Source organism: Streptomyces sp. NBC_00510, from assembly GCA_036013505.1.
In the GTDB taxonomy this organism is placed as follows: Bacteria; Actinomycetota; Actinomycetes; order Streptomycetales; family Streptomycetaceae; genus Actinacidiphila.
The window spans coordinates 2,353,688-2,411,199 of record CP107851.1 but is presented as its reverse complement, the minus strand read 5'-3'; the positions used below and the strand labels follow the sequence as shown (position 1 = coordinate 2,411,199).

At 68.2% G+C, this 57,512-nt stretch carries 53 protein-coding genes and 8 pseudogenes (1 of these 61 cut by a window edge); 32 read left to right on the top strand and 29 right to left on the bottom strand.

What is annotated here, in order from left to right:
- Positions 1 to 73 precede the first annotated feature (73 nt).
- Entirely contained in the window at positions 74 to 385 is a 312-nt protein-coding gene (locus OG937_10680; GenBank protein ID WUD72120.1) for a hypothetical protein, read from the top strand.
- Between the two features lie 12 nt (positions 386 to 397).
- Here the strand turns inward: OG937_10680 and OG937_10675 are convergent, their stop codons facing one another.
- Positions 398 to 1,189: a Ku protein gene (locus OG937_10675; protein WUD72119.1), complete on the bottom strand. Its 792-nt coding sequence runs from the start codon at positions 1,187 to 1,189 to the stop codon at positions 398 to 400.
- A gap of 148 nt (positions 1,190 to 1,337) precedes the next feature.
- Here OG937_10675 and OG937_10670 point away from each other — a divergent pair, with 148 nt between their 5' ends.
- From OG937_10670 to OG937_10655, 4 genes are all read left to right on the top strand, one after another.
- On the top strand, positions 1,338 to 2,297 hold the full coding sequence (locus OG937_10670) for a hypothetical protein (GenBank protein WUD72118.1): 960 nt from the start codon (positions 1,338 to 1,340) through the stop codon (positions 2,295 to 2,297).
- Complete coding sequence (locus OG937_10665; protein ID WUD72117.1) at positions 2,287 to 2,592, top strand: hypothetical protein; 306 nt, start codon at positions 2,287 to 2,289, stop codon at positions 2,590 to 2,592. Before OG937_10670 ends, OG937_10665 begins: the two co-directional genes overlap by 11 nt.
- Positions 2,589 to 2,726 carry a hypothetical protein gene (locus tag OG937_10660; GenBank protein ID WUD72116.1) on the top strand — a complete coding sequence of 46 codons (138 nt, stop codon included), beginning with the start codon at positions 2,589 to 2,591 and terminating at the stop codon, positions 2,724 to 2,726. The genes OG937_10665 and OG937_10660 overlap by 4 nt, the downstream gene beginning before the upstream one ends.
- A gap of 220 nt (positions 2,727 to 2,946) precedes the next feature.
- Positions 2,947 to 3,048: a DUF6221 family protein gene (locus OG937_10655; protein ID WUD72115.1), complete on the top strand. Its 102-nt coding sequence runs from the start codon at positions 2,947 to 2,949 to the stop codon at positions 3,046 to 3,048.
- 704 nt (positions 3,049 to 3,752) lie between these two features.
- On the opposite strand, the gene OG937_10650 is transcribed toward OG937_10655, so the two are convergent.
- Both OG937_10650 and OG937_10645 read right to left on the bottom strand, forming a co-directional pair.
- Positions 3,753 to 4,175, bottom strand: coding sequence for a hypothetical protein (locus tag OG937_10650; protein ID WUD72114.1), 423 nt, complete (start codon positions 4,173 to 4,175; stop codon positions 3,753 to 3,755).
- A 10-nt stretch (positions 4,176 to 4,185) separates the two neighbouring features.
- Positions 4,186 to 4,800 (bottom strand): hypothetical protein, encoded by a 615-nt coding sequence (locus OG937_10645; GenBank protein ID WUD72113.1) that lies wholly within the window; start codon positions 4,798 to 4,800, stop codon positions 4,186 to 4,188.
- A gap of 241 nt (positions 4,801 to 5,041) precedes the next feature.
- Between OG937_10645 and OG937_10640 the strand changes: the two genes are divergently transcribed.
- The 3 genes from OG937_10640 to OG937_10630 all read left to right on the top strand — a co-directional run bounded on the left by OG937_10640 (position 5,042) and on the right by OG937_10630 (position 7,086).
- Positions 5,042 to 5,404: a hypothetical protein gene (locus OG937_10640; protein WUD72112.1), complete on the top strand. Its 363-nt coding sequence runs from the start codon at positions 5,042 to 5,044 to the stop codon at positions 5,402 to 5,404.
- A gap of 318 nt (positions 5,405 to 5,722) precedes the next feature.
- Complete coding sequence (locus OG937_10635; protein WUD72111.1) at positions 5,723 to 6,556, top strand: site-specific integrase; 834 nt, start codon at positions 5,723 to 5,725, stop codon at positions 6,554 to 6,556.
- The gene (locus OG937_10630; GenBank protein WUD72110.1) at positions 6,553 to 7,086 is read left to right on the top strand and encodes a hypothetical protein; all 534 of its coding nucleotides are present in this window, start codon (positions 6,553 to 6,555) and stop codon (positions 7,084 to 7,086) included. Before OG937_10635 ends, OG937_10630 begins: the two co-directional genes overlap by 4 nt.
- 16 nt (positions 7,087 to 7,102) lie before the next feature.
- Here OG937_10630 and OG937_10625 read toward each other — a convergent pair whose 3' ends face one another.
- Positions 7,103 to 8,455 (bottom strand): IS4 family transposase, encoded by a 1,353-nt coding sequence (locus tag OG937_10625; GenBank protein ID WUD72109.1) that lies wholly within the window; start codon positions 8,453 to 8,455, stop codon positions 7,103 to 7,105.
- A 613-nt stretch (positions 8,456 to 9,068) separates the two neighbouring features.
- On the opposite strand from OG937_10625, the gene OG937_10620 reads away from it, so the two are divergent.
- The gene (locus OG937_10620; protein ID WUD72108.1) at positions 9,069 to 9,950 is read left to right on the top strand and encodes a LacI family DNA-binding transcriptional regulator; all 882 of its coding nucleotides are present in this window, start codon (positions 9,069 to 9,071) and stop codon (positions 9,948 to 9,950) included.
- A complete protein-coding gene (locus OG937_10615) occupies positions 9,872 to 10,819 on the top strand; it encodes a PIN domain-containing protein (GenBank protein ID WUD72107.1) in 948 nt (315 codons plus the stop codon). Before OG937_10620 ends, OG937_10615 begins: the two co-directional genes overlap by 79 nt.
- Before the next feature lie 25 nt (positions 10,820 to 10,844).
- Here the strand turns inward: OG937_10615 and OG937_10610 are convergent, their stop codons facing one another.
- From OG937_10610 to OG937_10600, 3 genes are all read right to left on the bottom strand, one after another.
- Entirely contained in the window at positions 10,845 to 11,030 is a 186-nt protein-coding gene (locus OG937_10610; protein WUD72106.1) for a DUF6011 domain-containing protein, read from the bottom strand.
- 143 nt (positions 11,031 to 11,173) lie between these two features.
- Entirely contained in the window at positions 11,174 to 11,362 is a 189-nt protein-coding gene (locus OG937_10605; protein ID WUD72105.1) for a hypothetical protein, read from the bottom strand.
- A 170-nt stretch (positions 11,363 to 11,532) separates the two neighbouring features.
- Positions 11,533 to 11,808: a WYL domain-containing protein gene (locus OG937_10600; GenBank protein WUD72104.1), complete on the bottom strand. Its 276-nt coding sequence runs from the start codon at positions 11,806 to 11,808 to the stop codon at positions 11,533 to 11,535.
- 234 nt (positions 11,809 to 12,042) lie between these two features.
- Between OG937_10600 and OG937_10595 the strand changes: the two genes are divergently transcribed.
- Positions 12,043 to 12,504 carry a hypothetical protein gene (locus tag OG937_10595; GenBank protein ID WUD72103.1) on the top strand — a complete coding sequence of 154 codons (462 nt, stop codon included), beginning with the start codon at positions 12,043 to 12,045 and terminating at the stop codon, positions 12,502 to 12,504.
- Positions 12,505 to 12,648: 144 nt separating this feature from the next.
- Complete coding sequence (locus OG937_10590) at positions 12,649 to 13,743, top strand: ATP-binding protein (protein ID WUD72102.1); 1,095 nt, start codon at positions 12,649 to 12,651, stop codon at positions 13,741 to 13,743.
- Between the two features lie 456 nt (positions 13,744 to 14,199).
- Here OG937_10590 and OG937_10585 read toward each other — a convergent pair whose 3' ends face one another.
- The 5 genes from OG937_10585 to OG937_10565 all read right to left on the bottom strand — a co-directional run bounded on the left by OG937_10585 (position 14,200) and on the right by OG937_10565 (position 17,724).
- Positions 14,200 to 15,327 carry a protein-L-isoaspartate(D-aspartate) O-methyltransferase gene (locus tag OG937_10585; protein ID WUD72101.1) on the bottom strand — a complete coding sequence of 376 codons (1,128 nt, stop codon included), beginning with the start codon at positions 15,325 to 15,327 and terminating at the stop codon, positions 14,200 to 14,202.
- 1,164 nt (positions 15,328 to 16,491) lie between these two features.
- Complete coding sequence (locus tag OG937_10580; GenBank protein WUD72100.1) at positions 16,492 to 16,626, bottom strand: hypothetical protein; 135 nt, start codon at positions 16,624 to 16,626, stop codon at positions 16,492 to 16,494.
- 80 nt (positions 16,627 to 16,706) lie between these two features.
- A complete protein-coding gene (locus OG937_10575) occupies positions 16,707 to 17,165 on the bottom strand; it encodes a recombinase family protein (GenBank protein ID WUD72099.1) in 459 nt (152 codons plus the stop codon).
- On the bottom strand, positions 17,162 to 17,491 hold the full coding sequence (locus OG937_10570; GenBank protein WUD72098.1) for a hypothetical protein: 330 nt from the start codon (positions 17,489 to 17,491) through the stop codon (positions 17,162 to 17,164). The genes OG937_10575 and OG937_10570 overlap by 4 nt, the downstream gene beginning before the upstream one ends.
- Entirely contained in the window at positions 17,488 to 17,724 is a 237-nt protein-coding gene (locus OG937_10565) for a hypothetical protein (GenBank protein WUD72097.1), read from the bottom strand. Before OG937_10565 ends, OG937_10570 begins: the two co-directional genes overlap by 4 nt.
- Positions 17,725 to 17,855: 131 nt before the next feature.
- Between OG937_10565 and OG937_10560 the strand changes: the two genes are divergently transcribed.
- The 6 genes from OG937_10560 to OG937_10535 all read left to right on the top strand — a co-directional run bounded on the left by OG937_10560 (position 17,856) and on the right by OG937_10535 (position 25,666).
- The gene (locus OG937_10560) at positions 17,856 to 18,617 is read left to right on the top strand and encodes a GntR family transcriptional regulator (protein ID WUD72096.1); all 762 of its coding nucleotides are present in this window, start codon (positions 17,856 to 17,858) and stop codon (positions 18,615 to 18,617) included.
- Between the two features lie 474 nt (positions 18,618 to 19,091).
- Entirely contained in the window at positions 19,092 to 19,967 is an 876-nt protein-coding gene (locus tag OG937_10555) for a DUF6083 domain-containing protein (protein ID WUD72095.1), read from the top strand.
- A gap of 136 nt (positions 19,968 to 20,103) precedes the next feature.
- On the top strand, positions 20,104 to 20,574 hold the full coding sequence (locus OG937_10550; GenBank protein WUD72094.1) for a hypothetical protein: 471 nt from the start codon (positions 20,104 to 20,106) through the stop codon (positions 20,572 to 20,574).
- A gap of 53 nt (positions 20,575 to 20,627) precedes the next feature.
- Positions 20,628 to 22,088, top strand: coding sequence for a UvrD-helicase domain-containing protein (locus OG937_10545; GenBank protein ID WUD78700.1), 1,461 nt, complete (start codon positions 20,628 to 20,630; stop codon positions 22,086 to 22,088).
- Positions 22,089 to 22,382: 294 nt separating this feature from the next.
- A complete protein-coding gene (locus OG937_10540; GenBank protein ID WUD72093.1) occupies positions 22,383 to 22,850 on the top strand; it encodes a hypothetical protein in 468 nt (155 codons plus the stop codon).
- Positions 22,851 to 22,900: 50 nt separating this feature from the next.
- Positions 22,901 to 25,666, top strand: a complete 2,766-nt coding sequence (locus tag OG937_10535) for a tetratricopeptide repeat protein (GenBank protein WUD72092.1) — start codon at positions 22,901 to 22,903, stop codon at positions 25,664 to 25,666.
- A gap of 316 nt (positions 25,667 to 25,982) precedes the next feature.
- Here the strand turns inward: OG937_10535 and OG937_10530 are convergent, their stop codons facing one another.
- Positions 25,983 to 26,516: a hypothetical protein gene (locus OG937_10530; protein WUD72091.1), complete on the bottom strand. Its 534-nt coding sequence runs from the start codon at positions 26,514 to 26,516 to the stop codon at positions 25,983 to 25,985.
- Positions 26,517 to 26,633: 117 nt separating this feature from the next.
- Between OG937_10530 and OG937_10525 the strand changes: the two genes are divergently transcribed.
- The 3 genes and pseudogenes from OG937_10525 (at position 26,634) to OG937_10515 (ending at position 29,235) form a co-directional block, all read left to right on the top strand.
- Positions 26,634 to 26,918 (top strand): hypothetical protein, encoded by a 285-nt coding sequence (locus tag OG937_10525; protein ID WUD72090.1) that lies wholly within the window; start codon positions 26,634 to 26,636, stop codon positions 26,916 to 26,918.
- 289 nt (positions 26,919 to 27,207) lie between these two features.
- Positions 27,208 to 28,619 (top strand): annotated as a pseudogene (locus OG937_10520) (transposase).
- Between the two features lie 124 nt (positions 28,620 to 28,743).
- The gene (locus OG937_10515) at positions 28,744 to 29,235 is read left to right on the top strand and encodes a hypothetical protein (GenBank protein ID WUD72089.1); all 492 of its coding nucleotides are present in this window, start codon (positions 28,744 to 28,746) and stop codon (positions 29,233 to 29,235) included.
- On the opposite strand, the gene OG937_10510 is transcribed toward OG937_10515, so the two are convergent.
- On the bottom strand, positions 29,201 to 29,983 hold the full coding sequence (locus tag OG937_10510) for an IS5 family transposase (protein WUD72088.1): 783 nt from the start codon (positions 29,981 to 29,983) through the stop codon (positions 29,201 to 29,203). The genes OG937_10515 and OG937_10510 overlap by 35 nt on opposite strands.
- A gap of 285 nt (positions 29,984 to 30,268) precedes the next feature.
- Between OG937_10510 and OG937_10505 the strand changes: the two genes are divergently transcribed.
- Positions 30,269 to 30,904, top strand: a complete 636-nt coding sequence (locus OG937_10505) for a hypothetical protein (GenBank protein ID WUD72087.1) — start codon at positions 30,269 to 30,271, stop codon at positions 30,902 to 30,904.
- On the opposite strand, the pseudogene OG937_10500 reads toward OG937_10505, so the two are convergent.
- The 9 genes and pseudogenes from OG937_10500 to OG937_10460 form a co-directional block, all read right to left on the bottom strand.
- Positions 30,897 to 31,232, bottom strand: a pseudogene (locus OG937_10500) (ATP-binding protein). The gene OG937_10505 and the pseudogene OG937_10500 overlap by 8 nt on opposite strands.
- A 185-nt stretch (positions 31,233 to 31,417) precedes the next feature.
- Entirely contained in the window at positions 31,418 to 32,461 is a 1,044-nt protein-coding gene (locus OG937_10495; GenBank protein ID WUD78699.1) for an alpha/beta hydrolase, read from the bottom strand.
- 13 nt (positions 32,462 to 32,474) lie between these two features.
- Positions 32,475 to 32,951 (bottom strand): recombinase family protein, encoded by a 477-nt coding sequence (locus OG937_10490; protein WUD78698.1) that lies wholly within the window; start codon positions 32,949 to 32,951, stop codon positions 32,475 to 32,477.
- A 492-nt stretch (positions 32,952 to 33,443) separates the two neighbouring features.
- Positions 33,444 to 33,587 (bottom strand): hypothetical protein, encoded by a 144-nt coding sequence (locus OG937_10485; GenBank protein WUD79093.1) that lies wholly within the window; start codon positions 33,585 to 33,587, stop codon positions 33,444 to 33,446.
- 120 nt (positions 33,588 to 33,707) lie between these two features.
- A complete protein-coding gene (locus OG937_10480; protein WUD72086.1) occupies positions 33,708 to 34,037 on the bottom strand; it encodes a hypothetical protein in 330 nt (109 codons plus the stop codon).
- A gap of 12 nt (positions 34,038 to 34,049) precedes the next feature.
- Positions 34,050 to 35,302, bottom strand: a pseudogene (locus OG937_10475) (IS256 family transposase).
- Positions 35,303 to 35,680: 378 nt separating this feature from the next.
- Positions 35,681 to 36,853 carry a hypothetical protein gene (locus tag OG937_10470; protein ID WUD72085.1) on the bottom strand — a complete coding sequence of 391 codons (1,173 nt, stop codon included), beginning with the start codon at positions 36,851 to 36,853 and terminating at the stop codon, positions 35,681 to 35,683.
- Positions 36,850 to 37,353 carry a DUF4365 domain-containing protein gene (locus tag OG937_10465; GenBank protein ID WUD72084.1) on the bottom strand — a complete coding sequence of 168 codons (504 nt, stop codon included), beginning with the start codon at positions 37,351 to 37,353 and terminating at the stop codon, positions 36,850 to 36,852. The genes OG937_10470 and OG937_10465 overlap by 4 nt, the downstream gene beginning before the upstream one ends.
- A 153-nt stretch (positions 37,354 to 37,506) precedes the next feature.
- Positions 37,507 to 39,057 (bottom strand): sigma-70 family RNA polymerase sigma factor, encoded by a 1,551-nt coding sequence (locus OG937_10460; GenBank protein ID WUD72083.1) that lies wholly within the window; start codon positions 39,055 to 39,057, stop codon positions 37,507 to 37,509.
- Positions 39,058 to 39,265: 208 nt separating this feature from the next.
- On the opposite strand from OG937_10460, the gene OG937_10455 reads away from it, so the two are divergent.
- The 3 genes from OG937_10455 to OG937_10445 are packed head-to-tail and all read left to right on the top strand — an operon-like array spanning position 39,266 to position 45,443.
- Positions 39,266 to 42,424, top strand: coding sequence for a helicase-related protein (locus tag OG937_10455; protein ID WUD72082.1), 3,159 nt, complete (start codon positions 39,266 to 39,268; stop codon positions 42,422 to 42,424).
- Positions 42,352 to 44,346, top strand: a complete 1,995-nt coding sequence (locus tag OG937_10450) for a DUF1998 domain-containing protein (GenBank protein ID WUD72081.1) — start codon at positions 42,352 to 42,354, stop codon at positions 44,344 to 44,346. The genes OG937_10455 and OG937_10450 overlap by 73 nt, the downstream gene beginning before the upstream one ends.
- Positions 44,346 to 45,443: a DNA helicase gene (locus OG937_10445; protein WUD72080.1), complete on the top strand. Its 1,098-nt coding sequence runs from the start codon at positions 44,346 to 44,348 to the stop codon at positions 45,441 to 45,443. Before OG937_10450 ends, OG937_10445 begins: the two co-directional genes overlap by 1 nt.
- Positions 45,444 to 45,511: 68 nt before the next feature.
- On the opposite strand, the pseudogene OG937_10440 reads toward OG937_10445, so the two are convergent.
- A pseudogene (locus OG937_10440) lies at positions 45,512 to 45,610 on the bottom strand (IS5/IS1182 family transposase).
- A 595-nt stretch (positions 45,611 to 46,205) separates the two neighbouring features.
- Between OG937_10440 and OG937_10435 the strand changes: the two are divergent.
- Both OG937_10435 and OG937_10430 read left to right on the top strand, forming a co-directional pair.
- A complete protein-coding gene (locus OG937_10435) occupies positions 46,206 to 47,000 on the top strand; it encodes a reverse transcriptase domain-containing protein (protein ID WUD72079.1) in 795 nt (264 codons plus the stop codon).
- A complete protein-coding gene (locus OG937_10430; protein WUD78697.1) occupies positions 46,936 to 47,586 on the top strand; it encodes a reverse transcriptase domain-containing protein in 651 nt (216 codons plus the stop codon). The genes OG937_10435 and OG937_10430 overlap by 65 nt, the downstream gene beginning before the upstream one ends.
- 160 nt (positions 47,587 to 47,746) lie before the next feature.
- Here OG937_10430 and OG937_10425 read toward each other — a convergent pair whose 3' ends face one another.
- Both OG937_10425 and OG937_10420 read right to left on the bottom strand, forming a co-directional pair.
- A complete protein-coding gene (locus OG937_10425) occupies positions 47,747 to 49,561 on the bottom strand; it encodes a restriction endonuclease (protein ID WUD78696.1) in 1,815 nt (604 codons plus the stop codon).
- A gap of 238 nt (positions 49,562 to 49,799) precedes the next feature.
- Positions 49,800 to 50,021: pseudogene (locus tag OG937_10420) on the bottom strand (transposase family protein).
- 378 nt (positions 50,022 to 50,399) lie between these two features.
- Here OG937_10420 and OG937_10415 point away from each other — a divergent pair.
- The 3 genes and pseudogenes from OG937_10415 (at position 50,400) to OG937_10405 (ending at position 52,962) form a co-directional block, all read left to right on the top strand.
- Positions 50,400 to 51,406, top strand: a pseudogene (locus tag OG937_10415) (IS256 family transposase).
- Positions 51,407 to 51,628: 222 nt separating this feature from the next.
- Positions 51,629 to 52,714: an IS110 family transposase gene (locus tag OG937_10410; GenBank protein ID WUD72078.1), complete on the top strand. Its 1,086-nt coding sequence runs from the start codon at positions 51,629 to 51,631 to the stop codon at positions 52,712 to 52,714.
- 17 nt (positions 52,715 to 52,731) lie between these two features.
- A pseudogene (locus tag OG937_10405) lies at positions 52,732 to 52,962 on the top strand (transposase).
- 130 nt (positions 52,963 to 53,092) lie between these two features.
- On the opposite strand, the pseudogene OG937_10400 reads toward OG937_10405, so the two are convergent.
- The 3 genes and pseudogenes from OG937_10400 to OG937_10390 all read right to left on the bottom strand — a co-directional run bounded on the left by OG937_10400 (position 53,093) and on the right by OG937_10390 (position 55,834).
- A pseudogene (locus tag OG937_10400) lies at positions 53,093 to 54,483 on the bottom strand (IS1380 family transposase).
- A gap of 678 nt (positions 54,484 to 55,161) precedes the next feature.
- Complete coding sequence (locus OG937_10395) at positions 55,162 to 55,593, bottom strand: hypothetical protein (GenBank protein ID WUD72077.1); 432 nt, start codon at positions 55,591 to 55,593, stop codon at positions 55,162 to 55,164.
- A gap of 88 nt (positions 55,594 to 55,681) precedes the next feature.
- A complete protein-coding gene (locus OG937_10390; protein WUD72076.1) occupies positions 55,682 to 55,834 on the bottom strand; it encodes a hypothetical protein in 153 nt (50 codons plus the stop codon).
- A gap of 186 nt (positions 55,835 to 56,020) precedes the next feature.
- On the opposite strand from OG937_10390, the gene OG937_10385 reads away from it, so the two are divergent.
- Both OG937_10385 and OG937_10380 read left to right on the top strand, forming a co-directional pair.
- On the top strand, positions 56,021 to 56,536 hold the full coding sequence (locus OG937_10385; protein ID WUD72075.1) for a DUF3293 domain-containing protein: 516 nt from the start codon (positions 56,021 to 56,023) through the stop codon (positions 56,534 to 56,536).
- 285 nt (positions 56,537 to 56,821) lie between these two features.
- On the top strand, positions 56,822 to 57,512 hold the 5' end (the start) of the coding sequence (locus OG937_10380; protein WUD72074.1) for a hypothetical protein. 1,820 nt of this gene lie beyond the right edge of the window; 691 of the gene's 2,511 nt are visible here — the first part of the coding sequence; it begins with the start codon at positions 56,822 to 56,824; its stop codon lies off the right edge, out of view.

The following is a 57,512-nucleotide window of genomic DNA, read 5'->3' as shown; positions in this document are numbered from 1 at the left end:
GACCTGGCCACCTACATCACACACTTGCGGTTTCCCGAGCCTGGCCAGACCTTGAGCTGTGCGAGATGCCCACGTGGCGTCCAAGACCGAAGGCATCCAGCCCTATCCGCAACGGCTGTCGAAGGCACAGGCGGACGCCGTGGTCGCTGCTGCGGAGCTGGTAGCCGACCCAGAGCATCGGGACGCGCATCAGTGGATCGTGCGAAGCGGCACCACGGTGATCGGGTACGTGGTCCCCTCGTACGGCGGGACCTCACGGTCAGGTCGCAACGGGTGGGTGGGCCGGCTGAACGGCATGGACGGCCCCCGGTGTCGGACTCGGCAGGAGGCCTCGGTGGATTTGCTCGGCCGCTGGGTGCGCCTGGTAACCGCGGCATCGCGCTGACGGAACCCTGAATCACTGTTCGTCGTCATGAATGTGGGCGTCGATACTTGCCTGCAGCGCAGCCATCAGGTCCACGACGTCCTCAGGCGGCGGGGCCGTCGCTGTCGACGGCAAAGCCGTTCCCTCCCGCTTCGAGGCGACCAGCTCCGTCATGGCGTCTCGGTACCGGTCGCGGAGTGCTGCCAGGTCGAAGTCGGCCGACAGTGCGTCCATCAAACTGGTGGCCATCTGGACTTCCTGCGGCCGAACCGTGACGTCGGCCGGCGGCGCGAGACCCTCAGCGGGCCGTACTTCTTCGGGCCAGGTCATCGTCTGGAGGACCAGGACGTCGTCCCGCACCCGCAGCAGCGCCAGCTGCTCTTTGCCGCCGGCGCGCATCGTCACCTTGGTGACGGCCGCCTGGCCGGTCTGCCTCAGCGCGTCGCGTAGGAGGACGTACGGCTTGGCCGCCGAGGTGTCGGCCCCGAGGTAGTACGCCCGGGAGAGCTGGACGGGGTCGATCGCCGCGGCGTCGACGAACGCCACGACGTCGATCGCCTTGATGGACGGGAGCGGGAGCTGGGCGAGGTCGTCCTCGGTGAGGACCACGGTCCGGCCGTGTGGATCGGTGTATCCGCGGGCGACCTGAGCGAGGGGGACATCACGGCCGCACACCTCGCAAGTACGGCGGAGCCGGATGCGTCCGCCGTCTTCGGCGTGGACCTGGTGCAGCGCGACGCTCTGCTCCTCCACGGCGGAGTGGAGCGTCACGGGGATCGTGACGAGGCCGAACGTGATCGCAAGGCGCGCAACGGTCTGAGGCATGCCCTTATCGCACCCGGCAGTGCCATGCCCCGCATTCCGTGCAGGCCAAATGGTGCCACGGCCCAGGTAGCCGCAGGAATAGAAAGGGGAGCGCGCCGTGTCGGTAGCCGCCTGTACGGTGATCCTCTAGCCACACCAGGGGGAAGCCGTGACGGCCGCACTCGATCCACAGACAGCAAAGCGACTGGCCTTCCTGCGCCTGGTATACGACCAGGGAGTGCAGCAGTCTCGGCTGCCGGCCCCTCTGAATGCGACAGCACTGCTGTCGTTCCATGACTCGGTCGAACTGTTCATGGTTCTCGTAGGTGACCATCTGGGCGCGCAGCTGGACAGGAGGACCAATTTCCTGGACTACTGGGAGCGGCTCAAGAAGGCCCCCAACGGCGTCCTCCTGAGCCAGATCGCGGGCATGCGTCGGCTCAACGATCACCGCAACGGTCTGAAGCACGCGGGCAACTTGCCGCTCCCGGACGTCCTTGACCAAGCGCGCACCGACACCAGAGCCTTCTTCGACGAGAACGTGCCCCGGGTCTTCCCCCACGTGTCGTTCGACTCCATCGACATGGCCGACGTCATTCCGCAGGAGGACGTACGCGCCATAGCGAAGGCAGCCAGCCAGCATGCGGCCAGTGGGCAACGGTCCATGGCGATGGTCCTGTTGGCACGAGCTTTCGCTTCGCTACCGGGAAACAGCCGTGTCATGCGCGAATTCGGGCGGACTCTTCGCCGCGATCCCTTCTTCACCGGACGTCTCGAGAGTGCCTTCCGGAAGGTGGACCGCGACACCTCACGTATAGGAACGCGCCTCGGTCACGTCAGTGAAGCCGTGGTCGACATACAGGACGCCATGCGCATCATGTCGATCGGCCTGGACTTCCCGCAGTACGTACGCTTCCGGGGGCTGCTCCCAACGATCTGGTCGCAAGACGATGAGCAGGACGCGAAGATCGCACAGCACTACAACGAGAGCGGCCGAGTCGTCGACCAGGAAGAATTTGAGTTCTGCCGCCAGTTCCTTGTGACGGCTGCTCTGCGGGTTGCCGAGGTAGAGGCGCATCGGCAACTCCCTTCCTGGCATCGGCAGGTAGCCTCGGATCATGTCGACTGACGCGACGCAGACGCCGCCTCCACTGGCCGAGGAAATCGACGCCATGGCGGAGTTCATCCACCACCGCCTCGAGCCTATGAAGAACCCCGGCCTCCGACGCGTCCTGAACCCGGACTCCGACGAATCCCGGACGGTACGGGCGCTCAGCGACACCGTCACGTTCATCCACGCCAACGCCAAGACCGCGTTCCGGCAAGGAGAGCCCGGCAACGCGAAATGGCCGCGCTTCCACCTGGCTAAAATCGCTCAGCAGTGGAATGACCACCCCGAGTTTCGCCCGGAGTGGAACCGGTGAACGCTCCTGTCCGCCTGGATGAGGTCTGGGCGTTCTGCGTCGCCCGGCTGGACGACGATGCCGCGGCGGCGGGCGCGGCCGTCCCCGGTCCCTGGCGAGCCTTCCCGTACGACCAGCAGGACGAAGCCAGCTGAGTCGCTTCGGTTGGCACCGGCGACGACAAGCCGGACGGTACCCAGGATGTGGTTGCCCCTGGCTGGGAGGGCGGTGGGTGCTACCGCGTGGCTAACGCCCGGCACATCGCGCGGCACCACCCGGCCCGGTTACTGGCCGACGTCGCTTTCAAACGGGCCCTTCTGGATGAGCACCGGCCGGCCCTGGCGGCCGCCCAAGTGTACGGCGAGGTGAACACCCATGCTGGTGTGCCACATCGACGGCGACGACTGCCCATTCACCCAGGGTCTTGCCGCGGTGTACGACGACCACCCCGACTACCAGGAAGCCTGGCGGCCGTAACCGGCACGGATCCGTGGTTCTTGAGACGCACGATGCGGGGGCCGCCCTTATGGTGAGGACGGCCCCCGTCTGCGTCACCCGCTGGTCAGTGGCGGATGATCCACCACGCCACGATCAGGTCGACCGCGACGAAGCCAGCCCGGTACGCGGCTCCCTTGAGGGCCGAACGGGTCATGTCGCGATAGTGATGCTTCGCCCATCCGCGGATGCGGTCGGCGGCCTTCTTGAGCCGTAGGCTAGACTCCTGTACTACATGCTGAATACGCATGGAGCGTTCCCTTCTCTGATCAAACGGATCGGGATCGCGCGCAGGGAGTCCTTCGACCGGGGCCTAGGAAACCAGTGGTCGAGAGCAGGACTCCCTTTGCGCTGCCAGCATCCTAAGTCCTGCGGCTGCCAATATAAGAATCAGCTTGGTGAAGTGAGCCCCCGTCACCCTGGCGCGAGGCGGCGGATCGTCTCTGCCAGGTCGAGGACGCACGAGTCAGCGCGATGTCGTTCGAGGTTCCTGTAGACACCCCACGCGCGGGCGTGACGAGCATCACCAGGAACGGCAGGCGCCTGACCTCCAACTTCGGCCGACTGGCGGGTGTCTCCGTGCCGCGAAGCGCTAGGGACCTTCTCCCGGGTGCTCCCGGGCGCGGGGTAATGAGCATGAGGCGATGCTGCCAAGCAACCCTGACAGACGAGCCGCCCGGGCACCGCTACTTCTGGGTCTTGTTGCGCTTCTGCGCTTCGAGGTACATCTCAATGGCTTGTGCTTGCTGCTCGGGGGTGAGCAGCGGTGTGGCGGTCGCGGTCGGCTTCGCCGGGGCGGGGGTGGGGGTGATGAGCCAGCGGGAGCCGAACAGGGCGAGCCCGAGCGCGCCCAGGACGATCCCGAAGGTCATCTGGGTCTCGGCGCTGGACTTGTCCTCCTCGGCGGCGGCGTACTCGTCTTCCTGCGTGCTCTCGAAGTCAAGGACGCGGCCCCACACGGCGGAGCTGTTCTGCTCGAGCCGGAACTCGGCGTCCACGTTGTTGTCGTCGCCGATGAGCCAGATGATGCCGCCAAGGACGGCGAGCGCCAGGCCGGCGAGGGTCAGGATGCGGCGATTACGTCTGGGGTCGGTCACAGCGATGCTCACGGACGTTTCCTCACTGCTCGGTGGTGTCGTAGATGGCGGCGGTGTCGTCGGCCTTCGTCAGCAGGCCCTCCTCGGCGAGCTGGCGAAGCAGGGCGCGCGCTCGCTTGTGGTCGACGTCGTGTCCTGCGGCGTGCAGGACTTCGACGACCCGCGCGGGGTCCCACCGGCCTCCCTCGTCAGTGACGGCGGTGGTCAGGGTCTCGCGCTGGCTGCTGTTCAGGCCATGAATGGCGGTGTAGAAGGTCTGCACGAGGTCGTCCGGCATGCGGTAGCCGACGACTTTGCCGAAGCCGGGGCCCTGCGGCTCGATCGGGGAGGGCATGTTCTCCGGCCACAGGCCGCGGAGGAAGCCGCGCTGCAGGGCGCGCTTGAGGGCGGCGCTGTGACCGCGGAGGCTGGAGTTCGGCTCGGCGCGCAGGTCGTCGGCGGGCACGTAGCCGTCGCGGGCGACTGCCTCGAAAACGATCTTGCGGGCGCGTGCTGGCAGGGACCGGTAGTAGCTTTCGGCGCGCGGTACGGTCCAGGTGGCGTCGATCTCGACGTGCGCGGAGTGTTCGGCGAGCAGAGCCAGGAGGCGGTCCTGGAAGTCGCCGGTGGGTTGGTCGATGGTGACCGTGATCTTCACGGAGCCCTCCCGTTACAACGAACCTGACTAGACGTCGGGCTTACGTGGACGACGGTAGCGCCGCCCCACAGGTCTGTCAGGCGTCTACTCAGGTTTGGCGAAACGAGCGGCAAGGAATCGAACAGGTCGAACGCTTCGGGTGACCCAGAAGCCTCGTTCATCCCTAACTGATCAGTAGCCCCGTATAATCTCCCTTATACAAGGCAGCCTTGAAGGGTAGCCCAAGGAGGGGAATCACTCGATGGCCAACACCATGCCCACCGCCGACGACGTCCAGTCGCTGCACGCCTTCATCATGGACCGCGCCAACGAGGACTGGGCGGCCGCCCAGGAACACCGAGCCGCCACCGCCGAGGAATCCGCTGCAGAAGACGAGGCCCTCGCCCGCTTCAACCGCATCTCCAACTCCCACAAGCTCGCCATCACCTGCACCGCCGCGTACGTACTGGACCTCCTGAACAACGAAGGCGACGACGAGCAGACAGAACTCGCCTGGGACCACATGACCCAGGCGGGCGAGCAGTGGAAGGACCACCCCGGCTTCCTCCCCGCCTGGCAGAACGCCAAGATGGCCCAGATCCGTCAGATGATCGCGGGCGGCTGACGCCATGGACGCGGAGGAGGAGGTCGTCGACGCCGAACTGGTCGACGACCTCCTGCCCGCACTCCCCGATCCCGCGGTAGCCGCACGCCCTCTCATCGACCGTCACACCATGCTCCGTCCTGCGCGCCCGTCCCGACCACCGCGGACGCGCCCCGCTACACCGAGGCCGACTTCCGTATCTCCCAGGACACCGCCGACCTCCTGAACGACGCGCCCCCGGAGAACACCTCTCGCACCTACGCCCACGCCCGTAAGCACTTCAAGGCATGGTGCGAAGATCAGGGCCGGGTCCATCTCCCGTGCACCACCGCCACGTTCGTGGAGTACGTCGGCCACCTCGTGCGACAGGACAAGGCACCGTCCACCATCCAGGTCGCCATGTCCGCCATCCGCACCTGGCACCCGGACGGCCAGCAGCCCGGCACCAAGGACGCCGGCGAGGCCCTGCGCAAGCACGCCCGCGACTGGGCCCGCCGCCGGCGCCCGAAGAAGGCGCCCGCCATCCGGTCCGACACGCTCCGCGCCATGGTCGCCACCTGCTCCAGCGGACGGCCGAAGGACGTTCGGGACGCCTGCCTCCTGGTTGTCGGCTGGGGCATGCTATCCCGTCGCAGCGAGCTGGCGAACCTCGCCCTGGACGACCTCGCCGTCGAAGACGACGGCGTCACCGTCCACGTCGCCTACTCCAAGACCGACCAGGCCGCCAAGGGCGAGTCGACGTTCGTACCGGCCTGCCCGGACGACCCGGCCCTCTGCCCCGTGACGCGCACCCGCGCCTGGCTGGACGAACTGCGCCGCCTGGGGGTTACCGAGGGCCCCGCGTTCCGGGCACTTGCCCGCGGCGGCAACCTGGCCACCCGCGCCGGTGTCGCCCGCGGCGACTACATGACCCCCGACGCCATCGGGGCCGTCGTCAAGGAGCGCGCCAAGCTGGCCGGCGTTCCCGATCCGTCACGGGTCACCGCCCACGGGCTGCGCAGGGGACCCGCGCAGGAGATCGCCGAGGCGGGCGAGGACCCCACCGCCCAGGGCCGCTGGACTCCCGGCTCACCGACTGTACGCAAGCACTACGTGGAGCCCGCCCAGGGCAAGACCCGCAATCCCATCGCCGCTCTGCGTCGCAAGCAGGCCGAACAGCAGGAGACGGCATGACGGTCCACGAGGACCTGGCAGAAGGCATCTGGGAAGACATCCGAAAGCAGCCGGAGGAAGCGGCCGCCGTGTTCAGAGTGCAGAACATGCACATCAACGGTGACCTGGATCAGGATGTGATCCGGAGCGCCTACGCAGACTCACTGGGTAGCTCCGCCCGGTTCCGCCCCGCCCGGTGGCCGGTCTACCAGACGGCTGCCTTCGCTTTCCTGCACGCCCTCATCGGCGGCGGCGACGTGGCTTACGTCCCCATCCGGACCGGAGGAACGCCCTGTCCGGACGCTGATCGGGTGGGTAATGCCGCACTACTTGCCCGTACCTGCCCGCCTTTCTCGGCTGAGCTGGACATGGGGCAGAATGGCGCTGACTGCGACGGCACGCTGCGGTGGGACAAGACCATCGAATTGTCCCGGGGCACCGGAGCTTTCTTCTACCAGGACAACTGCCGGAACCGAGGGCAGTCCCGTCTGGAGTGCCGGACCACCTACCAGCCCCGTTCCGCACCTCTAGAAGCAACGCCGTTCAGTTAAGGGTTGGGTCGGGGTGTCAAGGGCTGCTTGTGAGCATGTTGGTGCTGATGGTGGCCTTGTAGGTGGTCCGGTCGATGGCGGGTCCGCGTGCGTTGTATTTGGAGATCGCTCGTTTGACGATGCGGTCTTTGGTGCGGACCCGCCGGGCGGGCAGGAGGTGGGCCAGGACGTGGCGTCCGATGGCTCCGACCAGGTCGATCATGGTGTCGGCGGTGATGCCGGCGGCCAGGACCAACTGGTCTCGGGCTGCGGCGAGGGCGGTGGTGAAGCCGGCCCGGTCCGGGTCGGTGTCCGGGACGCTGTCGGTGGCGTCCGTCATCGCGGTCCGCAACGCCTGGTAGGCAGTCAGCAGTGCCCACACCTGCTGCTCGATGCCGTCCGGGGTGTGGGCCCGCAGGACGTGTCCGCTCAGGATCGTGGACTTCAGTTCCGCGTAGGCGGTCTCGATCTCCCAGCGTTCGTGGTAGAGACGGATGAGTTCGCCGGCCGGGTGCGTCAACGGGTCGGTGAGGGTGGTCAGCAGCCGGTAGTGGCCAGTGCGGGTGCCCTGGGATGTGGTGATGCTGATCTCGGCGTCGATGACGCGAACGGTCAGAGTGCCGAGGCGGGCCAGTATTGAGCCGTCGCGGCATCGGGCCACCGGTGGCAGGTTCCGGCCGGACTTGCAGCGCACCAGCAGGTCCGCTCCGGTGGCCGCCCAGCTGTTCAGCAGTGCGGAGGCGGCGAAGTTCCGGTCTCCCAGCAGCAGCATCCCCGCCCGTAGGTCCACCGCCAGGCGGCGGGCGTATTCCAGCTCGCCGGTGCTGGCCGGGCCGAAGGTGGCCCCGATCACCGACCGGGTCCCGCAGGCCACCAGCGCGGCCAGCCGCAGTTGCGGATACCCGGCGGTCCCGTTGCCGAGCCGCTGCCGGGTGAACACCGCGAGGTTGGCCTCACAGTCCGGGACCGGTAGCAGGGTGCCATCGATGGCGACCACCCTCAAGCCCCGCCACCATCCCGCGGCCGCCGTCGTGGCCGCAGGGCCCCTGACCAGGTCGAACAAGGCTTTCATCGGTGCTGGTCCCAGCCGCTGGCGGGCCTGCCGTAACGCGCTGCCGCTGGGCCGGGCCAGTGATAGGCCCGCCAGCCCGGCACACAGCCGGTCGAAGACCTGCCGGTAGCCCAGCCCGGTGAACAGCACTCCGGCCAGCAGGACGTAGACCGTGACCCTCGCCGGCACCAGGCGGACCCTGCGCTGCACCGTACCGGTCTGCGCCAGAACCGCATCGACCATCTCGAACGGCACGATCCGGGTCAGCTCGCCGATATGCCCTGTCGCGAACACCCCGGCCGCTACCCCGCCCGGTCTTGTTATGGCAGCCTGTTCCAACAGCGGAGCTCCTGTGGTGAGGATGTCTTGGAGGACAAACCTCTTCTACAGCAGCTCCGCTGCCTCGTTCACGAGCCTTGACGAACAGCCCCAACCCTTAACTGAACGGCGTTGCCTCTAGAAGTCGGCGACTCGTGGCCCTCCCGCACCCTGATGCACCTGTGGCAGTACGGCACCGTCGCTCGGTGGCCCTACGGTTCCGAGTTCATCCTGCTGTTCATCAACTTCGGAGGGGGCCGGCAGCGCGGAGCACCTTCGACTGGTGACAGCACGCCTGATGCCAGTTCTGCGTACGCTCCCCTTCAACGCCACAGGCAGGGAGGGCACACCATGAAGCGTCAAGAGCGCGCCAGGTTAGCATCGGTGCGCGTCCTGGATGCCACGGTGGCGGCGGCCGCGGCCGGCGACCGGTTCGGGCCGGTGCGGCTGCGGCAGTTGCGGATGACCGTGCGCCAGGTGGAGCGGGCGCTCGCGGGCGACGACCTCCTGTCCGGCCGGGCCCGGCGGGACGTGAAGTCCCTGCTGAAACGAGCGGAACGTCCGGGCGTTCCTCACTCTGGCCGCGACGGGGGCGCTGCGGGACGACGTCGCCACGCGGGACCGGGAATTGTCGGTGGCGTCGGTGCGGATCCTGCGGGACTGCCTGGGCATCCTCGGGGAGGAGACCGGGCACGAGGTGGCGCTGCCGTCGGTGTCGCAGCCGGCCGCCCGGCCGCTGGTGCCGCCCGCGCAGCAGGCCACCTTGTACCGGCGGCTGGCCGACATGGCGGAGGTCGCGACGCCCTCGGACTGGGGGGCAATGCCGCTGCGGTGGCGGGTGCAGGCGATGGGCCGTGTCCGGGCGCTGGCACTGGTCGGGGTCGTCCTGGACTCCGGCGCCCGCGCGGGGGAGCTGTGCGCGCAGCGCCTGGCCGACCTCGGTGAGGGCCTGGCCACCGTGCGGCTGGTGCGCCGGCCGCAGAACGGGTCGGACCTGCCCGCGTCCGTGGTCGCAGCCCGCGCCGGGGTGTCCCGGTCGACGGTCTCGCGGGTGCTGTCCGACGACCCGCGGGCCTCGGACGCCGCGGTCGATGCGGTGCTGGCGGCGGTGGAGCAATTCGGTGACGGCGGGCCGGTGGTGGAGCGGTACGACTTGCGGGAGGGCACCCAGGTGGCGCTCGCCTGGTGGCTGGATGCCCGGCAGCACCTGGTGGAGAACCTGGACGGTCGGCGGCGCGCCCTGTGGGTGTCGCTCACCCCGCAGGGCCCGGCTCCGCCCGGCGCGGCACTGCGGCCGCGCGGCCTCGAGCGCGCCTTCGCTCGGGACATCACCGCGCTCAACGCCGAGTTGGCCGGCCAGTGGGACGTCGCCGAGCGCGGGCCATGGCTGCCGGAAACTCACGGCGCACCACCGGGACGCGCTGGCAGTATCAGCGCATGCTCATCACACCGCGCCCCGGTGCAGACCCGAAGTACATCCGACAAGCCCTCGACGGCGTCCACACCACGGCGATGAACCTGCGGCGGCCCTACGGCAGCGCCTTCGAGGGGCTGCTGGCGTACCTGGAGTGGGCTACGGAGTCCGCGCGGATGCTGCACTCCCAGATCAGCGACCGGAACCTCGACCAGCTCGTGTTCACCGACCGCTACCGGGCGCTGCTGGGGAGCTGCGGCACGCTCGCTGGGGCCGCTCAGCAGCGCCTCCTAAACGGCCTGGTCCAACTTGAGGTCACCGAACGGATCGAGGCGTTCGAGGCGGCCATGGCGGCGCTGGACATGCAGATCGGCCGGTGGCGTCAGCGGGAGACGTTCGTCGTGGCCGACTCCAGCTTCTACATCCAAAACGAGGTGAAGCTGGCCGACGTCGACCTGCACGAGGTACTCGACGTGCCTCGCTGGCAGTTCGTGCGCCTGCTGTTCCCGATCGTGGTGGTCGATGAGCTGGACGACCTCAAGGACGCCAGCAAGCAGCGGGCCCGCTGGCGCGCCGCACACACGCTTGGTCTCCTCGACGAGGTCCTCGACGGAGGCACTCACGGGGTCCTGCATGAGGGGGAGCACACTGTTCAGGACGGCGAGACCCTCGGCAGGGTCTATGTGGAGATCGTCCTCGATCCCCCCGGCCACGTGCGCTTGGACCGCCCCGATGTCGAGATCATCGACCGGACGGTCGCCATCCAGAGCCTGGCCGACCGCAGGGTTCGATTGCTGACGTGCGATACGAGTCAGCACACCCGGGGCCGGGCCGCCGGGCTGCGGGTGACCAAGGTAGCGACGAAGGACCCCGGGGACGAGCCTGACTGGTCGGCCGCGGACAAGCCTGGCACTGGCGTACGTGCGCAGCGCCGCGCCCGGCAGGCCGAAGCCTCGGCTTCGGCCAGTTGAGAATCGAGCGGTATCGCCGCGCTACCTAGGTCCCGGGCAGCGGGTCCTGGTCGACGTCGTGGGTGCGGGCCGGTGGGTCTCGGTCGGGATCGCACTCGGGGCCCAGGCGCCGGCGGCGGCTCTCGCGGTCGGTCAGCGGGCGGTGGCACTCCCGGCACCAGACGCGGGCGGGCGCGCCCGCGGGGAGCAGCTCTTCCTGTCGCGCGCGCATGGGTTCAGTATCTCCCGGTTGATGTTGTGGTGGTGTGTCGCGGTCCTGGGCTACGGTAGCCGCGTGCCGCGCGGCGCGAATGAAGCTGGCCACCAACCCCAAAGTGCGGGGCTGGTGGCCGTTGTCGTTGCCGGGGGTTGTGCTCAGGCGGTGGTGCCGGACAGGACGCGCTGGGCGGTCTTGTAGGCGGCGAACCCCGCGAACCCTCCGCGCTGGTTGGCCTCGCGGAGCGTCGTGGCGAGGGTGCGGGCGTCCTTGCCGTAGGGCGGTGGGGTCTGGCCGGACTCCAGGGCGCCGGCGGCCTGCTCGATGACGTCGGTTCGGTTCTGCATGGTGGGGTCCTTCCTCTTCAGATGGCGATGTCGATGTCGTGCTGGGCCAGCTTGCGGCGGGGCCGGTAGTCGGCGTCGTCGCGGTCGCGCTCAAGCTCGAAGTGGATGAGCGCGGTCTCGTTGTGCGCGGGAGCCGGGGCGGGCCGCTCGTAGGTGGTCGGGGCCGGGCGCTACAGAGCGAAGGCCTTGCGGTGCAGGGTGTAGGCGGCGATGTCGTCGATGCGGAACTGGCGTTCGGCGCCGCGCAGTCGGCACATGGCGATGACGACAATGTGGCCGTCCTCGGTGGTGCGGATGTCGTGCACCTCGATCGTGCGGACCGTCTCCTCTTCACCGGCGGGGGCGTAGGTGATGGTGACGGCCTGGCGGCGGTCCATGGAGCGGATGAGGTCAGCCAGGGTGCGGGTGCGGGTGCGGGTGCTGGTCTGGCGGCTGGTGATCCTCATGTCCTTGGTCCCCCTCGGTGTGGTGTGGTATCCATCGTAGACCATTAATATGGCGCGCGCAATAGATTTGTGCTTTGATGGTGGCACCGGGACAGCCCCGGTAGCCCGCAACCCGGGGGGTCCGGTTGCGCGCGCCATAGAGAGAAGGAGGACACTGGCGTGGCCAAGCCCAAGACGCGCCCGCCCGGAGGCCCCTTACGGTCCGAGCGGCGCCCGCCGAGAGGACCCCGCCCCGTGCCCCGTCCCAAGAAGGACCAGTTGCACGCCCTCGCCACCGAGGCCGTCGCCGTACTGAACGGCGTCAACCGCCCCGACCTGGCGGGAGCAGTCGAGACACTGATGACCGGCAGCCGCTGGGAGATCAACCCGCCCGCCGGCGAGACCGTCCCGATGTGGATCGACACCGAGCTGAAGAAGCGGGCCCAGGCTGGCCCGCGGCCGGTGGCGAAGGTCGTCACCGAGGGCTTGGAGAAGTTCCTCGCCGGCGAGTTCATCCCCGAGAAGGCGGCGCGCGCCAAGCGCGGTGAGGGCGGCAAGAAGACGTCCCTGACCCCGCGCCTGGACAAGGATCTGTGGGAGCGGGCCACCGCCTACGGCCTGGAGCACGCCGAGGACCTCGGCTGGGCCCCGGTCGCCTCCCAGGTCGCCGTCGCCTACCTCGCTGCGACCTACCCGGAGCCCGCTCCGGCTGAGTAACCGCCCGCCGGCCCGGGGGTGCGCCTGCCGACAACCGCACCCCTGACGCCGCGCCGCACGACATCACCCATACCTGGAGCCGTCGCATGGCTGACGCCACCCAGGCCCCCGCGCACGCGGAGGGCCCCTACTCAGCACACCCTTTTGCCGGACTTCGAGGACGCGATCAGGCCTGCGGAGTTCGCCCGGATCGGCCTGGCTGGACTGCCCGGAGCGGGCGCCACCTACACCGCCCTGGGTATCGGCACAGGGATGCTGCCCGACGGCGGCACGCTGGGAGTCATCGACACCGGCCGCGGCGCCTCCGCCCACCTCGCCGAGGTCTTCCCGCACCGCCAGCTCCGCCTGCACTCCTTCGAGCCCCAGGCCCACATCCGCTCCCTCGCGGTAGCCGCCGACCGTGGCATCGACGTCCTGGTCGTCGACAACGCCAGCCCGTTCTGGAGCGGGCGCAACGGTGCGCTCGCCCAGGTCGACGCGTCCATCGCCCGCCGCCCCAAGGGCGACAACGGCTCCCGCTGGCGCGACGTCCAGCCCGTACTGCACGACCTGACCGACGCGCTCCTGACCTACCCGGGCCACCTGGTCGTGACGTTCCGCGTGGCCGCCGAGTGGACGGTGACCGAGACCGAGCCGGGCCGCGCCCTGCCGGTGCGGGTGCCCACCAAGGTGGAGCAGTCCTCGGGCCTGGAGTACGAGTTCGGGCTCTTCGGCACCCTCGACGCCGCACACACCCTGACCGTCGACAAGTCCCACTACCTGGCGGTCCCGGTCGGCTCCCGCCACGAGCTGCCCGGCGAGGACTTCGGCCGGGCCATCACCGATTGGCTCGCTGAGGCGGACGGCTCCCCGGCCAGCTCCCGCGACTTCGCGGCGGCCGCCACCGAGCACTGGCAGACCCCCGACGCCCTGTTCGCCCTGCTGAAGGAAGCCGAGCACGCCGGACTCCTCGGCGCCGCAGTGCTGGACCTCGGCGGCAACCCGACCAAGCTCGGACGGCTGATCGCCCTCATGGGCACCGCCGCCCGCATCCGCGCCTCCGTCAACGACATCGGCACCCTGCAGCGCATCGCGAGGGACCTCGACAAGGCCGGCCGCCTGAACCTCCTGTTCCCCGGCATGGACGGCACGCCCGTCCGTATCGGCGACCTCATCAAGACCCTGCAGTCCACGCCGCCCGGCTCCGCCGGAGCACAGGCCATGGACGCCGCCCACGGCGCTGAAGGGAGCGCAGCCTGATGCCCGATCGCCCGCACGGATACGCCCGGTACCGGCTGGACGGCTGCCGCTGCTACGTCTGCGGCTACGTCCGCTCCACGTACGACGACAACCGCAACCGGGCCATCGCGTACGGCACCTGGGAGCCGTGGGTGGACGCCGAGCCCGTCCGCACGCACATCGCCACCCTTCAGTCGTGCGGCATGGGCCTGCGCACCATCGCGGCCCTGGCCGGCGTGGACCGCAAGCGGCTGCATGCCATCGCCACCGGCCGGCCGGAGCGCGGCACCGGCCCCCAGCAGAAGGTGCGGCCCGCCCTGGCGAAGGCCGTCCTGGCCGTGGAGCCCACCCTGGGCAACCTCGCCCCGTCCACGGTGGTCGACGCCACCGGCAGTCACCGGCGCCTGCAGGCCCTGGTCCAACGTGGCTGGCCCATGGCCCGCCTGGCCGGCCGCCTGGACATGACGCCGCAAAACTTCAGCACCATGATGAAGGAGCCCCGGACCCTGGCCCGGCGGGCCCTGACGGTGCGCTGCCTGTACGACGACCTGTGGCGCCTGGACCCGCGCGAGCACGGCGTGGACAACCAGGCCTACAGCCGGGCCCGCAACCACGCCGCCTCCCACCTTGCCGGACCCGCCAGCCGCGCCGGCCGGGCTGCAGCAGAGTCCAGCTTCCCGCGACGGTGTCCAGGAGCAGCTGGCCGCGGTCGCCGAGGTGGAGGCGCTGGGCTGCGGGTGCGGCGGTCTGGGCGACGAACCGGGCCGCCCAGTCGTCCAGGAGGCCAGCGTCGACGGTGGTGTCGCGTTCGATGCCGGCGCCGAGGTCGGGGAGCATCCCCAGGGGTGGGGGCTGGTGGGTGCGCGCGAGCATGAAGGAGACCTGCCCGCCCAGGAGGCGTCCGGTCGCGCTGCCGTCGTCGTGGACGGTCAGGCGCGCCAGTTCCGCCGAGTGCATCCAGCCGGACAGGGTTGCCAGGATGGTGCCGCCGGGGCGGGTCTGGGCGATCCACTGCTCGGGGATGGTGAGCACGCCGCAGGTGGCGACGACCCGGTCATACGGGGCGCCGTCCTTGTGCCCGGCCAGACCGTCGCCGGTGATCAGGTCGGGGGCGTGGCCGAGGGTGGCCAGCGTGGTTGCGGCCGCGACTGTCACTGCGGGGTCGACCTCCACCGAGGTGACCAGGTCGTCGCCGAGGCGATGGCACAGCAGCGCGGTGCAGTAGCCGGTGCCGGTGCCGATCTCCAGCACCCGCATGCCGACTTCGACCTCGAGGTCTTCCAGCATGCGCACCACCAGGCCCGCGGTGCTGGAACTGGTCGGCTGGCGAAAGACCTGGCCACGGATGTCGCCAGGCACGATCGTCCCGGCGATCTGGGTGACGAGCGAGACGTCGGAGTAGCAGCCGGACAGCCAGCCTTCATCGCCGGGCATCACCGGCTCCCACGCGGTGGGGGCCGAGCCAGGCACCTGGCGGAAGAAGCCCCCGCGCAGAAACTCGTGCCGCCCGGTGACCGCGACGGCCTCCCGCCACTGCGGCGAGCGCACACTGCCGCTGGCCGTGAGGTGATCCAGCAACTGCCGACGCAGGTTCTGCTCGTTCACGAAGTTTTCCCTTCAGTAGATCTTCCATGGCCACCACCAACGTCGCTGCAGGCGCCAGGTGCCGTGCGGCTGAACCCGCCAGCTCTCCCTGGCCTGGCGGCGCCCGACCGCGGCCGCTCCTGACCAGCCCCCCGGGCTGCGGTGCCGCTGACGCAGCCGGCGTCCCGTTCTACGGGGCCGTCGCGCCGTCATCCCATGCCCACACTTCCGCGGGGCCGCCGCCGCAGTCCACGACGAAGGGGGACACGCCACTTGCCGGTTCCACGTCCCGGGCTGGGCCGTGGCCCGCGGCGGGGGCGGGTGCAGCCTGTGGCTCGGGCACGGTGGCTGCCTGCGGTGTGGCCGTAGCGCAGGCGTGGCAGGTGTCGGCCAGACGCCACCGGCGGCCTCCCGCGCAGCGCACCAGCACCAGCCGGACCAGGCCGTCGCAACCACGGTGCCGCGGATGCCAGCGGCAGCCGTTCTGGCCGCACTGGCATGTCCGCAGATGCGACGCGAGCGGCGCCGCACGGACATGCGTCACCAGGTGCGCCACGACCGCGCCACGCACCGGCTCCGCCCCCGGCAGGTCACCGAGCCGGCCGCATTCCTCGCACGTCATGACCGCCCCCGCACCCATGGGCCGGACCTCCACCGTCCACGTCCGTCGCACCGGATCCGGGCTCGTGTCACACCGCATCAGCTCCCGCCCCCTCCCCGGTGCCGGGTCGCCGGCCTCCGGCGGGTTTCCGGCCGTGGAGGGCGGCGCCACACAAACCCGCGCCCTTCCCGGACACCGCCCCCGCACCCACCCCTGAGGTTGTGCTCCGCCGCCTCAGGTCCCGCACCGGGCTGGACCGTCGCCGCGACGCGCGGATACCGCCGGACCGGCGACCGGACTCAGGGCCGTCCGCGGCACACCGCACGGCGGCGGCCAGGTCAGGCCGGACCGGTGGTAGCGGTACGGACGCAAGCCGAAAGCGAAGAGAGGAAGCGAACACGGTGGTCTTCCAAGATCATTAGTGGAACCGGTGGGACCCGCCACGCGCGCTGGGTGATGATCCGGGCAGGCTCGCCAACGCGCGCGGCGGGATCGCACGGCCCGCCTGGTACGGGCCATGCGCCCCCGTCGGGGGAGCGGGGGCGTCCTCCCCGAAGAACAGGGAGGAATCAATGGGGCCGGCGTCAGACCACCTCGGTGGCGACGTCCAGCGCACTCAGCGCGGCCGCAGGCCGGGTGTCGTGCTGGCAAGCGGCGACTTGCATCCACAGCAGCGGCACGGCGGCACTGTTACCGAGCAGCCACACCAGGCCCAGCACGCCGGACCGGTGCGGCCCGGCAGCACGGGACGCATGACGTCTGGAGCGGGCACGGGATAACACGGCCGAACGGGAGTGCATCAGATCTCCTCCGAGAAGGGGGGCGGCGCCACCGGCGCCAGGGCGCGCAAGCGGTGGCATTCCGCGTCACCGATCGGGCGCCGCACCGCGTGGCCGGCCGCGCGCTCGTCCCGGTCGCTGGCGCCGCCGACGGTCGCGCACCACCCGCCGGCCTCCCGCACCCGCAGTTGAAGCTGCGCCCGGGATGCCTCATCGCCCAGCCGGTCCCAGCGGCTGACCAGGCAGATGACTGGCCGCGCGTGTGAGAAGACACGCACCAGGTGCACCAGTGCGTCGAGCTGCGGCCGATCGGTGGCGCTGTGCGCATGAGGCCCGTGCTCGATCCAGATGCCCTTGTACTCCCAGCCCGCCCCGGCCGCGTACCGCTCGCAGTCACTGAGACGCTCGATGAGCAGACTCGGTCCCGGACGCGTGAGCCGGTCGTAGATCAGCGCGAGGGGTCTGGTCGCCGTCGTCACGCTGCCCTCCGCGTGAGATGTTCAGGGCAGGCGACGATCGGCCATACACGCCACCCGCCGTCGACGGCGACGCGCACCGTGCCCGCGCCGTCGAGGTGACCGCAGGTGGAGCCGCACCAAAAGCAGGCTTCACCACGGAGGCGGGCTGGATCGATGTCAGGTGGCGCTGGCGGAATCTCGGCGAGTGCGTCCACCCGGGGCGTCTGTTCGTCCGGGTCGTCTGTCTGGGCAGTGACCAGCTCGCGCGCCCCGCCCAGGCGGGGCGGCATCCCCAACTTGGCCATGGCGGAGGCGATGTCGTATCCGCTGGCGTGCCGGTCGCTCATTGTGTACCTCCGGTGATCAGGGCCCACGCCTGCTGAGTGCCGTCCCCCGCGTGGTCATGGCCGTAGTCGTCGGCGTCGGCCAGAGCAGCGAGGAGGAAGGCGCGGTGCGGTTCGTCGAGCTCCTCTGGGAGAGCGACGATCAGGCGCACGCCTGTCTGGTCTTCCCGGCGCTCGACTTCTGTGCCGGTGGCCGCGAGGAGCCGTGCGGCGATGCTTTCGATGCGTGGACGCACAGGTATCCCCTGGTCACTGATTGATCGCACTGCGTAATGCTTCTTAAGTAGGTTCTCCCTTATGCAGTAGCTTTGTCAATGACGACGCCAACCTCAACTCGCCCCCTCGCTGGGGCAGCACGGAGAGTGCCATGCCCCGCGAAGCCCCCTACCTGGAGGTGGCCGACGACTTGCGTCGCCGCATCAAGGCAGGGGAGTGGGGTATCGGCGAAAAACTCCCATCGGGCGCCGTCTTGGCGACCGAATACAACGTCGGCCGCAACGTGACGCAACGCGCCCTGGACCGGCTCGTCATCGAGGGCCTACTCCAAGGACGCGCTGGCTCCGGACGGTTTGTTCGCCCACCACGCGAGCGCATGCGCATGATCCGGTCGCGCCACCGTGAGCGCCGTGGCGGCAGCCCCTTCCGCGCGGACATGAATGAGCAAGGCAAGGTCGGCGCTTGGGAGTCGCACAGTCAGGCCAGAGTGCCCGCACCAGATGACATCGCGCAGCGCCTCGCCATCCAGCCCGGGGATCACTGCGTACGCACGACGTACGAGTTCATGGCTGACGGCCAGCCGGTGCAGTTGTCGACGTCGTGGGAGCCGATGGCTATTACCGACGGCACGCCCATTGTGCTGCCGGAGATGGGTCCGCTTGCCGGCGCGGGCGTCGTGGAGCGGATGCGGACCATCGGCGTCGCCGTCGATACCGCCGTCGAGGTGCCGCGGCCCGGGCGCGCTACGCAAGAAGAGGCCAACCTGCTGGGGATTAGCGTCGGAGACCTGCTGATGCGGATCGAGCGCACGTACTACGACGGCGACGGTCGGCCTGTGGAGACGGCCGACCTTGTGGTGCCTGACGTCCGCTGGGAGATCGCGTACGAGATCGGCATAGACCGCGGCGAGTGAATCTCGGCTGAGGTCTGCATAACGGGCTGGACGCCCTGCAGTCGTGCCGGGTGCGGCCGCGTTCTCCGCACGCTGGTGCTGGCGACCGCGCTGTCGCGGCGCTGGTCACGGTGGTTGTGTTGGCAGGGCCGCATCAATCGATGCCTCCGGGGCGTCAGGTTCGGCGACGAGCCCGTACGGCGGAGATCCTCTTGGGGCAGGCATAGGGCGAAGCGGCGATTCTGCGGCCCCTGTCGCAGCCGACCGCATGAACGACGGGTCTTGAGTGCGCCGGCTGGATGGGCGGTCAGCCGCGTCTTGCCGTTGAAGGGGGCGGGGTGCACGGCGCCCTTGTACGCATCGACCGGTTCGAGGGGCCCGACGGAACGCATGAGCTATAGAGCGAACTGTCATACGACTTGAAGGGGTCGGGAGGGTGACTTCCTCGGCTTGGTCGCCCTTCTTGTGGCGTGTTGGGCGTCACCGTCTGCGGTCATGCGCTCGACGAGCAACTCCTTCGCTGACGACGGTTTCGCCTGGGACGGCAGCCGCAAGAACTACCGGCCCCGCCGGTCCCTGCGCATCGCCGAAGACAGTCCGAGCCGACTGTTGCGCACTGCGCAGGGCGCTCGGTGTGATTTCTGCGGGAACCCCGTTGAGTGGTACCAGCGCCCGGGCAGCACTGCTGTTCCGCTGCATCCGGTAGAGCTGCCCGCAGGGTCGGTGCCGCCGGGGGAGCGCTGGCACGTTTCTTCCGGTATCGCGCATGCTTCCCATGACGGGAGCGCGTGGTGCCGCGTCCGGCACCACGCCCTGTGTCCGGCCAGTTCAGCGGGCAACCGCAGCCCGCTCCTGGAGGAGATGTGTCGGACCCTCGCGCTGAACTCCCGCCGCCTGCAAGATGCGGGCCTGTTCACACTCCGGCCCGAGCAGCCACCCCAGGCCACGCCGGATGTCCCTGTCCGGCCGGTCGTGCGCATCATCGGCGCACGCTATCTGGCCCCCGGTCCTCTGGGGGACCTCCAGTGCGTGGCCCGGACCCGCGCCCGCCGTCGCTGCTCCCTACCGGTCCTGGACCCCGAGGCCCTGCCCGGCACGTGGCGGCTTGAGCTCGTCGATCCGCTCCTTCGCCCCGGCGACGGGCACCTGCCGGCCGACCCGGAGGTAATGGCCCTGTACGACCTCACGGGCCTGCCGTATGCGGAACAGCTGCGCTGGCACAAACAACGCTGCCCCACGCACGCAGCCATCGATGAGGCCGCGGACCACGCGCGGACCGAGTGGGAGCCCTTCGACCCAGTCCGCCACCGCCTGTACATCCGCGACCGGCTCCCTGACCCGTCGCCCGCGCCGGGCCGTGGTCCGGGGTAGCACCTTCAGCCCTCGAGCGACCGTGCCTCTCGGCTGCCCCGCCCGCGCGAGCCCGGCGGCCGCTACGACCACGCCCCGTCCGCAGCACTCGCAGCGGCAGCTTCGCTACCCCTGTCCTGGCCGTCTCGGAGGCCCCATGCCCAAGACCTTGATTGGCACTCCCGACCCGGACCAGCCCCCGCCCGGGCCTGCCCTGTCCGATGAGCACGCCGAACGCGTGGTCCTGGCGGCGCTGCTTCGTTACCCGCAGCTTGTCCCGTACCTCATCGCAGTGCTGCACCCGACGCACTTCAGCAGCCTGGCCTGCCGGGAGGTCTTCCTCGCTGCGGCCGCCATGCATCACCGCAAGGAGCCCTGTACCGCTGCAGCAGTCACGGCTGAACTTGTCCGGCGGCAGCGAACGAGCACGGCCGCCTTCCTCGAGCAGGCCAAGGACCTGGTTACCGATCTTTCCCGTGCCGCGGTCCCGGCGGAGCCGGTAGCTGTGCACTATGCGGCGATCGTCCGGGACCTGGCCGCGCTGCTCCGCCGTACGACCGCTCATCCCGAGGGTTTGCCGCCGGTGCCGATGCGCGGCTTCCTCATTGACGACGACACCACCACCTGACGATCCTCGCGCGCATCCGTCGCGCCTTCACAGATCGACGATGCTCAACGATGCTGCAGCCCACCGACGAACAGATCGCAGCCGCCGACGCTTTCGCCACCGGGGACCACCTGGTCATCCAGGCCGGCGCCGGCACCGGCAAGACCACCACCCTCACCCAGCTCGCCGCCGCCACCTCACGCCGCGGCCTGTATGTGGCGTTCAACCGGGCTATTGCCCAGGATGCCGCCGGCCGCTTCCCCGGCAGGGTGCTGTGCAAGACCGCGCACGCCCTGGCTTACGCCGCCATCGGCCACCGCTACCAGGCCCGCCTGAACGGACCCCGCCTGCCAGGCCGCCACACCGCCGACGCTCTGGGTATCACCAAGCCTATGCGGATCGGCGACCGCACCGTGTGGCCGACGACTGTGACCTCCACGGCCCAGCGCACCGTGACCCGCTTCTGCCACTCCGCCGACCCCGTGATCGAACGCCACCACGTGCCCCCGCTGCGCGGCATCGAGACCGAGGACCTGCACGCCGAACTCGCCCGCCGCATCCTGCCCTACGCCCGAGCAGCGTGGGCCGACCTGCAGCACCCCGACACCGGCGCCGTCCGCTTCGAACACGACCACTACCTGAAACTGTGGGCTCTATCCGATCCGAAACTGCGTACCGACTTCGTGCTCCTGGACGAGGCCCAGGACACCAATCCTGTCCTTGAGCAGGTCCTGCTGGCCCAACGCGGGCATGCCCAGCTGGTCATGGTGGGGGACTCGGCGCAGGCCATCTATGGCTGGCGCGGCGCGAGGGACGTGATGACCGGCTTCGACGGCACCGCCTTGTCGCTGACCCGGTCCTTCCGGTTCGGGCCCCTGCTGGCGTTGGAGGCCAACCGGTGGCTGGCGATCGCCGACGCTCCGATCCGCCTGGAAGGCAGCCGGTCGATCCCCACCGAGGTCGGAAAGGTGACGCAGCCGGACGCGGTGCTGTGCCGCAGCAACATCGGCGCCATGGCACAGATTTTCCGCTTCCTCGCCCTCGGACGCAGGGTCGCGCTGGCCGGGGGAGGAGCAGCCCTGCGCGCTCTGGCGCTGGCAGCCCAGGACCTGCAGGACGGACGCCGGACCTCCCACCCCGAGCTGGTGCTGTTCACCTCCTGGGGCCAGTTGCAGGACTACGCCGAACACGATCCCGCTGGCAGTGACCTGCAGCCCCTGGTCGACCTCGTCGACTTTCACGGCACCGACGCCGTCCTGGCCGCGGTCAACCAACTAGTCCGCGAGCAGGACGCGCAGGTCACGGTCTCCACCGCGCACAAAGCCAAGGGCCGCGAGTGGCCCCAGGTCGAGATTGCCGACGACTTCCACCCGCCCAAGGACAGCGACGAGACCGACGAGCACGGGAACCCGCTGCCCGGGCCGATCGACGACGCCGACGCACGCCTCGCCTACGTCGCGGTCACCCGCGCCCGCCGACGCCTCGACCTTGGTGGCTTGACCTGGATCAACGACCACCCTGACGGAAACCCCTAACCGGCAGGCCAAAAAGGGCATTTGTTGAGGAATGATGGTTACGTCCCGGGGCGTGGAGCAGCAGTCGCGCCTATGATCCCCGCCGTCACGGCAGCGCACGGTCTGTCGGAAGCGACCCATGCGGAGGTACGGCAGGGGGAGTGGGCCGACCTGTCTGCGCGACAGATATGCAGGGCCAGCCCGGTGCGGTGCCGGGAACTGCTCGGCTTTGCCGTACCCGGCGATCAGCTCATGGCGTGGTGACGGTATGTCGTGCGAGTGTTGGGTAACAGGCGGCAGGGAAGGGGGCGGCAGATGCTGGCGGAGGCCCTGATGGCACTGGCGTCGCTGGCCGGCAGCACGGTGGTGGCTGCTGCCACCACCGACGCGTGGGAGGCGGCCAGGCACAACGTCGCCCGGCTGCTGGGCCGTGGCGACCCGAGGCAGGAACAGTTGACGGAGCGTCGGCTGGAGGAGACACGCTGGCAGCTGACAAGAGCGCAGGACGCGGATCTGGAGCAGACCCGTGCCTTCCAGGCGGAGCGATGGGCGGGGCGTCTGGCGGACCTGCTGGAAGAAGATCCGGGCGTGGAGGGTGACCTGAGGTCCCTGGTCGAGGAGATCCGGGCGGCGTTGCCGACCGGGGCGTCCGCAGGGGATCACGCAGTCGCGGCGGGGCGGGATGTGAACATCTCGGCATCTGACGGCGCGATAGCAGCGGGGGTGATCCACGGGAACGTGGCGCCGCCGGGCCCTCCCGGGCCGGGCGCGGTCCAGGCCTGACCGCGCCCGGTACCTCTTGTGGCAGCCCGGATGTTGCCACGGGAGCCTCAGTGCTGGCCCAGTACGGTGGTGTGGCTGTCGGTCACGCTGAATCGGTGATCGTCGATGGACGGGTGCCGATGTCGTGGCCCTGCCGGGTCGGCGCAGTGCCCGGCCAGGCCGAATCATTCCAGCACCGTGATGTCGCCGATGCGCTGGATGAGGCGGTGGCAGACGACAGGACGGCGCCGCTGTGCCTCGTGCTGGCCGGGACCGGCGGGGTGGGCAAGACGCAGTTGGCCGCCGCGCATGCCCGTGCCGCGTGGCAGGCGGGCACGGTGGATCTGCTGGCGTGGGTCACCGCTGGCAGCCGTGACGCCGTGGTGGCGGCGTATGCGCAGGCCGGCGCCGAGGTGGCGGGAGCTGATCCGGGCGACCCGCAACAGGCTGCGGGACGGTTCATCACGTGGCTGGAGACCACCGACCGGCGGTGGCTGATTGTCCTAGATGACGTGGTCGACCCCGCCGACCTGCGCGGGTTGTGGCCACCGGCCAGCGGCCGCGGCCGGGTGCTGCTCACCACCCGACGCCGCGAAGCTGCGCTGACCGGACAGGGCCGGCGACTGATCCACGTCGGCCTGTTCACCCCTGGTGAGGCCGGCGCGTACCTGACCGCCAAGCTTGCCGCCCACCAGCGGACAGACCAGCCTGACCAGATCGCGGACCTGGCCGCGGAACTCGGGTTCCTGCCGCTGGCCCTGGCCCAGGCCGCGGCCTACCTGACCGACCGGGACCTGGACTGCGCGACCTACCGGGATCGACTGGTCGACCGCCGCCGGACCCTGCCCGACCTGGCCCCGGATGACAGCGGCCTGCCCGATGACCACCGCACCGTGCTGGCCGCCACCTGGTCGCTGTCCACCGAGCAGGCCGACCGGCTGAGCCCGGCCGGGCTGGCGCGTCCGATGCTGGAGCTGGCCAGCATGCTAGACCCCAACGGAATCCCCCAGGCGGTACTCACCAGCCCGCCCGCCCGCGCCTACCTCAACCGGTACCGCTCCGCCGGCGGGGTCACCAGGGGCATCGACGACGGCACAAGCCCCGATGCTCGATGGGAGGTTGATACGGGGGACGCAGCAGACGCGCTGCACTGCCTGAGCCGGCTCAGCCTGGCTGAACTCGACCCCATCACTGCGTACCGGGCGGTGCGCGTGCACAGCCTCATCCAGCGTGCCGCCCGTGAAAGCCTGTCCAAAGCCCGCCTCGGCCCGCTGGCACGTGCCGCCGCCGATGCTCTGGTGGCGGCCTGGCCCGATATCGAACGCGACACCGGCCTGGCCCAGGCACTGCGCTCCAGCGCGGCCACGCTGGCCCGCCGCACCTCAGACGAGTTGTGGCAGCCCGCGGTGCACGAGATCATCTTCCGGGCCGGGGACAGCCTCGGCGAGGCCGGCCTGGCCACACACGCCGTCGCCTATTTCCGGCACGCGGTGGACCAGGCGGCACGAATGCTCGGCCCTGACCATCCCAGCACGCTCCGGGCCCGGTACGCCCTCGGAAGATCGCGGGGGGAGTCCGGGGATTTCGCCAGCGCCGCCGACAGCCAGCGCAAGCTGCTTGCCGACCGGCTGCGCGTGCTCGGCCCCGATCACCCCGACACCTTGGGTACCCGCGCCAGCCTCGCGTTCTGGCGGGGACACGGCGGAGATCCCGCCGGCGCGGCGGCCGCCACGCACGCAGTGATCGCCGACATGGCCAGGGTGCTCGGCCCGGACCACACCAGCACCCTGAGTGCGCGGCACAACCTCGCCGACTGGCAGGGGAAGGCCGGTGACCCGGCCGGTGCAGCCCAGGCCTATGCCGCACTGCTCACCGACTCGCTGCGGGTGCTCGGCCCAGACCACTTCGACACCTTGGACACCCGCCGCAACCTCGCGTACTGGCGCGGGCGGGCCGGCGCCGCCGCCGAGGCCGCCGCCGCCCTCGAACTGGTTGCCGCAGACTATTCTCGCGTGCTCGGACCGCATCACCCCGATGCCATGCACGCCCGGGACGACCTGGCCTTCTGGCGAGGGCGGGCCGGCGACCCGGTCGGCGCCGTGGCCGCCTACGCCGAACTGCTGGATGACCGGCTGCGCGTCCTCGGCCCCGACCATCCCCACACGCTGACCAACCGCCACAACCTGGCGGAATGGCGGGGGCTCGCCGGTGACGCGGCCGCGGCTGCCGCGGACTTCCAAGAGCTACTCGCCGATCAGACGCGGATCCTCGGCGCCGAACACCCCTATACCCTGAGCACCCGACACGACCTGGCGGGCTGGCAGGGGGAAGCGCACGGCGCAACTGCGGCCCTGGAAGTATTGGAAGCGCTCGCCGTCGACCGGCTGCACATCCTCGGGCCCGCGCACCCGGACACCTTGGCCACCCGGCACAATCTCGCCTACTGGCGAGGGAGAGCGGGAGACGCGCCCGCAGCCGTGGCTGGGCTGTGGCAACTCCTCGACGATCAGATACCGATACTCGGCCCGGACCACCCCAGCACCCTGGCCGTGCGCCATAACCTCGCCTACTGGCAGGCCCAGGCAGGAGACACCACAGGCGCCACGGCGGCATTCCGTGAGCTACTGGATCACCAGCTTCGCATCCTCGGCCCAAACCACCCTGAAACCCTGGAAACCCGCCAGGTCCTCGCCGAGCAGCGGGCAAAATCCGGTGACGTGACCGGAGCGATCGCCGACTTCCGGCAACTGCTCGCAGACCAGCAACGGGTCCTGCGACCTGGCCATCCCCACATCCTGGCCGCTCGCGCGCACCTAGCGGAGCTGTCTAGCCAGTGATGTTTTCTCAGCGATGATCATTTCCAGGTTCTGTTGAGGAGAGGGCGGCGCGGGCGCTGTCGTCGATTCAGCTCGGGAGAGTGACGTGCTGCAGGGCGCCAGCGCTGTTTGAGTTCGGCTGCAGCGTGTTCGCCGAGGGCTTGCATGTCTGTGATCAGACCGTTCGTGGTTCGTGTGGCCATCGCGGAGCTGGGCGTGACCGTCCTGGCGGGTTGAGGACTCCTTGTGGCGGGGGCACGCATGCGCTTGTGAACGCTCAGGGGGCGCCGCGGCCGGTGTCGGCGCGCGGCCCCTGGGTGGTGCAAGGTGGCCGCGATTAGGCGATGTTAGTGTCCGTTTCCGGAGCCTTTCGGGCGTTATTCCTGAGGTTGGCGAACGGCAGAGCTCCTCCGTGGAGTTTCTTGAATTCGTCGATCAGGTCCTGCTCGGCCTCACCCGCGTCGTCCTCGGTCATCGGCCGCCAGGCGACGAGCAGTGCGTCCGAGTCGACCAGCTGCCAGATGTAGCGACCGCCCCAGTGACCGGCCAGCAGACCGGTGCCGTGGCGGCGGTAGTCGGCAAGCCGCTGATTCAGTCCGTCCTGGCCCGCGGCCTTGCCGATGTACACGACCGTTGCCCCGTCCACCCAGGCATCGCCGAGCTTGTCGGCCGTCACGGACGGATCGCGCCCTTTGAGGTGCCCGGCAGGGCTGGTGGGGAGGAATGATGGGGGCGAGGTGTCGGTGCGGATCACCACGTAGATTCCGTGCCCGGTAGGGACGTTGCTGTCGGGCAGTTCACGGAACGGCACGAAGCCGCGGAAGCCGCGTTCGGTCAGGGCCTTCTGCGTCAACTCTGGTGTCCGGCTCATGCCAGGCATCGTGCCAGGCGCATCTGACAGTCCTCGGTCGGAGAGTGTGGAGATCACAGTCACAGAGGAGGTAGTCCTCCGCATCGGCACTGCCGCCCGTTGGGTGGAGATGGACATGTGGCCCTGGCCGACGTCGTTGCGGGATCCCGGCATCATCTCGGTCAGGCCCCGTCCTCGTCCGGAGAACCGGTCACGGCACGACACTTCGCCGAAGGGTGGGCGTCACTGCCCGGACACGCCGGCGGCGTCCTCGACGACCTCGCGCAGTTTGCGGACAGGATCAAGCTGCGCGTACGTCACGACGGCCTGCTGGGCGGGGCGATCCCCGCACAGCAGCGCGTCGGCCTGGAAACCGCGCGGAACGAGGACCGATGCCTGACCGGTATCTCGTGGCCGAGCTAGATCCACCCTTGTGGACGATCACCCGTAATTCCCCGCGCCTGCGGTCACGTAATTCCCCAGTTGCTCAGAGGGGTGGCGGCATCAGTGCCCGTTGGGGGCCACGTGCAACTGGGCTTTGCTCGCCTCAGCTTGTTGTTTAACCTCGCCGGGTCACCTGACCTGCTGATCTTGCTTCTTTCCTGAGACAGCAGGACGGCCGTTCTTCACGCTTCGAAGTGTCGAGCAACGTCGCGTGAAGGAACGGCCGCTGGTGAAGAGTCTCGCTCCTGCAAGCCCCGTAGACGCCGCGCTGAGCGTGCTGTCCCACTTTCGTGTCGAGTTCTATGACTGCCTGTACACCCGGGCAGACGCGCTTTTCGAGCTCACCGACGCGGTGCTGTGCGCGGACGGTCCAGTCACATCGCTGGCCGAGCTGACCCTCACAGCCGAGCACCGGCGCGGGCACGGCGCGATATACGACGCGGTCAACCACGGCTGGCTCGAACCGGTCCGCCTGCGCCGCCTGCTTGCCTCCACGCCGCTGCCGCGTGCCGCCGACGGGCGCATCGTTCTCGCGGTCGACATCAGCAACTGGTTGCGTCCCGACGCCTCAACCAGCCCGGACCGGTTGTTCTGCCACGTCTACGGCCGCGGCCGCAGCGCCGACCAGCTGATCCCGGGCTGGCCCTACTCCTTCGTCGCCGCGCTGGAGACCGGGCGGACATCATGGACCGCCGTGCTGGACGCGATCCGGCTGGGCCCGGCCGACGACGCCACCGCGGTCACCGCCGCCCAACTCCGCTCCGTCGTTGAGCGGTTGAAAGGCGCAGGACAGTGGAAGCCCGGCGACCCGGACATTCTCATCGTCATGGACAGCGGCTACGACGTCACCCGCCTCGCCCACGTCCTGTCCGACCTGCCCGTCGAACTGGTCGGCCGCCTGCGTTCGGACCGGGTCATGCTCCGCGACGCCGGACCACGCCGGTCCACCCGCGCGGCGGGCAGCCCCGCAAGCACGGCGGCGTCCTCACCTTCGCCAAGCCGGACACGTGGCACACCCCCGACCAGACCACCACCTGCGACACCACCCGCTACGGCACGGCCGAGGCCCTGGCCTGGGACCGGATGCACCCCCGCTTGCAGGCCCGAGGCCCCTGGCTCGACCACTGCGGCGAACTCCCCCTGATCCACGGCACGTTGATTCGACTCAAGGTCGAGCACCTGCCCGGTGACCGTGACCCGAAGCCGGTCTGGCTGTGGTCCTCACGCACCGGCATGACTGGCGCCGACGTCGACCTTCGCTGGCAGGCGTTCCTGCGGCGCTTCGACCTGGAACACACCTTCCGGCTGTTCAAACAGACCCTCGGCTGGACCGTCCCGAAGGTCCGCGACCCGCACACCGCCGACCTGTGGACCTGGCTGATCATCGCCGCCCACACCCAACTCCGCCTCGCCCGACCGCTCGCCGAGGACCTCCGCCGCCCCTGGGAACGACCCGCGCAGCCCCGCCGGCTCACTCCCGCACGCGTCCGCCGAGGGTTCCGGCACCTCCGCGCGAAGACGCCCCGCCCGACAGCGGTGCCCAAACCCACCAAGCCCGGCCCCGGACGCCCATCGGGAACGAAAAACCGCAGGCCAGCCCCACACTACGAGCCCGGCAAGACCGTGAAACGAGTCGCAACCCTCACCGAACACATCCGCTCGAAACAGCAGCAGGGTTAAACAACAAGCTCAGAAGCTGTTGTCTTTCCGAGGGTGGTAGCTGCGTTTTCGCTGGTCAGGAATAGGTGGGTGGTTCGGCGGGAGGGATGGCATGTCGTGTCGTCTCTTCGGGTGGGGGTGCCGGATGCCGTCGGTGATGGGGCTGTTGGAGGAGCGGGAGCGTGCTGCTCGTCAGCGAGTGGAGCTCCTGCAGGCCGAGCTGCGCGAAGCGGAGGCTGAGTGGCAGCGGTTCGTGACTGCCCGTGAGACGGTCGGTCAGGTCCTGGCGGAGCCCCGCGCGCGCGAGAGCGCTCCGGTCGCCGCGTCCGACGAACGGCCTGTTCCGGTAGCGGGTGCGGAGCCTGGTTCAGTCGTGCCGACGTGGCGGGTCGGGCTCGACCCGACGGTACTCGCGCCGGACTACCGGCGGCTCATGCACATCCTGGCCGACCCGGTGCGGTCGGGCGGGGAGGCGATGGACTGCCGGCAGCTTGCTGTCGCGTTCGGGCTCACGCCGGTGCCGGCGAAGGTCGAGGGGGTCCGGTCGAAGGCAAAGCGCCTGGTGGCGCGGGGCTGGCTGGTCGAGGATGCGCCGGGGTTGTTCAGCGTCCCCGCCGGGCGAGCCGGCGGCTCATGACCATGCTCATCGACCAGTGGATCATTGCCTCCGAACTGTCGGTGCGCCTCTCGTAGTCCCGGGCCCGGCGACGGGAGCGCATCAGCCACGCGAAGGTCCGCTCCACCAGCCACCTTTTCGGTAGCACGGTGAACCCGCGGGTGTCGTCGGTGCGCTTGACCACGGTCAGCGCGATCCGCAGGACAGCGCGGGCGACATCGATCAGCTGTCCGGTGTAACCGCCGTCGGCCCAGACCCGTGAGATGCGCCAGTGTCGTTCGCGTAGCCGGGCCAGTAGGCCGCCCGCGGCTTCCCGGTCGGTCACCGACGCCGCCGTGACCATCACGGCCAGCAGCAGCCCGAGGGTGTCCACCACGATGTGCCGCTTGCGGCCGTTGATCTTCTTCCCCGCGTCGAAGCCCCGCGTGGCGGCCGGCACCGACGCTGCCCCCTTCACCGACTGGGCGTCGATGACGCCTGCGGTCGGCTCCGGATCCCGGCCCTCGACACTGCGCAGGCGGTCGCGGAGCCGGTCGTGGAGTTCACCGATCAGGCCCTTGTCCCGCCAGCGTCGCCAGAACGCGTAGACCCGGTCCCACGCGGGAAAGTCCGCGGGCATCGCCCGCCAGGTGATGCCGCCGGCGACCAGATAGCGGACCGCGTCGACCATCTGCCGATGGCAATACGCCTCCGGCTGTCCGCCCCTGCCCTCCAGCCACCCCGGCACCGGCAGCAGCTCCCGCACCACGGCCCACTCGGCGTCCGTCATATCCGACGGATAGCGTCGAACGCGTTGCGGACGATCGGCCGCGTTGCCGTACACGTGCGCGAGGCAATCACACGACCGGGCATGCGAGTTGGACGCGGCGGTCAACGGCACGGAAGACTGCGGCACCAGGGCCTCCTGTTGCTCATGGACTTCGACACCCACGAGCTGTGCAGGAGGCCCTGCCTTCATGCCCGGCAAGCCGGAAGATCACCCGACCGAGAGGCAGCGGTCGAACCCACGCTCAACATGATCGGTACGACAACGGCTTCTCACTAGGCTGTGCGCGTGATGCGCGATTTGATCGCCGCGTGCAGCGCTGCCGCCCGAGGACGCCTGTCCGAGGCCGGGTGGCGAAAGCGCTCGGGCGATATCCACACGTTCGACCTCGGTGAGGGCTTCCATGCCTGGCTCGGCCTCAACCGCGCGTCGAAGCAGCATCCCCTGGCAATCAACCCGGTCGTCGGACTCCGCTATGACCCCGCCGAGCTTCTCCTTGCCGAGCTTCTGAGCGAGCGGCCAAGGCCGTCGGCGACGATCGCCCGGCCAGTTGGATATCTGACGCCCCAGAACAGGTTCCTGCAGCTGAGAGTGTCGACTGAGGACGATGTAGAACCGGCTGCGGATCAACTGCTGGAACTGGTGAACGACTACGGGCTGCCGTTCGCGCGGCTCCATGGCAATCCGGAGGCGCTGGCCGCGGCGGTCGAGGCAGACGGCAACGTGCCCAATCCAGAACGGGCAAGACTGCTCCTCCCGGCCCTGCAGCACTTGCAGGGCCGGGAGGAGGCAGCTCGCGAGTCTCTGTTCATCGGGCTTAGCCACTATCCGGATGACACCGCCGGCCCAGCGGCAGCCGAGTATCACCGCCTTACCGCAGCGTTGATGCCGTTGCTCGCAGGGCAGACATTCGAGCTCAGCTGACCGGAGACCTGCCGGGCTTCTCCGATGGGTTCTTGGGCCGCTTGTTCGGTCGGTAGCTGGGGCCGTTCATGATGACCTGGTGGCTGGTGTTGATCAGCCGATCCAGGAGCGATTCGGCGACGACGGGGTTGGGGAACAGGGGATACCAGTCGCTGGTGATGATCAGTGAGCGTCCCTGGCGTTCGGAGACCAGCTCGTAAAGGTCGTCGGCCTGGGCAGCGGTCATCTGGCGCATGGCGAAGTCGTCGAGGATCAGGACGTCGGGGCGGATCAGTTCCCGCATGCGCTTGTCCCAGGTGCGGTGTGCGTGGCCGCCGGCGAGGGCGGCCTCGGCGAGGACGATCAGGATCGCTGCCGCCGTTCCGGCGAGGGCACCGAACCTTGTTGCTGAACAGCGGGTCCGGGCATCCGGTGGACTCCGCATCGCCGGTGCTTGTGGCGGCCCTGACGACGGCGCAAGGCTGACGTTCGGTCCCTGGGCGCCGGCGGTTCCCGGCCGGGGGTTCGGCTGTTCTACGAAGCCGGGCTGATGTTGCCGCTGGTGTCCATGTCGTAGATGCCCTGGGTCTTGCCGTCGACCTTCAGGTGCTTGAGCCAGTGCTTCGAGAGGTTGTGCAGGTTCTGGTGCTGCGTCTCCCACACCACCTGATGACTGGCGCAGTCCAGCTTGACCATCAGCTTGTGGTCGCCCGCGATGGCGTTGTAGAGCTCGGGGACCGAGAAGTTGAGTTCCGGATCTTCGCTGGACGTGTTCGCCTGCCTGTCGTACTCCCCGTACGTGATGAGGACCGGCACGCTGCCGCCGAGGACGCCGCCCTGCGCTGCGGTGGTCTTGTTCCAGCCCCACCGGACGAAGTTCCTGATGCGATTGAGCCCTTCACCTTCCGGCCCCCACGTGTAGCCGACTGGATCGTTTGCCATGATCGCGTTCCACACCGCGTCCTTCATCGCTTCTTCGCGCTGGCCAGGGCAGTGCACCTCGTTGCCCCACCCCTTCCAGGTTCCGTCTTTCGTGCTCACGAACATCGGGAAGCCGGGCTGCGGCAGCGGGTTGGGGGCGTTCGAGGTGCCGTCGGGCGGGAAGATCGGCGCCAGCAGGAACAGGCTCGACACCTTGTCCGGGTTGTTGACCGCGTACGGCCCCATCGTGAACGCGGCCGCGGACCAGCCGATGAAGGCGACCTTCTTCACCCCACGCTCGCGGATGATCCACTCCACGACGGTGTTCAGCTCGTCCCGGTTGCTGTACGAGTTGGTCAGCTGGAACGGATAGGTCGGCGGGCCCGGCGTGAACCCTGGAGGCCTCGGCTTCAGAAGGTACTGCTGGGCGGGGTTGACATTGTGAGGGTCGTCCATCTTTGGCCGCGGTGACAGCCCCGAGCCCTGGAGTTCCATCACGAAGACGTCGTAACCGGCCTGCGCCAGCGTATCGGCCCAGCTGTACGTCTTGTACTCGAGATCAAAGCCCGCGAGCGCCGGAATGCTCCGGCCGTGGAGCATCAGGACGGCCGTGCGCTCGTCGAGGTGGCCGTGGGGCGTGCCGTCGCGCTCCCGCACGAAGAGTTCGACGTTAGCGTTCTTGTTCGCGGGGACGGTGGACTTGTGGGGTATTTTGCGGACTTTCGCTTCGACGGGCATGAGGATCCGTTCTGTGAGCTCGGCCGGGGCGTCGTTGCCCCGCCCAGACCACGCTCGATGCGCGGGACCGTCCGCGCCACAACAGGGGGGCCAGCCGTGTGACGTGCACTTCTTCCCTGCGGGGTGCGGTGATCGCGCCGCTGCGGTCGCCGATATGGCCCCGGAATCCCATCTTCGACCCCAACCGCAAAGTAGCGGTCAGAGCTTCGTGAGCCTGGTCCTCTTGGGCTGGCGCGTCACGGTCTTGGTCTTGTCGAGGTGTGAGCTTCGGCCGGCGCCGACCCGGCCGCGGGCCCGGTGCGGAGGCAAGACCGTCGTTGCTGTTCGCCACGATCAGTTCACGCTGGAGCTCGGCCAGCACGGACAGCATGCCGAACATTGTCCGGCCCTCCGTCGTGGCGGTGTCGATGCCCTGCTCGATGACGTGCAGCCCGATCCCGCGCGCGCAGGTCGGCGCCGAGGGTCACCAGATGCAGCACGCAGGCCCTGAAGCGGAATTCCCGACCACCGCGCCAGGATCCGGCCCCGGCTCACGCGCAGGAGTCGGCGCGGCGCGCCTGCGAGCAATCTGACCGTGGCCGGCACTGAGGTTGATCTAGGGGCAGCGCTGGGCGTCACGGGACCGGCAACTACCTCGCAACGGGTGGCCGCGTCGGTTCCTGCCTCGCCGTCGCAGTCGCCCGGGGAGCCGGGGCCGCCGTCGAGAACGTCGCCGGCCGGAACTGCCCTGAGCACGCCGGCGCCGTTGCCTCCCCTCAGAACGTCACGGGCGCCTGCGGGCCCGAAGGTCTGAGTACCGTCGAAGTCGGCGCTGTCGCCGAACACTGCGTCGTTCCTGACCTCGGCTTGTCAGGGTGACGCTGGGTCGTCGAGAGGCAGGCTGGTGCCGGCTATGAAGCCGTCAGGATGTGGGGCGGGTCATCCCGCTACCGGCGCCGGCCGGGTCGTGCTTCTCGTAGCCGAGGTGTTCGGTGATCTCGCCCTCCAAGGTGGACTCCAGCACGCGCTTCGTCAGCTGCTGCAGCACCCCGCCCTCGCCGGTCAACTGGAGCCCGTTCGCACGGGCCCGGCCACTGCGTCGGCTGCGCGCGATGTGAAACGGCAGTGGCGTGCTCCCGATCGGCGGGTTCGGAGCAATCGTCAATACCTGTGGATCAGCGGTTGCTCAGCTTCGGGGTGATCGGAGTTGGGTGAGTCCTTCGATCGCCGAGAGTTCGTCGCTGAGGGCCTCGTCGGCGGCCGACGATGTGACGAGCAGGAGTACGGACGCGTCGGGGTATTCGTCCGCGTAGAGATCGTCTGCCCCGTCGTCCCCGGGAATGGCGTTCGGCTGGACCTGGAGACGGGTCGTGTCGGCGAGGGTGGCGAGGAAGTAGACGCCGAGGTAGTCGCTCTCGCGTTCGGTGAAGGTCGCGGCGAGTCGGTCAGCGAGCAGGCCTGACAACTCCCTGGCCGTGTAGGAGCTCGTGCCGTAGGTGGTGTCGAAGTCGGGCATCTCGGCATTCTCTCAGGCCGCGTGGTTCTCGGCGCGTTCGACCAGCAGGCCGTTCTCGAAGCGGGCTCCGGCTCGGACGAGCGGGACCAGATGGGCTCCGGTGATCGCGCGCCATCGCGCCTGGGCGGACTCGACGAGTTTGAACACCATCGCCAGGGCCGCAGCTGGGCTGCCGGCCCCGCGGGTGACCTTGGTGCGGAGCTTGACCGTGGAGAACGTCGACTCGATGGGATTTGTGGTCCGGAGGTGGATCCAGTGCTCGGCTGGGAAGTCGTAGAACGCCAGCAGCTCGTCCCGGTCGTCGGTGATCTTCGCGACGGCCTTGGGCCATTTCGCGCCGTAAGCCTTCTCGAAGGCCTCGATCGCCTTCTCGGCGTGGGCGCGGTCCTCGGCGTTGTAGATCTCCTGCATCGCCTTCGTCGCACCCGGCTGCGCAGACTTCGGCAGAGCACTCGTGATATTTCGGGCCTTATGGACCCAGCGCCGCTGGTGCCGGGCAGCGGGGAATACCTCGGCCAACGCCCTCCACAAGCCCATCGCGCCGTCCCCGATCACCAGCTCGGGGTCGCGCATGCCTCGTCGGCGGCAGTCGCGCAGCAGGTCGGCCCACGAATCCGTGGACTCTCGCAGCCCCTCGGCCAGTGCGACCAGCTCCTTCGTACCGTCCAAGCGGACGCCGAGCAGGACCAGCACGCACGAGTGCGCCTGGCCGAGCCGGACCTTGGGGTGCACTCCGTCGGCCCATACGTAGACGTAGTCGCGGTCGGACAGGTCACGCTGCTGGAATGCGGCGTGGTCGTCGCTCCACTGTTTGGTCAGCCGGGTCACGGTCGCCGACGACAGGCCGGCCGCGCTGCCAAGGAACTGCTCCAGGGCCGGGAGGAAATCCCCTGACGACAGACCGTGCAGGTAGAGCAGCGGGAGCACCTCGGAGATTTTCGGCGACTTGCGGCACCACGGCGGAAGGATCTTGGAGGAGAACCGCCTGCGTTCGCCGGTCTGCTCGTCGACGCGTCGGTCGTTGACCCGCGGGGCCTTCACCTCAACCGGTCCGGCCGCGGTGAGCAGAGTCCGGGGCCGGTGGTGGCCGTTGCGCACCACCAGGCGGCGGCCGGTTGCGTCTGTCTCGGCGCCAACTCGGCTATTTACTGGTTGACTTCCGCTTCCAGCGCCGCGGCAAGCATGCGGCGGGCGCCCTCGCGAACGATCTCGTCGATCAGGGAGCCGGACTGGGTGGCGCCATCCTCGGTGACTACGCTGAGCACGGGCGTGCCTTCCCGACCCGCGCTGCGAACGCGGGCCTACTCGGTGACCATCACAGGATCATTCGGGAAGGTACGCCCTCCGCGTCCCTCCCAGGGCTGATCCACAGGTCTTGAGCATTGCTCCGAATCGAGCTGCTCAGGTGGCAGTCTCCTGGACGTCATGTACGGCCTGCACGTCGATGACACTGCCACCTGTCGTACAGCCACGACAGCCAGTTCCCTCCTCCTCAACGTGATCCTCGCCTGATCTCTCGCCCTGTCCGTGGCTCCCACGACAAATCGAAATTGGCGCACTTAGCCAAGAGACCTCGATCCGTGGCGTCTCCTCGCCATGAACTTTCAGGAGTACATGGTGGAGATCAACCAGCAGGGTGATCATCACGTAGAACTCACGACGAAACGGGTGGGGTGAGCCATCTCGTACATCCGCCCTTGCCGGACCACTGTGCCTTGGCAGATCAGGTCGTGGTGCTGGGCGTGCGCGTGGGCGGCCTGGTCGTACTGCTCTCCGGTCAGCCGTACGCGGATCTGCCGTCCCTGAAGTTCCTCATTGGTGCCCGGCCCAGCGGCCACGAGGATGTGTCCGCCGTCGGTGCCAACACGGGCGAGGGACAATGAGGGACCGAGGACCAATGCCTGTGGATACGACTCAGGCGTTGGGTCATCGCTTCTGAGCATCTCCGCCGCGCCGGACAACGAGGGCAGCAACTCTGCGGAGAAATCGGCCCTCGGCTGGGTGTAGGTATGCGGGACGCTCCACCGGGGGGACCAGCCGAAAGTGATGGCGAACCCATTGCCGGCGTCTCCGGCAAGTCCGGCCAATGATTCGCAGAGGTCTGCCGACACACCCAGTCGAGCCTGTTCGGCAAAGACCGCCAGGTCGCCGGATTCGGTGCTGAGCACGGCCGCCTTGCGTGCGGCGTGAACCGCCTCATAGAGGCGCTGGGAGACTCTGCGGCCGAAGGGAAGCTCGGCGGTGGCGGTGCGGCGGGGGACAACTGTGTTCGTCGGACTTCCCGGATGAGCCTCGACCGGAATCTGGACGCTGAAGATATAGCTGCCTGGCTTGGTGGTGCCCAGCAGCGCTTGGTTGAGGAACTCTTTGGCCCGCCTGGGCTTGTTGCGAGGGAGGACCAGTCTCGGTTCGTCGAGTACCTCGGCGGTGGCGGCGCTCAGCAGCAGATCTTTGACCCTGGTAACGACGGCCGCGCCCTCCAGGAGCGGAATGGTGCCGCTGGGGGTGTTCGGCCGTGTCCTGATCTCTTGGGTGTCCACGTCAGTGAGCACCATGTCGGCGTGGACAGACACGACAGTTCGGCCTTCCACCTGGGCAAGTTCCTGCAGAAGATCGGCCATGCGGTTGGGGTAGTCGGTCAGCGCGGTCATAGCCGGGAGCAGCACGGTGTGTTCCCGATCACCAAGCCGTAGGCGCCACCGCATGCTGTAGCGGACACGTTCGCCCTCGACCCAGCCGTGCGTGCGCAGGTAGCGGGCGGCGTCCCGTGGAGTCAGCGCGCGCAGATCGTCTTCTGCGACGGGGAAGCCGGTCACAGAGCAGCTCCAGAGGGGGCGCCGTTATCGAGGAGTTCGTGGATGGCTGTGGTGGTGAGCAGGTTCTTGCTGGGGACTGTCACGCTGACGCGCTGTTGATTTCCGTCCAGCGGGTAGGGGTCGTGCGCGAGTGAGACCCAGTAGGCGCTGTGTTTCAACTGGAGTGACTGTTCAGAGGCATTGGTGTAGTAAGCGGGCTTTTGCGGGACCACGACGGCGATGAGGAAGGCCGGCACCTGGCGTATCCCGATGAGTCGGCGGTACTGGTGCGCCTCGAGCCGCACCGTGATGCCCTCGCCCAAGCTGGAGGGATCCGGGACCCGTTGGGTCTTAATTTGGAGATCGATCCGAGCGTCGATGGATGGGTCGGGGTCGTCGCGTCGCACCTCCAGGTCGATCCCGAGATCGGGCTGGGGCTTCGCGTGCTGCAGACCAGCAGCGGCGGCCAGGACGCCGACGAAGGCTTCCCCGAACCACCCCTGGTGGTTGTTGTGTTCCATATCCCCGTCCGCAGAGCGACCCGGGCGGTACCGGCCCCGGAATGCTGTGATGAACTCCGATCGGTCAGGGTATCGAGTCCAGCGCGGCGCGCCCCGTGGAACGGTGGAAGTCAACCGGCAACGGCGCTTAGGAAGGGCCTGCTGTCGGGCGGTTTACTCGGTGAACAGCGAGGGTTGCACATATGGCTTGGGAGCAGTAGGCACCGACGGCTTGTCTTCGCGCTGATCATCACCCGGCGCAGGGAGCGACGAGTCCGCCCCAGCGGGCTCGGTCTCGGTGGCGGGCGCAGGTGTCGCTGGAGGTTCTGGCGAAGGTGGCGGCGCCAGCTCTTCCCGTAGCCGTTTGAACGCACGGGCTTCAAGCTGCCGGATTCGTTCGCGGGTTACCCCGTACTCCTTGCCGATGTCTTCCAGGGTCTGGACTTCATCGTCGATGAGGCCCAGGCGGCGCCGGACGATGTCCGCCTCGCGCTCCGTCCGGCGTGCGAGAAGCTGATCGACGCATTCGCGCGACATCTTGTGACGGAGCACGTCTTCCGGTCCTGGGGCGGGCCGGGAGACGCCGAGGAGTTCGCCGAGATGGGTGCCGTCCCCGATGACGCGGTCGAGGGAGTCCGTGACCCGGCTGATTTTGCGTACTTTGTCGACGTCGGTGACTTCAAGGCCGCACGCGATGGCGATCGCGGCAGCTGTGGTTGCGCGGCCTTCTGTACGGAAGCGTGACTCTGCAGCGGCAACCTTCCGTACGGTCTGGTGCATGTGAACTGGGATACGGATCACGGCGCCTTCGTCCGCGATGGCGCGCTGGAGCGCTTGTTGCACCCAGTGGGTCGCGTAGGTGGAGAACTTGAAGCCTTTCCTGGCATCGAACTTGCACGCGGCGTGCATCAGCTTGGCGAACCCGTGCTGCTCAAGATCGTCCTGCTCCAGGCCCTGGTCCAAGTATTTCTTGACCATGTCACGGACGAGCCCCTGATTGTGGAGCACGAACGCATCCCTGGCACGGCGGCGGATGTGATGGGTCGGGAGCTGCGCGAACAGCTCATCCTCCGGTTCGATATCCATCTGGTCCACGCCGCCGCGCAGCAGGACGCTCAGCCCGACTTCCTCTTCCGCGCGCAGCAGCCGCTTCTGCGGACGCGGGTTGCGGGTGTCTTCGTCAAGAAGGCGGTGCGCGGCGGCAATGGCCCCATCAAGGTCCGACTCGGTCCAGGACATTGCACGGGTCAAGGAGCTGTCCGGCCTCGGCGGGATGGCATCAGCATTCTGATCAGTAGGAGCCGGGTCATGCTCGTCCGATTGCACGATGGCGATGCCCGCTCGACGAACGACAGCCGGGAGCTCCTTCGCCTCTCCCTCCGTGAGACCGCAGAGGACAGCGAGGCGGCGCAGCTGCTCTTCGGTGACTCTGCCGTCTGCCGAGCACCGCTGCACGAGCCCCATCACGCGCTCTGCACGGCCGGCCCGATGCGGGCCGTCCGTCGTCTCGGCGTCGGAGCGGGCATGCGGCACCAGTGCTGGTGCGGGCCGCGGAGCAGGGGAGACCTGCAGACCCAACTGCCCAAGCGCCGCGCTGAAGCGCTGTCGTGCCGCCTCGTCGAGCCCCAGCTGTGAGGTAGCTGCTTCGTACTCGGCCCACGGCACCTTCCCGTCGACGGCCGAGGACTGGAATCGCTGCAGCAGCTGGCTCATGGTCTCGCGCATGCCGGGTGCTCGGTTGCCTGTTATGCCGGGAGCAGCAGTTGACATGAAAGAGACTGTGCCACGCGGCACTGACAAGAGCCCCGTTCGTGCAGAATCGCTGTCTTTGACAGTCCCTGGGACGTGCGTTGCTACGATCACGATTGCCCGCAGGAAGTGCCTCGCCCCTCTGGCCCGGGGGACACGCTGCGGCACACGCGGGGAGGGATGCATGGACGCGCGTAGGGACCTTATCGATTATCTGCGACGGCAGCTGGTCGGACCTGCGAACGGTGAGACGGAGGAGATCACCGCACCTCCTGACCGCCGGTATCTGATGGGCACGCTGTACCCGCAGGACAGCGATCTGCAACGGCGGCTGGCCGAAACCCACGAGGAGCCCGATCCGCTCCGCGCGGAGAGCGAGACGGAGGAAACCCGGTTCGCCGACGACCCGGTGCCAGAGTCCAACGCCTGGCTGCCATCCTCCCTGGGCCTCTCGGTCTTCACCGACGCCGAGGAACTGATCCTGGTCTGCCAAGCCGCCCGGTACATCACAGTCCGAGGCCAGGGACCTCGGCACTGGCGGCGGGAACCCTTGCTGGCCGTATCGGTTCCCGTCAAGATCGGGCAGACCGACGTCAAGGTGTTCGGCGGCCGGGCAGAGGTCCGGCTGCGCTGGCGGCCCTTCGGCAATGGCAATCTTGTCACCGTCGCCCTGGTGAACAGCGCCTTCGCTCCTGAGCCGGTCCCAGGAAAGCGCCCCCAGCCGCAGTGGGACGACATGCTCTTCCAGGTGTCACTGGAGGTCGAGCCCGTCGGCGGCACCTTTCTTCCCTACCCCAGCGTCCGACTCACCAGCCGGGACCTTGAGGAGCAGGAACTGCGACTGCAGTACCGCCACGTGGTGACCCACGCGGTGGGCCACGGCTGTGCCGTGGAGGAGGATAAAGCTAACGGGACGATCGCCAAGGTGCGTACCCAGGTCATGCCGGAGGCGGAAGTACCAGGCGTACAGGCCGCAGGCGCCTCCGACTCCCCGGTCCTCACGCTCGCGCACCTCGGCGACCCTGCCGTATCCGCCGCCGAGCTGCGCGCGGAGCTGCGTGATTTCACCCGTGGCTACCGAGACTGGTGCGAACGGCAATGCGAAATCGATGTCCCTCCTGTGGGCCAGGCGGCTGCCCATCGGATCCTGGAGCGCATCCGCATCGCCGTGGAACGCATAGAAGCAGGGATTGACGCACTCTGCCGGGACGACAACAGCACGGAGCTGCAAGCGTTCCGGCTGGCCAATCGAGCCATGGCCCTGCAGATGCGGCATATGAAGAAGGACCTCGCTGGCGAGCGCCGCCGGCGCACCGATGCCGTCCCGAAGGACCCGGAACCTGCTGCGGACGCGGCCTGGTATCCCTTCCAGCTGGGGTTCTTCCTGCTCGCGGCCCAGGGGCTTATCGACGAGACGCACCCCGACCGTGAGGTAGTGGACCTGATCTGGTTCCCCGCTGGTGGTGGCAAGACGGAGGCGTACCTGCTGCTCGCCAGCTTCGAGATGCTGCTGCGTCGACTGCGGTACGGCAGGGCGGGTGGCGGGACCACCGTGATCAGCCGCTACACGCTGAGCCTGCTGACCACCCAGCAGTTCCAGCGCGCGGCCACCACCGTGTGCGCCCTGGAGTACCTGCGGGACCCCGTCGGGCTCACCCCGGAAGAAGCGTCCAAGGCACCGGAGCCCCTGCTGGGCCGGGAGCCCTTCTCCATCGGCCTGTGGGTGGGCATGACCACATCCCCCAACACCTACGAGGAAGCCCGGCGGGCGTTCGAAGACCAACGCGCCGCTCAGCGCCCCGAGGACGTGTTCATCCTCGACCGCTGCCCCTGGTGCGGCACGCGGCTGCTGCCAGCCTCGAAGTCCCCCCAGATCGAGGACTACGGCGTACAGGCCAAAGAGGATTCCTTCAAGTTCTTCTGCCCCCGTGATAACTGCCGGTTCCACCATGTGCTGCCGGTGTCCGTCGTCGACCAACACATCTACGACCACCCCCCGACGTTCCTGCTGGGTACCGTCGATAAATTCGCCCGTCTGGCCTGGGTCCCCGAAGCCAGGAGCCTGTTCGGGAACCAGGGGCACCGCCGCCCCTCCCTGGTGATCCAGGACGAGCTGCACCTGCTGACCGGCCCGCTGGGTACCACGGTGGGCCTGTACGAGGCCGCGGTGCTCCAGCTGTGCGCATGGGGAGAAGGCCCCGGACCGAAGGTCATCGCGTCCACCGCCACGATCCGCCGCGCCAGCGAGCAAGTGCGCCAGACCTATGGCCGCGACGTTCAGCTGTTCCCGCCTGCGGGACTCGACGCCCGCTTCTCGTACTTCGCGGAGCCGGACACCGACAGCCCTGGCCGTCGCTACGTGGGCGTCATGGCACAGGGCCACACCGCCGGCCGCGCCACCGTGGCCACCGCGGCAGCCCTGCTGCAAGGCCCTCTCGAACTGCCGCAAGAACACCGGGACGACTACTGGACGCTGGTCGCCTACCACCACAGCCTGCGCGAACTGGGCCGGACCAAAACCGCCGCCGCCGACGACATCCCCGCCCAGCTCGCCGGTATGGGCGAACCAGGAAGCCACCGGGAACTCACCGAGCGCGAGGTTCAGGAACTCACCAGCAACCTCGCCCGCTCAGACCAACCCAAGCTGCTCGACGACCTGGAGCGCCCCTGGGACCACGAGCGTAGCGTGTCCTTCCTCGTCTGCACCAACATGCTCTCCGTCGGGGTCGACGTGAAACGCCTGGCCCTCATGCTGATGCTCGGCCAGCCCAAGGCCACCGCCGAGTACATCCAGGCCACCAGCCGGGTCGGCCGGCACAACATCCCCGGGCTGGTGGTGACCTTCCTGAACTCCACCCGCCCCCGAGACCGCTCCCACTACGAAACCTTCGACACCTACCACCAGGCCCTCTACCAGCATGTGGAACCCACCAGCGTCACCCCCTGGTCGATCCCCTCACGCCGCCGCGCCTTGCACGCGGCCCTGGTGGTCCTCGTCCGCCACGGGATCGGCCTCGCTGCCGAAAACCAGGCGGGGGCGATCCTTGACCACCCCACCGAGCTGGCCGATGCCGCCGCCAAGATCGCCGACTGGGTGGCACGCTGCGACCCCGCCTCGGCAGACGCAGCCGAACGCGACCTCACCGCCCTGCGCAGGCAATGGCGCGAGCATGCCCAGCACGCCAAAGACAATGGCAAGAACTACTACTACCGCAACGTCGGCAAGGGGCAGACAAACCTCCTGGGCAACTTCGGCCGCACTGACGGACTGTGGGCAACACCGCATTCCATGCGCAGCGTCGACCAGGAGTGCCAGGTGATCGTGAAGGGAGCCGGCGAATGAACCGCAAACTCCGCGTCCGGCAATCGCAGACCGTCCTGCCCTTCGGCGTCGGAGCCATCCTCGACCTCCAAGGAGAGTCCTTCGTCGCCGCCGGAATCGCGGACTGGCCCCGCCCCAAACACCGGCAGCAGATCTCCTCACCGCGGTTGGAAAGCAAGCTCCGTGCGACCGGGCTGTGGGCCGCTCCCCCTGCCCCCGTAGCCGACTACGACGTCCCGAATGCGCATGGACCCGCGTATGTCCGCTTCCCCGGCTGGCTGTTCTGCGGATCCTGTCGGCGCATGACCCGATGGCGCATCGCCAACGAACGCTTCGGACACCCTCCCGTATGCCCCTTCTGCTCACCGCAGCGCAAACTTGCCCCGATGCGCTTCGTCTCGATCTGTCCGGACGGACACCTCGGCGACGTCGACTGGTGGTACTGGGCCCACTCCGAACGCACCCCGGCCGAGCGCGACCGCTGTCCGGACCGGGAACAGCTCACCTTTCACGTGGAGGAGAGCACAACCGGTCTCGAAGCCCTTTCGATCAGCTGCCGAAACAAGGAGTGCGAGGGCGCCTCCCGGGACCTGCTCGACATCCTCGGCTCCAAGGGCCTGCGCTGCGGAGGGCGTAACCCCTGGCAGCGGTTCAACGAGCGCGTCGACTGCCGTGAACAAGTCCAGATCGTCCAGCGCACCGCCGGCAATGTGTACTACCCCGTGATGCACTCGGCTCTCGACATCCCCACTCCCCAGGCCCCCATCCTGCTGGAAAGCGAGGAAGCCGACCGGGTCCGCAACCACGAATTCTGGCCGACTCTGTGCCAGCAGCTGGACAGCCCGAGCGCACCTGCTCTGCGCGACATGATCGCAGAGGCGGCCGGAGCCGACGAAGCGCTCATGCAGGCACTGCTGGAGGAAGAGACCGGCCGCCGCCTCGGCGACCCCGCACCCAATCCGGCAGGCACCGGGCCGGTCAGCCCGGTCGGCGACGCACCGGTCTACCCCGACCTCAGCTGGGAGGAATGGGCAGCCCTCACCGCCCCCGCCCCCGAACGCTCCCGGGAATTCGTCATCCGACCGGTGGGACTCGGAATCGGACCGACCGCCGGAGCCCCCTGGACCCAACTCGCGGCGCGCATCCCCACCGTCGTCGTCGCCGACCGGCTACGCGAAGTGCGCGCCCTGCAAGGCTTCACCCGCGTCTCGCCCGAGCAGAAATTCGTCCCCGTCGACACCTCCCGGCGCGCCCGCTGGCTGCCGGCCATCGAAGTATTCGGAGAAGGAATCTTCCTCACCCTTGACGAGGAACTACTCACCCAATGGGAGCAAAAGAAGCAGGTCCTCGACCGGGTCACCGGCCTTGCCAGCGACCTGGAAAGATCCTTCCAGAAGGACCGCCTGGCCTCCATCACCGGTCCCGCCCTGCTCCCTCGCTACCCCCTGCTGCACACCGTCGCGCATCTGCTGATCCGACAACTCGCCTACGAATCCGGATACAGCACCGCATCGCTGCGCGAACGCGTGTACGCCCGCCCACGCCACCATGAGGACGCCAACCAGGCCCAGTGCGGGGTGCTGATCTACACCGCCTCCGGAGACACCGACGGCACCATGGGAGGACTCGTCCGCCAGGGCGAACCCGGCTTCCTTGCCGAAACCTTGGTGCGTCTGCTCGAACAGGCCGCCTGGTGCTCAGCCGACCCGCTGTGCGCCGAACACACCGGCCAGGGGTACGCCAACCTCAACCGCGCCGCCTGCCACGCCTGTGCTCTGCTGCCCGAGACCAGCTGCGAGACCGGCAACGCGCTCCTCGACCGGATGCTCGTGGTCGGCGGAGCCGGTGTCCCCGGTTTCTTCGAACCCGTCGTCGCAGCCGCCCAAGAGGAAGCCGTGAACGCCTCGGGCGAATACCGCATCAGCGAGGGCGGATTCAGGTGATGCTTAGGTTCCTCGACCTGGCCCCCGCGCAGCAGGATCTGCTCGAATCTCTAGCACCGGATAGCAACCACCTGGTAAGCGGCCAACCCGGCACCGGGAAGAGCGTGCTGGCCATACACCGGGCAGCACTGCTGGACCTCATGGGACATTCCACCGCGCTGCTGGCGAGATCCAACCTGCTACGCCAGCAGCTTGCGGCAGACGCAGTGGCGGTGGGTTCATCGGTCCCGGTACTGACATTCCACCGCTGGGTGATCAATTGGTACCAACGGGCGACCGGCACGGCGCCTGGCCGGACAGAGGACGGCCTCTTCGACTGGCTAGAACTGATGAGTGCAGCCATGAGCGTCGGACTGGGCCAACTGGAACAACTGGTGGTCGACGAAGGGCAGGACCTGCCGCAGCAGTTCTTCCAACTCTGCCGCGTGCTCGGGATCCGCATGACGGTATTCGCGGACGAGCAGCAGCGCATCACGGACACCCAGTCCACACTGGCGGAGATTGAAAAAGCGATGGGCAGCATCACCACCCGTCACGAGATCACCGTGAATCAGCGCAACAGCCGGCCGGTCGCCGTACTAGCCGGGCACTTCCACGTCGACGGTGATCCACCGCTGCTGCCAGACCGCGACGGCCCCGTGCCGCAGTTGCTACGACACACAGGCGGAAGGCAGCCGCTCGCAGGTTGGCTGTCCGCCTACGCGACGGCCTACCCCCGGCGCAGCATTGGTGTGATCCTGCGGCACACACGCGCGCAAACAGAACTCTTCGCCGAGGTCAGCCGTCCCCCGCACGACCTGCAAGCGCAGATGTACATCGGCAACGCACCCGAAGGCCCCTACCGGACACTGACCCCCGGAAAAAAGGGTATCAGCATAATCAACCGTGCCAGCGTGAAGGGCCTGGAATTCGACACGGTGATTGTACCGGACACCCATATCGACAGCGGTGATCCGACGGCAGCCGAATTACGGATGCGCTACTACGTCATGACCACCCGAGCCCGGCAGGAACTCTACTTCTGCTATTCCGGGGACCGAGAGCCACCGATCCTAGCGGATGTCCCTGCGCGCATGCTGCGACGCTCCATGATGTAAATGCTGACATTGTAAATCCGGGACTATCTCCTGAGAATATCGAACTCCTCAATGAGCCTTTTCCAACCTCAGCTTAATGCGTGGTGAAGGACGAGGACGGCCTTCACCATGTTGGTGATGCGGTTGGTGCTACAGCGGAGATTTCTGAGTAGTCGCCAGCCTTTAACCTCGATCTTGCGTACGCCCAGCAGGACTTGGAGGTTGGCCATGTAGGTGGTTGATCGCTGGTTCATAAGCTCGTCGTCACCTGCCGGTGTGAGTCCGGTCCGGGTAGCTGCCAGGAGGCCCGGTAGCAGGCTGGCGGCGTCGGGGGGAAACGCCCGGCGTCGAAGTCCAGCGTCGAAAGCCCTGTGAAGGGGGAGCAAAGAAGCGGTCCGTAGCATCACGCGAAGCCTGCGGCGTCGTTAGAGGCCTCCGTGAGGGCGGGGAAAGGGAGAGCCGAGCCCCCGAAATCAGGGCGAAGGCCATGGAAGCGGTGAAGAACCTGGATGGCTGCCGCGAAGGACTCCCCGGCGTATGGGGCACGGAACGTTTCGACGGTGACGGCGGGAACTGGGGAGGCCCTCCCCGGCCCGGCAGCCTGCGGCAAGAGTGCTGTCGGAAGCATCGCGACCTATAACCGGGTGAACCCCGGAAGGGGAAGCGGGCCGGGCGGGCGTCGGAGGCGGCCGTAGTACTGCTTGAGCCGGACGGACAACACAACCGCCGGTGAGGGAAGGGCCGCTGCTTCGTCGATGCGTACTGCTGAAGTGGAGGGGCCCGGTGAGTGCCCGCGTGGCTAGTCCCGCCGTCGGGGGACGTTCTCCCTCGGATCCGGTCCGTGCCCTGCAGCATGCGCTCTACCGGGCGGCCAAGGCCGATCCCGGACGGCGGTTCCACGCGCTGGGGGACAAGGTCCACCGCAGGGATGTCCTGGCGCGTGCGTGGTCGACGGTGCGTCGTAACAACGGCGCTCCGGGCATTGACGCGGTCGACCTTGAGCAGGTCGAGGAATACGGGGTCACCCGGTTCCTCGACGAACTGGCCGCGGAGTTGAAGGACGGCAGATGGCGGCCGCTTGCCGCTCGCCGGGTGTTCATTCCCAAGCCCGGCACGGCGGAGCAAAGGCCCCTGTCGATTCCCGCAGTCCGCGACCGCATCGTGCAGGCAGCCCTGAAGATCGTGCTCGAGCCGGTCTTCGAAGCCGACATGCTGCCGTGTTCCTTCGGGTTCAGGCCCAGGCGCGGTGCACACGATGCCCTCCAGGTCTTGATCGATGAGTCCTGGCGGGGACGGCGATGGGTCGTTGAGACCGACATCGCCAACTGCTTTGAGTCGATTGACCACGAGAAGTTGATGCAGGCGGTCGAGGAACGCGTCTGTGACCAGTCTGTCCTGAAGCTCTTGCGCGCGATGCTGCGGGCTGGAGTCATGGAGGACGGTCAGGTCCGCCGGCCGGTCACCGGTACTCCGCAGGGCGGGGTGGTATCCCCCGCTGCTGGCCAATGTCTTCCTGCACCGGGTCGACCGGGCTTGGGAGACGCGGCAGCACGGGGTGCTGGTGCGCTATGCCGATGACGCGCTGGTGATGTGCGCGACCCGCGAGCAGGCCGAAGCCGCCCTGGAGCGGTTGAGGTGCCTGCTGGCCGAACTCGGTCTGGAACCGAAGGCGGCTAAAACCAGGATCGTCCACCTGGAGGTGGGAGGCGGGGGAGTGGACTTCCTCGGTTTCCACCACCGGTTGGTGGCATCCCGGTCCCGCGACGGGAAGCGCCCGGTTACCTTCCTCGCCCGCTGGCCTGCGAGCAAGGCAATGCAGCATGACCGCGACCGGATCCGTGAATTCACGGAACGGCGCAGACTGCTGCTGCCGGTCAAGGTGATCGTGGAGGACGTGAACGCGTTCCTTCGCGGGTGGGCGGCGTATTTCCGGTTCGGGAACTCGGCTCACCGTTTCGACCAGATCGGATCGTACGCGCGGATGCGGATCGGCGGATTCCTCGCCAAGAAGCACCGGCGCACCAGGAAGTTTGGGTGGGCGGTGGTTGCCTTCGCCGCTCAGGGTTTCCTGGGTCTGATCTCCTTGCACGGGACTGTTGTTGCACCCAGGCCTTTCCGGGACTGGCGGGGCAGCCCGAATGCCGTTGGTGAACGGCGTCGGTGAGCCGTGTGCGGGAGAACCGCATGCACGCTTCGATGCGGCGGGGGCTGGAAACGGAGCGGATGTACTCCGCCACCGCGCTAGCCCCCGACCCTACATGAGGGTCCATCAGCGAGCTGATGGACCCTCATGCAAGATCGAGGTTAAGGCCCCCTGGAGGCGATCACGCCACGGGCACCAGCTGTAGGTCGATCTTCCCCTTGCCGTCACCGATGACGTCGACGGTCACCTGCAGACGCATCTCGCCCCACGCGGCGAGCCCCCCGGCCTCCAGCAGCATGACGCCCTCCGGCATTCCCACTTCGTCATGTAGGTGCGACGGAATCGCGCTGTCGGCTACGTGCATCCACAGGCTGAGAATTCCGCCCACCCCGGACAGACTGTCTGACAAATCTGGCATCTCCGCGATGTGATCTCGCGCGGCCTCATCGACGCGCTCCGGGTCCGCCATGTCGGTGCGGCCCATGCCATAGGACTTGCTATAGCTGACCACTCCGAGGAGTTCTCCGGCGGACGCGGACTCCGGCAGCTGCACCGTGAAAACTCCACGTGAACTACCCGATTGGTGTGACATCACCATAAATCCGTCCCGGATCAGCAGGGCACACAGGTACTGTCCGAACGAGTCCTCGTCCAGTTCCGCGGCGACAATCTGCCGCGCACCCAGCGCAAGGTGCCACGACGAGTCGGCCGGCAGGGCCTTGAACTCGAATCCGGTGATGCGGCCGACGGCCTTCGTACCGGGCGACGGCGCCGACTTGTACTCGGTGATCAGCGACAACCCCTCGCGGCACCAATGGTCGAGCACGTCCAGATCGACGAGGAACACGTGCTGCTGCCGAGCGATCCGAGCGCGGGTTGTGCTGTCGAGCGGGAGGGTGGTGACCATGAGCCTGTTCGCATACACGGAGAGGTCCACCGTCGTGTAGTCCGTTTTCCCGGTGAAACGGAGGCGGGTGGCATCGACTTCAACCTTGAAGTGCGGCATGGGCGCCCCTGGAGCGAGCCATCCCCCAGCCATGGGAACTACCACACCGTCATGCGTGTGAAGCTCCGTCCACAGCCCTTCGTCGAAGAGTTCGGAGAGCTCTCGCAAGGCCTCCTCCTGGCCGATGGAGGCAGTCAAGCATGTCACCGAGAGTGGCTCGAATTTCTCGCCGCTCTCCGATTCGAGGACTTCAATGTCAGGGTGTTCCGCCCAATAGGCGGTCACACCCTGGAATCCGTCGGCCATTATCGTTCGGGAGCGCGAGGGATTGAATCCGTCACGGATCAGCAGACAGGCCACCAGCAGGTCCAGCTGTTCCTTGTCCAGATCTGCCAGGAGCTTGCGCCGCTCGTCGCTTGACAGCCCGGGGTCGGCGACCGCGGCGATGGTGGCGACCTTGCCCGCCACCTCACCCATCACCACTTCGCCGGCTTCGGCGCTCCGCTGGATCTTCTTCCGCTTCTTGGCCAATTTCTTCTGCTTCTTCTTTTCCTTCTTCTGCCTCTCCTCCTCAGCCCGCACCTCGCGCTCATCCTCGGCTTCCGGGGAAATCGCACGTTCCATCAGTTCGGCCGCGTAGCGGTTCGCGGGCTCAATCATCCCGTCTGCGGGAGAGTAAGTGAAACAGCCGACATCCAGCCGGTCTGCGGCAGCGATCGCGGCAGCGGTGTACCCGGAATTGGCGAAGAAGAGCATCTCGCCACTGTTCAAACCGCGTGCCCCGAAAAGTTGCTGTACCAGGTTGGGCGGAACAGCCTTCCCGTGGAACTTCACCTGGCCGTATATTCCCGGGCCAGCTATGTCCAGTCCCCCGTCGGAGCCATCGCGGGTCGGCTCCGCCTGCGGAAAGCCAAGCCACCTGACCCACGCGAGCGCGTTGTGTTCCGCAGCCTGCCAGTCGGGCACCGGGCGGGGAGCCGGAGGCGTGTCGGGCCGCGTCCCGCTGTCCGACGTCTCTTCTTCTGCCGTGGTGTCGGCCTGGTGGAACATGACCACAACGCCCCTCCGTAAGTGAAAGTTTGGCGAGCAGAGTGTAGTCATCAGGTGTAGCAATGAATTCGTCAGGGGGCTCCCGTCGGCGCCGGCGCGGGCGATGCGAGCAACTGCCGGCTGTCATGGCCGTGCCCGGCCAGGATGAAGAGCAATGGTAGGTATCGCATGCCTCGATGCGCAGGGCTGTGACGGCAAGGGTGAACCGGCGCTAAAAGTCCCTGCCGGGGACGAAGTTCCCCGGGGGCCGGTCGGCGAGGAGGCCAACGACGGCTGTGACGTAGGTGTGGGCGGTGGCCGACATTATTGCGAAGCTGTCCGCGATGCTGGCGACGGTGTCGTGACGACGCAGGTACACCAGGGCGACCAGCGCACGCTGGTGCGGCGGAAGCTTGCAGCGCCGGTCACCCTCGCGGATGGCGATAAGAATGGTGCCCCACTCGACCAGAGCGTGCGGCATCGCGAGTGCAGCGGACCAACGAGGCTCCCACGCCGATGCGTTGCGACTTCGAACACCCCCTCAGCGGCATGGGAGCCTCGTGCGTTGCGGCTGTCTGTCCGAGTACCCCGCCGCAGTCAGCCGATTCGGCGGCCAGGCTGAAAGGCTCAGCCCCGATCCACCGGCTTGGTGTCCGGGTGATCATTTACCTGGGGTTCGGGCGGGTCAGCGGGTGGAGGGCGTGGGGTAGCCGCTGGTCTGGGTTGCGTCCAGGGATGTGGTGTAGCGGGTAGCTCCCCGTGAGGGTGGAGTTGCTCCGTGTGCACGTGTGTCGCGTACAAGCAAGACGGCCATCGGCTGATCCTTCAAGACGACCAAGTCACGAAGGAGAAGAGCACGATGACCGCACCGCACAGTCTGCCGTTCGCCACCATGCTGGAGGAGAACCTCGCCTCGGCGAGTCCCGACCTTCTTCGCCAGATGGTGAAGACCTTCGCCGAGGCGATGATGTCCGCCGATGTCGATGCCGCCTGCGGCGCCGAGTACGGCATGCCGAGCGAAGAGCGCATCAACTCCCGCAACCGCTACCGGCATCGGGACTGGGACACTCGGGTCGGCACCATCGACCTGGCCATCCCCAAGGTCCGCTCCGGCTCCTACTTCCCCGGCTGGCTGCTGGAGCGCCGGCGCCGCTCCGAGCAGGCCCTGATCTCCGTGGTGGCCACCTGCTACCTGCTGGGCGTGTCCACCCGCCGGGTGGAGAAACTCGCCGAGTCCCTGGGTGTCACCCAGCTGAGCAAGTCGCAGGTCTCCGAGATGGCCAAGGTCTTCGACGCCCGGGTGGCCGAGTTCCGCAACCGACCACTGGACGGCGGTCCCTACACCTTCGTATGGGTCGACGCGCTCACCCAGAAAGTCCGCGAGGGCGGGAGGGTGGTCAACGTCCACGCCCTGGTCGCGGTCGGGGTCGACGCCGACGGACACCGCGAAATCCTCCGCATCGACATCGCCAGCAGCGAGGACGGCGCAGGCTGGCTGGCCTTCCTGCGCTCCCTGGCCGCCCGCGGCCTGACCGGCGTGCAGCTCGTGGTCTCCGACGCCCACGTCGGCCTGGTCAACGCCATCGGCGCCGCCCTGCCCGGGGCGGCCTGGCAGCGCTGCCGCACCCACTACGCCCGCAACCTGCTCTCCCAGGTCCCAAGAGCGCCCAACCCTGGGTGGCCACCCTGCTGCGGACCGTCTTCGAGCAGCCCGACGCCGACGCCGTGCGCGCCCAGATGGCCAAGGCCATCGCCGCCCTCGACGATAAGTTCCCCAAGGCCGCCGAGCACCTGGAAGCCGCCCGCGAGGACCTCCTCGCCTTCACCGCCTACCCCCGCGAGGTGTGGAAGCAGATCTGGTCCAACTGTGAGAATTGCCGGGCGTCGCTCCCGTGTCCCGGCCTGGCCCGTGGTCTAACTGGCACCCGTGCCTACGGATTGATCTGCCGACCGCGACACGGGAGCGGTCGCTTTCCGATCCGGCCGGACTGTCATGTCCCGATAGGGGCCTTGCCATCGACGGCGCCATCACAGTTCTGACAGGCAGTCCGCGTCGCCCGTGCTTCTCCGATGCGATCAAGGACTTCCATGCTCGTGACCAGTGTCCATGCCACCGTCGTGCCCACAATCAACAGGCCTGAGATCATCTTGGGGGTTGACACCCACAAGGACATCCACGTGGCGGCCCTGATCACCACCACCGGGGTCCTGCTCGAGCACAAGGCATTCCCAGCCGACTCGACCGGCTACCGGATGCTCACCGCCTGGGCCCGCTCGCAAGGCCCGGTTCACAAGGCCGGAGTGGAGTGCACCGGCTCCTACGGAGCGGGCCTGACACGCCACCTGCGCGGGGAACAGATCACGGTCACGGAGGTCAACCAGCCCGATAAGTCTGCACGCCGGCGGCATGGGAAGAGCGATCCGGTCGATGCTGAGGCCGCCGCTCGCGCCGTCCTCAGCGGCCGGGCGACCGCCGTCCCCAAATCCGGCGACGGCCCCGTGGAGGACCTGCGAGCCTACAAGCTGGCCAAGGATTCAGCGGTCAAGGCTCGCACGCAGGCCATAAATCAGCTCAAGGCCGTCCTCGTCACGGCCCCGGCCGATCTTCGGGAACAGCTGACACCACTGAGCAACCCCAAACTCATCCAGGCATGCTCAAACCTTGACCCGGCCTGCCCACACGAGGCCGTGGCATACACATTGCGGCTGCTCGCCAGCCGAATCCGGCACCTCAGCGATGAGGTCCGCGAGCTCACCAGCCGCATCACTGCCACCATCGAGCTGCATGCGCCGGCATTCCTGGAAATCCAAGGCGTCGGACCCGACAGCGCAGCCGTTCTCCTCGTCACCGCGGGCGACAACCCCGAGCGACTGACCAGTGAAGCCTCGTTCGCAGCCCTGTGCGGAGTCAGCCCGGTCGAGAGATCATCGGGCAAAACCCAGCGCAGGCGACTCAACCGCGGGGGCGACCGCCAAGCCAACGCCGCCCTCTACCGCATCACCCAAAGCCGCCTGCGGTGGGACAGCCGCACCCAGGCCTACCTGGAACGACGCACCCGGGAAGGCAAGAGCCGTCGCGAGATCATCCGTTGCCTGAAGCGCTACATCGCCCGTGAGATCTACAAGTGCTTACAGGAAGCACCCGCCTACGCAGATCAACCCCAAGCAGCTTGACGAACCATAGGGGCATCAACCCCCAGGAGCGTCTGAACAAGGAGATCCACCGCCGCACCGACGTGGTGGGCATCTTCCCCGACCGCGACGCCATCGTCCGCCCGGTCGGCGCCGTCCTGGCCGAGCAGAGCGACGAGTGGGCCGAGCAGCGCCGCTACATGAGGCCCGAGATCCTCGGCCGCTGCCGCCTTCACCTGATCGAGGGAGAAGCCGGACCGGTAATGGCCCCAACTGCCCTCACTGCCTAACCTTTAACGGATCACCGAGTGGCCGTCGGTTACACCACGCCACCGGACGTGACCCTGGTCGACCCTGGTCTGCCCAGCTTTTCCACATGTCCACAGGTCTCTGGCCCTTTTGGGCGGGTCGGATGGGGCGTCAGCTGTGCGGTGGGGCGTGCAGGGTGGCGACGAGTTGTTGCCAGGCTTCCTGCCAGGGCCAGTTCTGGGGCAGGTGGAGCGTCAGTCGACGGGCTGAGCGGGCGATCTGGGCGGGGACAGTGATGAGCTGGGCCCAAATTGTGCCGGTGGTGGCCTTGGCGTGGAACGCGGAGGCCAGGGTGCCCATGGCGCGTATCAGGTTCTGGGTGATCGCGGCCAGGGCGAGCCAGGCGGCATTGGCCTGGAAGTCGCCGGACGGCAGGTGGGCCAGTGTGGTCCGCTCTTCGCGTCGGCGATCACCTGTTCCACGATGGCATGGCGGCGGTGGTCCTTGTCTGCGTCGATGAGGCCGAGCGGGGAGTCGGTGAACGCGCAGTGGTAGCGGTAGAGCGTGAACAGCTCGCCCTGGCCCTGGACGTGACCGTCGGGGTTGAGGCGTTTCACGCGGCGCACGATCAGGCGGGCATTGACCTGCTGCTTCTTCGGCTTGGAGGTGAACGCGGTGTAGGGGACCTCGGCGATCTCCGCATCGGAGATCCAGCACTGGCCCTCCTCGTCCCAGATCGCCTTGGGGTACTTGATGGGCGTCCAGGCTCCTTCGCCGATCGTGGCGATCGCGCGTTTGATCGATGTGTTCATGCGGGCGGTGATGGAGAACCGGGCGCCCAGGGCCCGGCAGGCGCCGATCACCTCGTTCGCGTAGAACGCGGAGTCCGCCCGCAGGACCAGCAAGCCGCTCGCGCCGCACGCCTTCGCGGTGCGCAGGGCCTTGGCGGCGAAGGAGGACGCGCCGCGCACCGAGGCGGTAGCTCCCTTGCGCAGCCTGGTTGCGGCGATCACCGGCGCGGCCAGCGGCGTGGAGAGCACCGCCAGCAGCGCGTTCAGACCCTTGACCTTGGAGTAGCCGTAGCCGGCGCCTTGCTTGGCGTAGCCGTAGGTGCGGCGGATGGTGTCGTCGATGTCCACATAGGCGACGGTGTGCGCGCCGGACAGCAGCGGGGTGTGCGCGGCCAGTTGCGGTAGCAACCGCCTCGCGACGGCGTGCAGTTGCTTGACGTGGCCGTGGCTGAAGGCCCGCAGGAAACTGCCGAGGGTGGAAGGAGCGCGCACGCCGGCGAACAGGCGGTCCATCACGCCGTGCCGCAATCGGTCGAGGTCGTTGATGCTGTCCGCGCCCGCCGCCATGCCGCCGATCAACGCCATGGCCTTCGCGGCCGGGAACGCGCCCACCCCGTCCCTGGATGCGGGCAGGTGCACCCGCTCGGCCAGCAGGTTCGGCAGCCCGCACCGCTCGGCCAGCCGGACCAGCGACTCCAGACCGCCGTACGCCACCAGAGTCGGATCATCGAACGCGGCCGAGACCGCTGCCGGAGCATGGGAAGATTGCATCTACGAGGTGCCTTGCTGGTTGGGCCTGCTGGAAGCGTGAGAACTCCCATCATCCCAGCTCAGCGGGCACCTCTCTGCATTCCCCCCACCCCGAACCGATCACCGGCCGGTGGATCGGGGTTCAGACATCCAGCGCGCGCCGGGGAACCGAAGGTGGACCTGCTGTGCTGGACCCCGTCGGCGCCCCGGCCTCATCACGACGAACCGGACGGTGGAGAACTCCCGGAGCACCTGCTCCGCAAGCACGGTGTCCGCGGGCACCTGAGGAAGATCGACTGGGAGGCGTCCTCGGAGGCAGTCGCTGCCTTCCGGCACGACTACGACCTCGCCCGCCTCGTCGGCAGCAACGTACTGGGCCGGGATGACGTACGTCCGCCATCACCAACGTGGCACCTGAGCACGGAGGCCCCAGGGAGGCTTCGCTGCCCGGCCGTGATCAGCAGCGACCGGCAGCGCCTATTTGACCGCCAGGTGGAGCTTGGTGGCCATGCGTATGGTGTGGGCAGGGTGGCGATGTCCACCGCCGCGCGCAGGTGGAACGGCCACTGCGTCGGCTGCGCGCGATGAGAAACGGCAGTGGTGCGTTCCCGGTCGGCGGATTTCGGCACCGTCGACTGCTTCCAGGGCCGGTATCCGGTCCTCGCGTGCCGGAGAGCGCGGGCTGGGGATCGGCGCATCTCAGGTGGAGGCGGCCTCTATCCCCTTGAGGGCGTCCCGTTCTTCCTGGCGTAGCCGGTTCCGCTCTCGTACCTGGGCGCAGAAGGTGCGCAGAGCTTCGGGGTCGTCGGCGGTCTCGCTGTCCACGACAGTGCGGGAGCCGTCGCCGACCTCGACGATCCGCTGGTCCATGCGGCCGCTGCCGAGGATGCCCATGATGGTCAGCCACTCATCGTGGACGGCCGGGGTCAGGTCGATGTCCAGGTAGCGCTTGGAGGGGGGATCGTCCGGGCTGATGGGCTCGGTCATTGCCTCGAGCAGGGTGAAAGTAAGGACGCGCAGGTCCGTGTACTCCTTGGGGTCCATGAGGTCTTCGAGTGTGTCGAGGTAAAACCGGGCCAGTTCGTGGGCCTTCGGACCTGGCATGGCGCCGGTGCTCTCGTGGTCGGGCAAGGAGGTTTTCCTCTCGTCTCTTTGCGTCTTTCCGCGCCGGGTATTGGCAGGCGAGCAACCTATCGGAGGGCGCGGACACTAACGCGCATCATCCTGCCGCGTAGGCGCTCGGATCTATCGCCTGCGCCAGCCGGGCGAGTTCGGCGCCGGAGAGTTCGGCGAAGCGGTTCTTCCGCTGCGACTTCACGTTCTCGGCGGGCAACTGGGGAAGGAACTGCGCCGGCGCCCGTAGTAACGCCATGGCCGCGGGTGTGTACCAATGGCGATCATTCTTTTCGGGCAGTCACTGGACTTCGGACACGGCCGTGTGGCAACGTTGTGATCGTCAGGCGCTCAACACCTGACGGTTGTGATAGTCCCGCATCAGCGGGAGCCCGTAGATCTCCCTGCCGGCAGGTAAGGGGGTCCCCTTTCGAAGGAGACCCTTGTGCCTGCCGTTGCTCGTTTCACCCAGCAGTTCACGCCGTGGTCGCACTATCTGCACGCAGTCGTGGACATCGCCTTCCCCGCGCACAGCATTCGCGTCACACGCTCCACAGGTGGTGTGTCGGGCCTCCCGTACCCGCTCCATAGCGCGGAAACGATCCACATCGTCACAGCCTTCAACCCCGGCGGGCGCAACGCCACCGCGCAGGCCAACCTCCGGGCGCAGCACGAGCTGCTGCATCACATCAGTCTTCGCGGGCTGCAGCGGTGGCCGGCCGTCGGAGGCGACCTGGACGACTCCCATGCCGAGATCAGCGCAGCGGTGGTCGGCATGGACGACGCACAGGCCCGGGCGCTGGGCCGGAGGTTCGGCCAGGACGCCGTGTTCGCCTGGTCACCATCCTCGTGGCGACTGCTGGCCTGCGCCGACACGGCCCACGACTCGGTCAGCGCTGGCTGGCACGCCGCCATCCTCGAGCCGGCATCCCGCCGGTTCACCCGGTGGCCTGCCAGGTAGACCCCGGATATCGGTCGTTCCCGCGAACGCGACGCCTGCGCCCCGAACAGAACGTGCTGCGGCTGCCCTTGCCAGCTCCTGGCGCCCCTCGCTTCTACCTTCGCGCCGACGCCCCACAGTGCGAGAGCACCGTTGCTGCTGCTCTTAGCTGCCTCGGTACCGACGGCCGTCTCTCCCCTGTGGAAGGCCGCCAGTTTCGCCGGAGCTCACCTGCTTCGCCATTCGCCACGTGCGCCCCCGGACTCGAGCCTTCCTCTTTGTTCAGATCCCTGATTGGAGCCGACCATGCACTCGTTGGAAACGGACCTTGTTGCCTTCGCCGACCGGGCCTCGGCGCTGGAACAGCGTGCGATCGCACTTGGTGTACCCGTGCAGCAGCCGCTGCCGCTCCTGCCCGCCGCGTTGCCGGTCTCGGTGGACCACGCCATCGATCTGTCGCTGGCGTTCGACAGACTTGGTGCCCGCGACGAGTACCTGCAGGCCCGCGAGCTCGTTGTGGATCTGCTGCGCCTCCACCGCCAGCGTGACCCGCTGGAGTTCGCCAACGCCCTGGGCATCCTGGCCGCCACTCTGGCCGAAGCCGGCCGCCCCGGCGACGCGGTCGTGCCACTGCGGGAATGCGTCACACTGCTTGGCCCCTGTGCTGCCCCCGAGATCAACACCGATCGCCTTGCCACGGACCGCGAGGCGTTGGACGGCCTCGCCCTGTACGCACGGGCCCTGCTCGACCTGGGCGGCTGCCTCGGCGAACTCGGCCAACTCCAGGACGGCATCCAGATACGCCGGCAGGCGCTGGCCACCTACGAGCGCTGCGCCGCCGCTTCCTCCGGATTCGAAGGCAACGTAGCCATCACCTGCATCCGTCTGGCCGACATGCTGCTCGAGCAGCCCGACACGGCCACCGATGCCCTCACCGCCGCCGACCGAGCCGTCGGCGTGCTCGGCCCCATGGCCGACTTCGCACCATACCGCGACG

Coding starts and splice junctions, on each gene's coding strand:
- OG937_10675 (WUD72119.1), bottom strand. CDS start 1,189: ATGCCTCAGACCGTTGCGCGCCTTGCGATCACGTTCGGCCTCGTCACG.
- OG937_10665 (WUD72117.1), top strand. CDS start 2,287: ATGTCGACTGACGCGACGCAGACGCCGCCTCCACTGGCCGAGGAAATC.
- OG937_10655 (WUD72115.1), top strand. CDS start 2,947: ATGCTGGTGTGCCACATCGACGGCGACGACTGCCCATTCACCCAGGGT.
- OG937_10640 (WUD72112.1), top strand. CDS start 5,042: ATGGCCAACACCATGCCCACCGCCGACGACGTCCAGTCGCTGCACGCC.
- OG937_10630 (WUD72110.1), top strand. CDS start 6,553: ATGACGGTCCACGAGGACCTGGCAGAAGGCATCTGGGAAGACATCCGA.
- OG937_10615 (WUD72107.1), top strand. CDS start 9,872: ATGCTCATCACACCGCGCCCCGGTGCAGACCCGAAGTACATCCGACAA.
- OG937_10610 (WUD72106.1), bottom strand. CDS start 11,030: ATGCGCGCGCGACAGGAAGAGCTGCTCCCCGCGGGCGCGCCCGCCCGC.
- OG937_10605 (WUD72105.1), bottom strand. CDS start 11,362: ATGCAGAACCGAACCGACGTCATCGAGCAGGCCGCCGGCGCCCTGGAG.
- OG937_10600 (WUD72104.1), bottom strand. CDS start 11,808: ATGAGGATCACCAGCCGCCAGACCAGCACCCGCACCCGCACCCGCACC.
- OG937_10570 (WUD72098.1), bottom strand. CDS start 17,491: ATGAGCGACCGGCACGCCAGCGGATACGACATCGCCTCCGCCATGGCC.
- OG937_10560 (WUD72096.1), top strand. CDS start 17,856: ATGCCCCGCGAAGCCCCCTACCTGGAGGTGGCCGACGACTTGCGTCGC.
- OG937_10555 (WUD72095.1), top strand. CDS start 19,092: ATGCGCTCGACGAGCAACTCCTTCGCTGACGACGGTTTCGCCTGGGAC.
- OG937_10550 (WUD72094.1), top strand. CDS start 20,104: ATGCCCAAGACCTTGATTGGCACTCCCGACCCGGACCAGCCCCCGCCC.
- OG937_10540 (WUD72093.1), top strand. CDS start 22,383: ATGCTGGCGGAGGCCCTGATGGCACTGGCGTCGCTGGCCGGCAGCACG.
- OG937_10530 (WUD72091.1), bottom strand. CDS start 26,516: ATGAGCCGGACACCAGAGTTGACGCAGAAGGCCCTGACCGAACGCGGC.
- OG937_10515 (WUD72089.1), top strand. CDS start 28,744: ATGCCGTCGGTGATGGGGCTGTTGGAGGAGCGGGAGCGTGCTGCTCGT.
- OG937_10510 (WUD72088.1), bottom strand. CDS start 29,983: ATGACGGACGCCGAGTGGGCCGTGGTGCGGGAGCTGCTGCCGGTGCCG.
- OG937_10480 (WUD72086.1), bottom strand. CDS start 34,037: ATGCCCGACTTCGACACCACCTACGGCACGAGCTCCTACACGGCCAGG.
- OG937_10465 (WUD72084.1), bottom strand. CDS start 37,353: ATGGAACACAACAACCACCAGGGGTGGTTCGGGGAAGCCTTCGTCGGC.
- OG937_10460 (WUD72083.1), bottom strand. CDS start 39,057: ATGCGCGAGACCATGAGCCAGCTGCTGCAGCGATTCCAGTCCTCGGCC.
- OG937_10455 (WUD72082.1), top strand. CDS start 39,266: ATGGACGCGCGTAGGGACCTTATCGATTATCTGCGACGGCAGCTGGTC.
- OG937_10445 (WUD72080.1), top strand. CDS start 44,346: ATGCTTAGGTTCCTCGACCTGGCCCCCGCGCAGCAGGATCTGCTCGAA.
- OG937_10425 (WUD78696.1), bottom strand. CDS start 49,561: ATGTTCCACCAGGCCGACACCACGGCAGAAGAAGAGACGTCGGACAGC.
- OG937_10410 (WUD72078.1), top strand. CDS start 51,629: ATGCTCGTGACCAGTGTCCATGCCACCGTCGTGCCCACAATCAACAGG.
- OG937_10390 (WUD72076.1), bottom strand. CDS start 55,834: ATGGCGTTACTACGGGCGCCGGCGCAGTTCCTTCCCCAGTTGCCCGCC.